General features: G+C 64.2%; 56 protein-coding genes and 2 pseudogenes (2 of these 58 running past the window's edge). 33 read left to right on the forward strand and 25 right to left on the reverse strand.

The window, feature by feature from the left end; all coding sequences use genetic code 11:
* On the reverse strand, nt 1-159 hold the 5' portion of the coding sequence (locus tag F3J20_RS14390; RefSeq protein ID WP_167039692.1) for a DUF6232 family protein. The gene continues 234 nt to the left of window position 1, outside the view; the window shows 159 of its 393 coding nt (coding positions 1-159); its start codon is at nt 157-159; its stop codon lies beyond the left edge, outside the window.
* Nucleotides 160-321: 162 nt separating this feature from the next.
* On the opposite strand from F3J20_RS14390, the gene gltS reads away from it, so the two are divergent.
* The 6 genes from gltS (at nt 322) to F3J20_RS14420 (ending at nt 8190) form a co-directional block, all read left to right on the forward strand.
* Nucleotides 322-1524, forward strand: coding sequence for a sodium/glutamate symporter (gene gltS, locus F3J20_RS14395; protein WP_167283681.1), 1203 nt, complete (start codon nt 322-324; stop codon nt 1522-1524).
* Between the two features lie 136 nt (nt 1525-1660).
* Nucleotides 1661-2521, forward strand: coding sequence for a class I SAM-dependent methyltransferase (locus F3J20_RS14400; RefSeq protein ID WP_167283682.1), 861 nt, complete (start codon nt 1661-1663; stop codon nt 2519-2521).
* 91 nt (nt 2522-2612) lie between these two features.
* Nucleotides 2613-3074, forward strand: a complete 462-nt coding sequence (locus tag F3J20_RS14405; protein ID WP_167039698.1) for a hypothetical protein — start codon at nt 2613-2615, stop codon at nt 3072-3074.
* A gap of 268 nt (nt 3075-3342) precedes the next feature.
* Nucleotides 3343-3534 carry a hypothetical protein gene (locus F3J20_RS14410; protein WP_167283683.1) on the forward strand — a complete coding sequence of 64 codons (192 nt, stop codon included), beginning with the start codon at nt 3343-3345 and terminating at the stop codon, nt 3532-3534.
* 454 nt (nt 3535-3988) lie between these two features.
* Entirely contained in the window at nt 3989-4747 is a 759-nt protein-coding gene (locus tag F3J20_RS14415; RefSeq protein ID WP_167039702.1) for a response regulator transcription factor, read from the forward strand.
* 656 nt (nt 4748-5403) lie between these two features.
* Entirely contained in the window at nt 5404-8190 is a 2787-nt protein-coding gene (locus F3J20_RS14420; RefSeq protein ID WP_167283684.1) for a LuxR C-terminal-related transcriptional regulator, read from the forward strand.
* A 13-nt stretch (nt 8191-8203) separates the two neighbouring features.
* Here the strand turns inward: F3J20_RS14420 and F3J20_RS14425 are convergent, their stop codons facing one another.
* Nucleotides 8204-8647: a VOC family protein gene (locus F3J20_RS14425; protein WP_167283685.1), complete on the reverse strand. Its 444-nt coding sequence runs from the start codon at nt 8645-8647 to the stop codon at nt 8204-8206.
* Nucleotides 8648-9181: 534 nt separating this feature from the next.
* Between F3J20_RS14425 and F3J20_RS14430 the strand changes: the two genes are divergently transcribed.
* The 5 genes from F3J20_RS14430 to F3J20_RS14450 all read left to right on the forward strand — a co-directional run bounded on the left by F3J20_RS14430 (nt 9182) and on the right by F3J20_RS14450 (nt 13459).
* Nucleotides 9182-9592: a DUF1801 domain-containing protein gene (locus F3J20_RS14430; protein ID WP_167283686.1), complete on the forward strand. Its 411-nt coding sequence runs from the start codon at nt 9182-9184 to the stop codon at nt 9590-9592.
* A gap of 266 nt (nt 9593-9858) precedes the next feature.
* Nucleotides 9859-11592: an IlvD/Edd family dehydratase gene (locus tag F3J20_RS14435; RefSeq protein WP_167283687.1), complete on the forward strand. Its 1734-nt coding sequence runs from the start codon at nt 9859-9861 to the stop codon at nt 11590-11592.
* A 444-nt stretch (nt 11593-12036) separates the two neighbouring features.
* A complete protein-coding gene (locus F3J20_RS14440; RefSeq protein ID WP_167283718.1) occupies nt 12037-12501 on the forward strand; it encodes a type VI secretion system tube protein Hcp in 465 nt (154 codons plus the stop codon).
* Nucleotides 12498-12884 carry a DUF3592 domain-containing protein gene (locus tag F3J20_RS14445; RefSeq protein ID WP_167283688.1) on the forward strand — a complete coding sequence of 129 codons (387 nt, stop codon included), beginning with the start codon at nt 12498-12500 and terminating at the stop codon, nt 12882-12884. The genes F3J20_RS14440 and F3J20_RS14445 overlap by 4 nt, the downstream gene beginning before the upstream one ends.
* Nucleotides 12885-12967: 83 nt before the next feature.
* Entirely contained in the window at nt 12968-13459 is a 492-nt protein-coding gene (locus F3J20_RS14450; protein ID WP_167283689.1) for a hypothetical protein, read from the forward strand.
* A gap of 209 nt (nt 13460-13668) precedes the next feature.
* On the opposite strand, the gene F3J20_RS14455 is transcribed toward F3J20_RS14450, so the two are convergent.
* From F3J20_RS14455 to F3J20_RS14470, 4 genes are all read right to left on the reverse strand, one after another.
* Entirely contained in the window at nt 13669-14832 is a 1164-nt protein-coding gene (locus F3J20_RS14455) for a porin (RefSeq protein WP_167039715.1), read from the reverse strand.
* A 243-nt stretch (nt 14833-15075) separates the two neighbouring features.
* A complete protein-coding gene (locus tag F3J20_RS14460; protein WP_167039717.1) occupies nt 15076-16191 on the reverse strand; it encodes a succinylglutamate desuccinylase/aspartoacylase family protein in 1116 nt (371 codons plus the stop codon).
* Between the two features lie 314 nt (nt 16192-16505).
* Nucleotides 16506-17288 (reverse strand): ABC transporter substrate-binding protein, encoded by a 783-nt coding sequence (locus tag F3J20_RS14465; protein WP_167039719.1) that lies wholly within the window; start codon nt 17286-17288, stop codon nt 16506-16508.
* Between the two features lie 339 nt (nt 17289-17627).
* Nucleotides 17628-17864: a hypothetical protein gene (locus tag F3J20_RS14470; protein WP_167283690.1), complete on the reverse strand. Its 237-nt coding sequence runs from the start codon at nt 17862-17864 to the stop codon at nt 17628-17630.
* 123 nt (nt 17865-17987) lie between these two features.
* On the opposite strand from F3J20_RS14470, the gene F3J20_RS14475 reads away from it, so the two are divergent.
* Together F3J20_RS14475 and F3J20_RS14480 are read left to right on the forward strand one after the other, a co-directional pair.
* On the forward strand, nt 17988-19106 hold the full coding sequence (locus tag F3J20_RS14475; RefSeq protein ID WP_167283691.1) for an extracellular solute-binding protein: 1119 nt from the start codon (nt 17988-17990) through the stop codon (nt 19104-19106).
* Nucleotides 19106-20920, forward strand: coding sequence for a diguanylate cyclase (locus F3J20_RS14480; RefSeq protein ID WP_167039725.1), 1815 nt, complete (start codon nt 19106-19108; stop codon nt 20918-20920). Before F3J20_RS14475 ends, F3J20_RS14480 begins: the two co-directional genes overlap by 1 nt.
* Before the next feature lie 79 nt (nt 20921-20999).
* On the opposite strand, the gene F3J20_RS14485 is transcribed toward F3J20_RS14480, so the two are convergent.
* The 7 genes from F3J20_RS14485 to phnG all read right to left on the reverse strand — a co-directional run bounded on the left by F3J20_RS14485 (nt 21000) and on the right by phnG (nt 27043).
* Complete coding sequence (locus F3J20_RS14485) at nt 21000-22133, reverse strand: alpha-D-ribose 1-methylphosphonate 5-triphosphate diphosphatase (RefSeq protein ID WP_167283692.1); 1134 nt, start codon at nt 22131-22133, stop codon at nt 21000-21002.
* Between the two features lie 64 nt (nt 22134-22197).
* Nucleotides 22198-22992 (reverse strand): phosphonate C-P lyase system protein PhnL, encoded by a 795-nt coding sequence (phnL, locus tag F3J20_RS14490; RefSeq protein ID WP_167283693.1) that lies wholly within the window; start codon nt 22990-22992, stop codon nt 22198-22200.
* A gap of 8 nt (nt 22993-23000) precedes the next feature.
* Nucleotides 23001-23771, reverse strand: coding sequence for a phosphonate C-P lyase system protein PhnK (phnK, locus tag F3J20_RS14495; RefSeq protein WP_167039731.1), 771 nt, complete (start codon nt 23769-23771; stop codon nt 23001-23003).
* The gene (locus F3J20_RS14500; protein ID WP_167039733.1) at nt 23768-24715 is read right to left on the reverse strand and encodes an alpha-D-ribose 1-methylphosphonate 5-phosphate C-P-lyase PhnJ; all 948 of its coding nucleotides are present in this window, start codon (nt 24713-24715) and stop codon (nt 23768-23770) included. The genes phnK and F3J20_RS14500 overlap by 4 nt, the downstream gene beginning before the upstream one ends.
* The gene (locus F3J20_RS14505) at nt 24712-25902 is read right to left on the reverse strand and encodes a carbon-phosphorus lyase complex subunit PhnI (protein ID WP_167283694.1); all 1191 of its coding nucleotides are present in this window, start codon (nt 25900-25902) and stop codon (nt 24712-24714) included. Before F3J20_RS14505 ends, F3J20_RS14500 begins: the two co-directional genes overlap by 4 nt.
* Entirely contained in the window at nt 25902-26540 is a 639-nt protein-coding gene (gene phnH / locus F3J20_RS14510; RefSeq protein ID WP_167283695.1) for a phosphonate C-P lyase system protein PhnH, read from the reverse strand. Before phnH ends, F3J20_RS14505 begins: the two co-directional genes overlap by 1 nt.
* Nucleotides 26540-27043, reverse strand: coding sequence for a phosphonate C-P lyase system protein PhnG (phnG, locus tag F3J20_RS14515; RefSeq protein ID WP_167039739.1), 504 nt, complete (start codon nt 27041-27043; stop codon nt 26540-26542). Before phnG ends, phnH begins: the two co-directional genes overlap by 1 nt.
* 180 nt (nt 27044-27223) lie before the next feature.
* On the opposite strand from phnG, the gene phnF reads away from it, so the two are divergent.
* The 4 genes from phnF (at nt 27224) to F3J20_RS14535 (ending at nt 30595) form a co-directional block, all read left to right on the forward strand.
* Nucleotides 27224-27982 (forward strand): phosphonate metabolism transcriptional regulator PhnF, encoded by a 759-nt coding sequence (phnF, locus tag F3J20_RS14520; protein ID WP_167039741.1) that lies wholly within the window; start codon nt 27224-27226, stop codon nt 27980-27982.
* Nucleotides 27979-28755 carry a DUF1045 domain-containing protein gene (locus F3J20_RS14525; protein WP_345889883.1) on the forward strand — a complete coding sequence of 259 codons (777 nt, stop codon included), beginning with the start codon at nt 27979-27981 and terminating at the stop codon, nt 28753-28755. Before phnF ends, F3J20_RS14525 begins: the two co-directional genes overlap by 4 nt.
* Nucleotides 28752-29303 (forward strand): phosphonate metabolism protein/1,5-bisphosphokinase (PRPP-forming) PhnN, encoded by a 552-nt coding sequence (phnN, locus tag F3J20_RS14530; protein WP_167039745.1) that lies wholly within the window; start codon nt 28752-28754, stop codon nt 29301-29303. Before F3J20_RS14525 ends, phnN begins: the two co-directional genes overlap by 4 nt.
* A gap of 101 nt (nt 29304-29404) precedes the next feature.
* On the forward strand, nt 29405-30595 hold the full coding sequence (locus F3J20_RS14535; protein ID WP_167039747.1) for a M20 aminoacylase family protein: 1191 nt from the start codon (nt 29405-29407) through the stop codon (nt 30593-30595).
* A gap of 183 nt (nt 30596-30778) precedes the next feature.
* Here the strand turns inward: F3J20_RS14535 and F3J20_RS14540 are convergent, their stop codons facing one another.
* Nucleotides 30779-31603, reverse strand: coding sequence for an IclR family transcriptional regulator (locus F3J20_RS14540; protein WP_167283696.1), 825 nt, complete (start codon nt 31601-31603; stop codon nt 30779-30781).
* A gap of 235 nt (nt 31604-31838) precedes the next feature.
* Between F3J20_RS14540 and F3J20_RS14545 the strand changes: the two genes are divergently transcribed.
* The 6 genes from F3J20_RS14545 to F3J20_RS14570 all read left to right on the forward strand — a co-directional run bounded on the left by F3J20_RS14545 (nt 31839) and on the right by F3J20_RS14570 (nt 37986).
* On the forward strand, nt 31839-32543 hold the full coding sequence (locus F3J20_RS14545; protein ID WP_167283697.1) for a FadR/GntR family transcriptional regulator: 705 nt from the start codon (nt 31839-31841) through the stop codon (nt 32541-32543).
* 53 nt (nt 32544-32596) lie between these two features.
* Entirely contained in the window at nt 32597-33271 is a 675-nt protein-coding gene (locus tag F3J20_RS14550) for an aldolase (protein WP_167283698.1), read from the forward strand.
* Between the two features lie 193 nt (nt 33272-33464).
* On the forward strand, nt 33465-34253 hold the full coding sequence (gene otnI, locus F3J20_RS14555) for a 2-oxo-tetronate isomerase (protein ID WP_167283699.1): 789 nt from the start codon (nt 33465-33467) through the stop codon (nt 34251-34253).
* A 513-nt stretch (nt 34254-34766) separates the two neighbouring features.
* Nucleotides 34767-35969 (forward strand): 3-oxoadipyl-CoA thiolase, encoded by a 1203-nt coding sequence (pcaF, locus tag F3J20_RS14560; RefSeq protein ID WP_167283700.1) that lies wholly within the window; start codon nt 34767-34769, stop codon nt 35967-35969.
* Between the two features lie 533 nt (nt 35970-36502).
* Nucleotides 36503-37528, forward strand: coding sequence for a hypothetical protein (locus F3J20_RS14565; RefSeq protein WP_167283720.1), 1026 nt, complete (start codon nt 36503-36505; stop codon nt 37526-37528).
* Nucleotides 37529-37677: 149 nt separating this feature from the next.
* Nucleotides 37678-37986 (forward strand): hypothetical protein, encoded by a 309-nt coding sequence (locus F3J20_RS14570; RefSeq protein WP_167283701.1) that lies wholly within the window; start codon nt 37678-37680, stop codon nt 37984-37986.
* Between the two features lie 28 nt (nt 37987-38014).
* On the opposite strand, the gene F3J20_RS14575 is transcribed toward F3J20_RS14570, so the two are convergent.
* Both F3J20_RS14575 and F3J20_RS14580 read right to left on the reverse strand, forming a co-directional pair.
* The gene (locus tag F3J20_RS14575; protein ID WP_167283702.1) at nt 38015-38506 is read right to left on the reverse strand and encodes a GNAT family N-acetyltransferase; all 492 of its coding nucleotides are present in this window, start codon (nt 38504-38506) and stop codon (nt 38015-38017) included.
* Between the two features lie 101 nt (nt 38507-38607).
* Nucleotides 38608-39816 carry a sensor histidine kinase gene (locus F3J20_RS14580; RefSeq protein WP_167283703.1) on the reverse strand — a complete coding sequence of 403 codons (1209 nt, stop codon included), beginning with the start codon at nt 39814-39816 and terminating at the stop codon, nt 38608-38610.
* A 247-nt stretch (nt 39817-40063) separates the two neighbouring features.
* On the opposite strand from F3J20_RS14580, the gene F3J20_RS14585 reads away from it, so the two are divergent.
* Nucleotides 40064-40426 (forward strand): response regulator, encoded by a 363-nt coding sequence (locus F3J20_RS14585; RefSeq protein WP_167283704.1) that lies wholly within the window; start codon nt 40064-40066, stop codon nt 40424-40426.
* A 42-nt stretch (nt 40427-40468) separates the two neighbouring features.
* On the opposite strand, the pseudogene F3J20_RS32130 reads toward F3J20_RS14585, so the two are convergent.
* A pseudogene (locus F3J20_RS32130) lies at nt 40469-40871 on the reverse strand (LysR family transcriptional regulator); the annotation flags it as partial.
* Nucleotides 40872-41004: 133 nt separating this feature from the next.
* On the opposite strand from F3J20_RS32130, the gene F3J20_RS14595 reads away from it, so the two are divergent.
* Together F3J20_RS14595 and F3J20_RS14600 are read left to right on the forward strand one after the other, a co-directional pair.
* Complete coding sequence (locus F3J20_RS14595) at nt 41005-41220, forward strand: hypothetical protein (RefSeq protein WP_167283705.1); 216 nt, start codon at nt 41005-41007, stop codon at nt 41218-41220.
* Nucleotides 41220-42191, forward strand: coding sequence for a LysR substrate-binding domain-containing protein (locus F3J20_RS14600; RefSeq protein ID WP_167283721.1), 972 nt, complete (start codon nt 41220-41222; stop codon nt 42189-42191). Before F3J20_RS14595 ends, F3J20_RS14600 begins: the two co-directional genes overlap by 1 nt.
* Here F3J20_RS14600 and F3J20_RS14605 read toward each other — a convergent pair.
* The 4 genes from F3J20_RS14605 to F3J20_RS14620 form a co-directional block, all read right to left on the reverse strand.
* Nucleotides 42182-42757, reverse strand: a complete 576-nt coding sequence (locus tag F3J20_RS14605) for a DUF4863 family protein (protein WP_167283706.1) — start codon at nt 42755-42757, stop codon at nt 42182-42184. The genes F3J20_RS14600 and F3J20_RS14605 overlap by 10 nt on opposite strands.
* 236 nt (nt 42758-42993) lie before the next feature.
* On the reverse strand, nt 42994-43671 hold the full coding sequence (locus F3J20_RS14610; protein ID WP_167039771.1) for a hypothetical protein: 678 nt from the start codon (nt 43669-43671) through the stop codon (nt 42994-42996).
* 233 nt (nt 43672-43904) lie between these two features.
* Entirely contained in the window at nt 43905-44573 is a 669-nt protein-coding gene (locus tag F3J20_RS14615; RefSeq protein WP_240162800.1) for a glycine zipper family protein, read from the reverse strand.
* Nucleotides 44574-44598: 25 nt separating this feature from the next.
* The gene (locus F3J20_RS14620; RefSeq protein ID WP_167283707.1) at nt 44599-45156 is read right to left on the reverse strand and encodes a PAAR domain-containing protein; all 558 of its coding nucleotides are present in this window, start codon (nt 45154-45156) and stop codon (nt 44599-44601) included.
* Between the two features lie 472 nt (nt 45157-45628).
* Between F3J20_RS14620 and F3J20_RS14625 the strand changes: the two genes are divergently transcribed.
* Nucleotides 45629-46471, forward strand: coding sequence for an alpha/beta hydrolase family protein (locus tag F3J20_RS14625; RefSeq protein ID WP_167039774.1), 843 nt, complete (start codon nt 45629-45631; stop codon nt 46469-46471).
* 43 nt (nt 46472-46514) lie between these two features.
* Here the strand turns inward: F3J20_RS14625 and F3J20_RS14630 are convergent, their stop codons facing one another.
* Nucleotides 46515-47804: an aspartate carbamoyltransferase gene (locus tag F3J20_RS14630; protein WP_167039776.1), complete on the reverse strand. Its 1290-nt coding sequence runs from the start codon at nt 47802-47804 to the stop codon at nt 46515-46517.
* A gap of 578 nt (nt 47805-48382) precedes the next feature.
* Between F3J20_RS14630 and F3J20_RS14635 the strand changes: the two genes are divergently transcribed.
* The 4 genes from F3J20_RS14635 (at nt 48383) to dapA (ending at nt 51794) form a co-directional block, all read left to right on the forward strand.
* Nucleotides 48383-49366, forward strand: coding sequence for a M23 family metallopeptidase (locus tag F3J20_RS14635; RefSeq protein ID WP_167039778.1), 984 nt, complete (start codon nt 48383-48385; stop codon nt 49364-49366).
* A 7-nt stretch (nt 49367-49373) separates the two neighbouring features.
* A complete protein-coding gene (locus F3J20_RS14640; RefSeq protein WP_167283708.1) occupies nt 49374-49766 on the forward strand; it encodes a hypothetical protein in 393 nt (130 codons plus the stop codon).
* A 114-nt stretch (nt 49767-49880) separates the two neighbouring features.
* Nucleotides 49881-50375, forward strand: coding sequence for a polymer-forming cytoskeletal protein (locus F3J20_RS14645; protein ID WP_167039782.1), 495 nt, complete (start codon nt 49881-49883; stop codon nt 50373-50375).
* Between the two features lie 513 nt (nt 50376-50888).
* Nucleotides 50889-51794 carry a 4-hydroxy-tetrahydrodipicolinate synthase gene (gene dapA / locus F3J20_RS14650; RefSeq protein WP_167283709.1) on the forward strand — a complete coding sequence of 302 codons (906 nt, stop codon included), beginning with the start codon at nt 50889-50891 and terminating at the stop codon, nt 51792-51794.
* A gap of 124 nt (nt 51795-51918) precedes the next feature.
* Here the strand turns inward: dapA and F3J20_RS14655 are convergent, their stop codons facing one another.
* Together F3J20_RS14655 and F3J20_RS14660 are read right to left on the reverse strand one after the other, a co-directional pair.
* Nucleotides 51919-52728, reverse strand: a complete 810-nt coding sequence (locus tag F3J20_RS14655) for a hypothetical protein (RefSeq protein ID WP_205299294.1) — start codon at nt 52726-52728, stop codon at nt 51919-51921.
* Between the two features lie 849 nt (nt 52729-53577).
* Nucleotides 53578-54036: a rhodanese-like domain-containing protein gene (locus tag F3J20_RS14660; protein WP_167283722.1), complete on the reverse strand. Its 459-nt coding sequence runs from the start codon at nt 54034-54036 to the stop codon at nt 53578-53580.
* Between the two features lie 151 nt (nt 54037-54187).
* Between F3J20_RS14660 and ftrA the strand changes: the two genes are divergently transcribed.
* Nucleotides 54188-55159 (forward strand): transcriptional regulator FtrA, encoded by a 972-nt coding sequence (gene ftrA / locus F3J20_RS14665; protein ID WP_167283710.1) that lies wholly within the window; start codon nt 54188-54190, stop codon nt 55157-55159.
* 214 nt (nt 55160-55373) lie between these two features.
* A pseudogene (locus F3J20_RS14670) lies at nt 55374-55576 on the forward strand (DUF2252 domain-containing protein); the annotation flags it as partial.
* A 35-nt stretch (nt 55577-55611) separates the two neighbouring features.
* Here the strand turns inward: F3J20_RS14670 and F3J20_RS14675 are convergent.
* Nucleotides 55612-55909 carry the end of a DNA polymerase II gene (locus F3J20_RS14675; protein WP_167283711.1) on the reverse strand. The gene runs 2084 nt beyond the window's last position, so the window shows 298 of its 2382 coding nt (coding positions 2085-2382); its start codon lies off the right edge, out of view; it ends in the stop codon at nt 55612-55614.

Raw genomic sequence — 55909 nt, forward strand, 5'->3', positions numbered from 1 at the left:
GATCACGCCGACGATCGAGATCGCGAGCGGCACGACCCTGTTCTTGCGTACGGTGACGACCTGCACGCCGACGATGTCGCGCAGCGGAAAGACCTGGCCGGCTGACGAGAGCGCATTGCGCGTCACGGACACGCCGCGATCGTTGAAAGGGGTTTCCATCGATTGAGAGCAAGGGTGGTGAAGGGCGCAGCGTAGCAGACTTCGACGCCCGGCAGTGACGCGATGTCATGTGCGGATGGCATCGGGCCAAGGAAAATCATACTTTGCGCGGACGGATTGACTAAGATGGCAGTTGATCGCGCTCCGGCCGGGAGGCTGTTCATGACTATCGGCGTATACGCAACGCTGGTCGCGACGTCGCTCGTGCTGCTGCTCGGAGAAAAGCTCATTCAGTGGATCGGCGTGCTGCGTACCTATTCGATTCCGGCGCCGGTGGCGGGCGGGCTCGTCGTTGCCGTATGCGTGCTGTTGATCCGCGTCGCGACGCACGTCGAGGTCCGGTTCGACTCCACGTTGCAGGCGCCGCTCATGCTCGCGTTCTTTTCGACGATCGGCCTCAATGCGCACATCTCGAACCTCAAGGCGGGCGGTCCGGTACTGATCCGCTTTCTCGCGCTCGTGAGCGGGCTGCTGATCCTGCAGAACGTCATCGGGATTCTGCTGGCGTTCGCGCTCGGCGTCGATCCGCTGTACGGCATTCTCGGCGGCTCGGTCACGATGTCGGGCGGCCACGGTACGGGCGCGGCGTGGAGTCAGGTCTTCAGCGAACATCATGGGCTACAGTCGGCGACCGAAATCGCCATCGGCTGCGCGACGTTCGGGCTCGTGATGGGCGGTGTGCTCGGAGGTCCGATCGCGCGTCTGCTGATGCGCAAGATCGGTGGTGCCGATATGCGGCACATCGAGAATCACGATGACGACACACTGGTTTTCGAAGCGCCGAAAGCCGAGCAGCCGACCACGCCCGCGGCGCTCATCACGACTCTCACGCTGATTTCCCTCTGCCTCGCGGGCGGCGAAGCGTTGGGCGACTGGCTCGCGGGAACCGTATTCGAATTGCCGACCTTTGTGTGCGTGCTGTTTGTCGGCGTGATCCTCAACAACGTGCTTTCGCTCCTGCGCGTGCGGCTCGACCAGCATGCGGTCGCGCTCGTCGGCAATGTGAGCCTTGCGCTCTTTCTCGCGATGGCGCTGATGCGGCTCGACCTGTGGGAGCTGGCCGCGCTCGCGGTGCCGGTCATCACGATTCTCGCGGCACAGACGCTGCTTATGGCTCTCTATGCGGTATTCGTGACGTTCCCGCTGATGGGCCGCAGCTATGACGCGGTCGTGCTGAGCGCGGCGCATTGCGGACTCGGGCTTGGCGCGACGCCGACCGCCATCGCGAACATGCAGGCCATCACGAACCGGTTCGGCCATTCTCATATCGCGTTCCTCGTCGTCCCGATGACGGGCGCGTTTTTCATGGACATCGTCAATGCCATCGTCATCAAGCTGTTTCTCGCGTTGCCGTTCTTTCATTGAGGCAGTTTGAGGTAGTTTGTGAGGGAATGCTTGCGAAGCGTGGTTATGCGATGCTCCACGAAAGAGCAATTCCATTGGCTTCACCGGCAAGCGAGGGATGCGATTGCCGATTTCTCAAGCAAGGATCAGGAGAGTCATGAACGATCAACAGGAAGTCGCGCCCGATAGCACGGCCGCGCGTGTCGCGCTGTGGCGCGCATTGCATGTGCATGCCGACGCGGTGCCGCACGTGCTCGAAGACGAGGTCGGCCGGCAACTGCTGGCACCGGATGCAAGCTGGCGTAATCGCGGGGACATGGACCCGCAATTCACGCGGCCGTTTCGCGCGTCGATCGTCGCGCGCGCGCGTTTTATCGAAGATCTGGTCATCGAGCAGATAGGGCTCGGCGTCGGTCAGTATGTGATTCTCGGTGCCGGTCTCGATAGCTTTGCCCAGCGCAGGCCGGAGGTGGCGTCGCGGCTTACGGTGTTCGAGGTCGATCCGCCCGGACCGCAAGCGTGGAAGCGGCAGCGTCTGATCGAACTGGGTTTCGGCGTGCCCGACTGGCTGCGTTTCGTTTCCGTCGATTTCGAAGCGGGCGAGAGCTGGCGGCAACGGCTCGTTGCCGCGGGGTTCGACGAGAGCAAGCCGGCTGTCGTCGTCTCGACCGGCGTCAGCATGTATCTGACGAAGGAGGCGAATGCGGCCACGCTGCGCGAAGTGGCGGCGCTCGCGCGTGGGTCGACGTTTGCGATGACGTTTCTGCTGCCGCTCGAGATGGCGAGTCCCGACGTACGCCCCGGACTCGACATGGCGGAGAAGGGGGCGCGCGCAAGCGGTACGCCTTTCATCAGCTTCTTCACACCGCAACAGATCCAGGCGATGGCGCTCGAAGCTGGATTTGGCGAGGCGCGGCATGTGTCGGCGGTTGATCTGACGCAGCGTTATTTCGCGGGCAGGACGGATGGGCTGCGGCCGCCCGAGAATGCGGAGGAGTTGCTGGTGGCGCGTACGTAGTCGTCGTTAAAGGGACGGTATGCCGCCGAATCTGCGAGCCTCTTCTCCGCACGGCTATAATCGCGCACGAATATGGCCAGGAAATTGAATCGTGAAAAAAATCGCCGCCCTTGCACTCGTTGCGTTTGCCCTCGCTGCCTGCTCGTCGGAAGAAAAGCAGGTCAAGCGCGCCCAGCAGGACATCCTTCATAGCGAACCGAACCTCGCCGCGGCGCAACGCAACGCGGTTGTCGATTGCTCGCCGGACAATTGCGATGTTGCATGGGCGCTGACGAAGCGCTATATCGAGCAGCATTCCGATACCCACATCACGCGTGCCGATGCAATCGCAATCGATACCGACGTGCCGGACGATTCGGGCAAGGTCGCCTTCTCGGCGACTCGCGCCGCAAAGAGCAGCGGCGGCGCGACGCTCTCGCTCTTCGCTCAGTGCCGGGACATGTATGGTCAGGATAGCGAGAAAGGCTCTGACTATGACGAATGCGCCGATAAGATCCTGAAGACCCAGAATGGCTATGTGGCGTTTCTCAGGGCGCACGCCAACGGGCAGTGATGTTCTGTTGAACCGGGGTGGTACTTATCGGCGTTCTCGCCGAACGTGCTTCTTTGCACGCTGCGGTGTTATCGCGCCTCGCGCCTCCAGGCAGACGCAGCGAATGATGCCTGTCGCGAATCGTGGTTTTCTGATCCCCGCTTCATGGATTGACAAAGCTTGACAGACTATTTCGCATCTCGCGGATAGAGTGCCTGCGTTCGCCGCCTGGCACGGAGTGCGTGCCAGGCGCCAATCAATCCAGATGTTTTCACGGGGACGTTCATCCATGCGACGAGAAGTGACCATCCAGCGCGGGCTGCTCGATGCAAAGGCACTTACGCGCCGGTCCGATGATGTGGACAACCAACCACCTTATCGCAAGCGCTGGCTCATGTTGCTGGCACTCGGCGCGATTCCGCTGTCATTGCTGTTCGTGTGGGGCTTCCTTCATCTGATTCTCATCCTGGTATTTCCGTAGCCGGTCATTGCTGACTCGGCTGTCGCGAATACTTCACCGTCTTTACCGCGATCCCTTCCGTTCACGTTTGTTGACGTATTGCGTTGCGACGCTCCCTATCATTCATGGATGAATCGATGGGGACAGGCTCGATCATCGTGCACACGCGCTATGCCGTTTGCATATGATTGCAGCCACCCCATCGAATACACCTCTCGCCCCCCCGAATGGGGGGCTATGTTGCCGCCTGGCACAGTCTATCTTGATTTCCCGCAGTTCACAAAACGAGGCGAACGACGGCGCCTGTTGGGGGCATCAATCCTTCCATGCGCCACACAATCGTTCAGGATGAGAGTTTCGCGCCAGTCTGACCTCGCAATTCGCGGCATTGCGGTCCGGTTCGTGTCGTCCATTCGTTCCGTTTTCCGTGGTGCCGGATTTGCCGTCCGGTTGGCCCGAAAGAGCGAGGTGATATATGAATATCCTGTTGGTGGAAGACGATCCTGCGCAAGCCGTGGCTGTCGAAAAGACCATGCAGCAGTCGAGGCACACAATAAGCAAAGCCAACTCGGGCGAGAGTGCCATACGTTATCTCATGACCCATGAAGTCGATCTCGTGGTGCTCGACTGGCAATTGGCCGGTGTAGCTGGGTTCGAGGTACTGCACTGGATACGCGACAATCTGGGGCGGGAGCCGGCGGTCCTGTTCCTCACAAGCAGGGTTCTTGAAGTCGACATCTTGCGTGCGCTCGATGCCGGAGCCGACGAGTACATCGTCAAGCCGTTCCGCGCGATCGAACTTGTTGCACGAGTCGGTGCATTGCTGCGCCGCACGAACCCCAATGAAAAGACTGAAAGTGTGATCTCGGTCGGGCCCTATGTTTTCGATCCGGCCCGCCGCAGCGTCACGCTGCATGGCAATGCGATAGAACTGACCGCGAAGGAATTCGACGTTGCGTCATTTATCTTCGCCAATGCCGGACGAGCGGTATCGAGAGACCTGCTGGTGAAACTCGCATGGGGACGTGAACTGGAGGCCACGTCCCGAACGGTCGATACCCATATCTACCGGCTGCGCCGCAAGCTGGCCCTGCATCCCCGCAACGGTGTGCGTTTGAGTACCGTCTATACGCACGGATACCGGCTCGACGAGGTGGCGGTGACCGACACGGTTGAGGCAGCCGACGCGCCTGCCCCGGCACCGGAAGCAACGGCGTGTGCGGCGAACGCATGAGCGAAGCACAGGTAGCCGCGCGATCCGCGATGTTTGCCGAACGTGATGGTGACGTTTGCGCGAACTCTGGACGCACGGCTGCCGGCCGATGATTCTCTGCGGGACTCCCGACTTTCTCCTGTTTCAGTATTTGCGAAGGCGGACGTTGCTTCCCAAGGGCAACCGTCCGCATTCGCGGCTCTTATCCCAGACTTTGAGTTCATGTGCATGCCAAAGCAATACGCCGCTGTATTCGAAATACGCTCGATGAGAGGCAATTCAATCCGGTGCAATACCTATGAGCCACGAATGCCGGTGCTCGATGAAAAGTGGCGAGTAGCAGAAGGTCTTTAGTCGCGATCCGGGCTGTCGAGAAATCGGTTGCTCATACGTGATTCCCTTGCTCCAATTTCCCCGTTTCGTTCAGGTTCCGACGTCATTGGCGTGTGTGCGGAAGCGTCGTCATTCCGTGCATGGATATTGCACGTGCAGTACCGCACGACCAATGTCAGCGGCCATTCGAATAGTTGGCGAACCTGAGCAAACGTGCCTGTTCGTAGCGAACAGAGTCACGGCAATCCGCGTTGAACATCGGATAGGTTCAACATATACATCAAAATATCTCGTTGAGATAATGGCAACCTCCTGCAAGCGGTAATCCAGGGAGAGGAACGATCATGGAAGCATCTTCGGGCAGTACCGGTCGCGAGTGGAGCGTGTCGCTGATCCAGACCAAGATGATGGCGCCACGCCTGCCGCCCGGCTGCGTGCAACGGCTCGCCTTGCTCGGCCGGATCGATACGCGCCGGCCGAACAGCATCGTTGTCGTGACCGCGCCCGCCGGTTTCGGCAAGACGACGCTGCTGGCGGGCTGGAGCGAGGCGCTGTCGGGCAGCAAGCATCCGGTTGCGTGGCTCAGCGTCGACGGAGAGGACGACGACCCGCAGCAGTTCGGCGCGTATCTCGTCGCGGCGTTTTCGCGCGCATCGGAAGACATCGCGTCGCAAGCGCAGCAACTCCTGAACAACGACGCGCTGACCCCTATCAGAACCGTTCTTTCCGTACTGTTGAATGGAATCGCCGCGTGCGGCCGGAACGTTTTTCTCGTGCTCGACGACGTCGATCGCCTCACCGCAAAACCGGTTCTCGACGTGGTCTCGCGCCTGCTGCGCTATGCGCCCGATAACATGCACGTCCTGCTCGGCGCGCGGGGTGAACCCGGGTTGATGCTCGCACAGCTTCGCTCGCCGGACAAACTGATGCGCGTCAATGCGGACGATTTGCGCTTTTCCATCGACGATGCACAAGCGTTCTTCCATCGCTCGAGTACCGTGCCGCTCGATCGGGACAGCGTAGAACTGCTGAACGAGGCGACCGAAGGATGGGTCGCGGGTTTGCAGCTTGCTTCGCTCGCCTTGAGTCAGGTGGGCGATGCGACCAAGCTCGCCCGCAATCTCGCGGGGCCGAGTTCGGGAATCGACCGCTATCTGAACGATACGGTGCTCGCGCATTTGCCGCCGCCGATGCTGAAGTTTCTGCTCTGCACGTCGATTCTCGAACGGCTCGGGCCAGGTGTGTGCGATGCGATCATGGACGAGGCCGGCGAAAGCGGAGAGAAGCTCGACTGGCTCGAACGGCACAACGTATTCATTCGACCACTCGACGAAAAGCGGGACTGGTATCGTTATCACGCACTGCTGTCCGATGCGCTGCGGCAGCGTCTCATGCGCCAGATGCCGCAGGAGGTGCCCGTGCTGCATCTTCGCGCATGCCAATGGTTTGCACGCGAGCGCTTGTGGCCCGAAGCGGTCCGGCATGCTCTTGCCGCCGGCGATCTCGATCTCGCGGCTCAATGGGTCGAGAACTGTGCGAGCGATATGATCGAGCGCGGTGATCCGTACACGTTGCTGGGCTGGATCAACAGATTGCCGCCCGATGTGGTGCTGGGACGCTTGAGTTTGCGTCTCGCCAAAGTATGGGGGCTCGCGTTTTCGCTGCAGACGACGCGGGCGTCGAAGGAGATTGGCGCAGTCATCGACGAATTCGATCGCATGCGCCGCGAAGAAGGCCGCGTGATCGACGCAGTCGTGCTGGAAGAAATCAACGCGGTCGGCGCACTGACTGCCGGTATTTCGGACGACAGCGAACGCGCGCTGGAACTCGGAAGCACGGTCGGGGCGTCGGGCGTAGAGGTGGCGCCGTGGATCTCGCGTTATGCGCAGTCGGCGCAATTCTTCGGGCTTCTGTATCGCGGCAGATTCGATCAGATCGCTCTCATCCGGGAGCGCATGAAGAACCGCGTGGAAACGACGGGGCCCGCGCGGCATTACTCGGTCTTGCTGCGCGACGCGATGTACGGTCTCGCCGCGCTGATCCATGGCGAGTTGCCCGAGGCGAAACGCACGTTCGAAGCCACGCTGCAACTCGCCGAACCCGCGTTGAGTCCTTTATCCGCGGGCGTGACCGGCGTGGCGAGTTGCCTTGCCAGCATCTACTACGAGTGCAACGAACTGGACAAGGCCCGCAGCGCGATTGCGGGCCGCACGAACATTGCATTGGAGACTGCGCCGCTCGGTTCGCTCGTGCGGCACACGATTTCGGCGGCACGTCTGCTGTGGCGTGACGGCGAGATGGGTTCGGCGCTGGCCGTGCTCGAAGACGGCCGCCAGGTGGCGATCAACCGGCACTGGTTGCGTCTGAAGCTCGCGTGCGACGCCGAAACGGTGCGACTGCTTATCGACGACGGCAAGTTGGCGGAAGCAAGGCAGATCGCCGACGAACTAAGCACGAGCGTACCGGCGCTATGCGAAGGGCGGGGCGGGTCCGTGCTGGAGACGTGGGCGAGTTATTGCGTTCTGCAGGCACGGGTTCTGCTTGCCGAGAATCTCGCCGATAAAGCCGCTGCCATTCTCGAACGCCAGCTCGACACGCTCGTCAAAATGGGCTGGCGTGCTCTGGAAGCGCTCGTCGCGCTGCTGCTGGCGCGAGCGTGCGCGCAATGCGATGCCGCCGAAAAATCGTTCGACGCATTGAATCGCGCGCTGCGCATCGGCGTCGAGATTGGGCTCGTCAACAGTTTCGTCGACGAAGGAGCGCCGATTCGCGCGCTGTTACAGCAGTTTCGCCAGAACGCGGGCGACGCTGCAAGCACGGAGGTGGCCTATGCCGACCGATTGCTCGCCGCGTTCGATGAACTCGATAGCTCGTCGCGATCAGGTGCCGCGAGGCCGCTCAGAGTGATGACGTCGTCGTCGGAGATCCTCAGCGTGCGGGAACTGGAGATCGTCAATTGCGTGGCGCTCGGGTTGTCGAACAAGGAAATCGGACGCTCGTTGAAGCTCGCGCCCGAGACCGTCAAGTGGCACTTGAGGAATATCTTCGAAAAGCTCAACGTGAGTTCGCGCATCGAAGCGGTGCAGAGCGTTCTCGGGCTCGGGGTCGGCGAAGGGCGCGCTGCGATGTAGATGCTGCGCGCCGCTACTTGTCGAACAGCGCCGTATACCGGCGCTGCATTTCTTCGGGCGCCACCGCTTCGATCTGCGAGCCGAGCATCCATTCGTGGCCGAACGGATCGCGTACGGTTGCCGAGCGTTCGCCATAGAATTGATCGGTCGGCGGGCGAACCACGGTCGCGCCCGCTTTCACCGCCTGCTCGAAAAGCGGGTCGACGTCGTCGCAATGGATGTGCAGCAGCACGCTCGTTCTGTTCTCGGCGCTCGGTCCGAGCATGCCGTGCTCGGGGTATTCGTCCGACAGCATCACGATCGCCGGGCCGATTTTCACTTCCGCATGGCCGATCCGGCCGCCCGGTTCGGTCAGACGAAACTGTTCGACGCCGCCGAACGCCTGCGCGTAGAACTCGATGGCCTGCGCGGCGCTGCGCACGCGCAGATACGGATAGACCTCGTGAATCGTGTTCATCGTCACCTCCGGGGTTGCCGATGAACGATTATCGGCGAAATCGAGTTCGTTTTGCATACCGGGCGACGACGCAATACCTCGCGCGAATGTCAGCGCAAGAAGCGGATGGCGAGTACATTTTCCGCTTCATATCGTTCACTCCAGACGCGGCCATTCCGCTGCGTCGCTCATCGATAGCAAGGAGTCGAACAATGCCGATGCCGCTTCTCTCGCTTCATGCTCTCGCGGCGCAACGTGGTGATGGACTGCGCCCGGAGCTTCTCGAGTTGTTCGCGCGTCATGCGAGGCCGTGCGTGGGGCTGAGTGTTTCTATCGAGTCGGAACCACACGAGACCCTAATCCATGAAGACCCGTACGATCAGTCATTGACGGGGGACGCCTCTCTTCACGCAAAAGGACGGTAGCGATGCGACCCATTTCGACGCCACCGGGTGAGTGCCGACCCGCTCGATGCGAAGGCTGGCTGTGAGGGGCACGGGATTACAATCGTCCGATTGATACGGCATCCTACTATTCGCGAGGCACGAGAATCCCATGAATCCATCGAACCCGTCCGAACGTATCGACCAGATGATCGCGGCTCTCACCGACTGGCGCGGTGAAACCTTCGCACGCATCCGCAAGACGATGCTCGCGGCGGATCGCGGCATCGTCGAGGAATGGAAGTGGATGGGCAGCCCGGTCTGGTCGCGCGACGGCATGATCGCGGTCGCCAATGCGCACAAGGGCAAGGTGAAGGTGACGTTCGCGCACGGAGCGGGACTCGCCGATCCGGACCGGCTCTTCAACGCGGGTCTCGAAGGCAATGCGCGGCGCGCGATCGACTTTCTGGAAGGCGACAAGGTCGATGAACGGGCGCTCAAGGCGCTGGTGCGCGCGGCGATCGAGTACAACCGGGCGCGTCTGAAGAAGAATACGCGGGGCAAGAAGGGCGAGGATGCATAGCCCGACCGAACGCACCGGCTAAGCAGGCCTCGGGCGATAAACGAGGTGGGGCAAGGCGGGCGGCGCACTACCGTGTCGTCATCGATCGAATACCGGAATTGATATCGATATCGCCAAAAATATAATTGGAAAGATATCAACCCGCTCCGTACACTTCACCATCCCCAGAGCCTGAGAGAGGCCTTCCGTCATCGTGCCGGTCGCGTGGCGCCGGTTCGGTCAAACCGGCCGGCGCTGTGTCCCGGCACATGCATCAAGGACAGAGCATGTCGGAAAAAAAGCGGAAATTGCGCTCAGCCGAGTGGTTCGGTACAGCTGACAAGAACGGCTTCATGTATCGAAGCTGGATGAAGAACCAGGGCATTCCCGAGCACGAATTCGACGGCCGTCCGGTGATCGGCATCTGCAATACATGGTCGGAGCTGACGCCGTGCAACGCGCATTTCCGCAAGCTTGCCGGACACGTGAAGCGCGGCGTGTACGAGGCGGGCGGTTTTCCGGTCGAATTCCCGGTGTTCTCGAATGGCGAATCGAACCTGCGGCCGACCGCAATGCTCACGCGCAATCTCGCGGCGATGGACGTGGAAGAAGCGATTCGCGGCAACCCGATCGACGCGGTCGTGCTGCTATGCGGCTGCGACAAGACCACGCCCGCGCTGCTGATGGGCGCGGCGAGTTGCGACGTGCCGGCCATCGTCGTGACGGGCGGCCCGATGCTGAACGGTAAACTCGACGGCAAGAACATCGGCTCGGGCACTGCGGTGTGGCAGTTGCACGAATCGCTGAAGGCGGGCGAGATCGACCTGCATCAATTCCTCTCGGCCGAAGCGGGCATGTCGCGCTCGGCGGGCACCTGCAACACCATGGGCACGGCTTCGACGATGGCCTGCATGGCCGAAGCGCTCGGCGTGTCATTGCCGCACAACGCGGCGATTCCCGCCGTCGACTCGCGCCGCTACGTGCTCGCACATATGTCAGGAATCCGTATCGTCGAAATGGCGCTCGAAGACCTGATGCTCTCGAAGATCCTCACACGCGAAGCGTTCATGAACGCGATCCGCACCAACGCGGCGATCGGCGGCTCGACCAATGCGGTGATTCACCTGAAGGCGATTGCGGGCCGCATCGGCGTACATCTCGAACTCGAAGACTGGCAGCGCATTGGCCGCAATACGCCGACCATCGTCGATCTGATGCCGTCGGGCCGCTTTCTGATGGAAGAGTTCTATTACGCGGGCGGCCTGCCGGCGGTGCTGCGCCGGCTCGGCGAAGCGAACCTGCTGCCGCATCCGGGCGCGTTGACCGTCAACGGCAAATCGCTATGGGATAACGTGAAGGATGCGCCGAGCACCGATGACGAAGTGATCCGTCCGCTCGACAGGCCGCTCGTCGCCGATGGCGGCATCCGCGTGCTGCGCGGCAATCTCGCGCCGCGCGGTGCCGTGCTCAAGCCGTCGGCGGCGACGTCCGGCTTGCTCAGGCATCGCGGACGCGCGGTCGTATTCGAGAACCTGGAGCACTACAAGGCGCGCATCGTCGACGAAACGCTCGACGTCGATGCGAACTCCGTGCTGGTGATGAAGAACTGCGGGCCGAAGGGTTATCCGGGCATGGCCGAAGTCGGCAACATGGGATTGCCGCCGAAGCTGCTGAAGCAGGGCGTGAAAGACATGGTGCGGATTTCCGATGCGCGCATGAGCGGCACCGCGTACGGCACGGTCGTGTTGCACGTGACGCCGGAAGCGGCGGCCGGCGGTCCGCTTGCGGCGGTGCAGGACGGCGACTGGATCGAACTCGATTGCGACGCGGGCACGCTGCATCTCGACATCAGCGACGCGGAACTCGCGCGCCGTCTCGCGCAGCACCTGCCGCCGCAGCCGCCCGAGGGCGGCGGGTATCGGCGTCTTTATATCGATCACGTGCTGCAGGCCGATGAGGGCTGTGACCTCGACTTTCTCGTCGGGTGCCGGGGGGCGGTGGTGCCGCGGCATTCGCATTGAGGCTTTCAACACGGGCGGCGCTCGTCTTCCTGCTGAGCAGTCGTGTGCAACGCTCCCTATCTGTGGTTCGGCTGCGTGATACGCATGAGTACCTGCAGGTATTTGCCGTTGTCGATGTCGGTTTCTCCTGGCATCCCGAATCTTTTATTCTCTTCGGAATGATCGAGTAGCTCAAATCCCACTACGAACTCCGACATTCAACGTCTCGCCGGGTGCTTTGTCCGCACACATTCGAAATAAAAGAAAGTGCAGAAATGGTGCATGACCTTTTTCGTCTGCTCTGCAAGCAGATTTAAGCGTTGTCTGACTGTATCGAGAGGAAATCCACTGTAGCGTTGAGTATTCACGATACGAATCCTGTTTGCGGTTTCGTAGTCCACGCGCTGCACGCGCGTTTACTTCAACGTTGTCTGGTCCAAAAAGGTAAGAAGGGCGGCGCAAGATATTTTTATCAAGATCGATGGGATTGCAGGAGAGTCTCGTGATGAACTGCATCTTGGGGAAATACAGGTCAGCAGTTGGCGGTGGAAAATGTCGCAGCAATCCCAGGTGATGACGGGCTCTGGTCGTGGCGTAGGCAAGGCAACAGTCAACGACCTGGAGTTCGTTCATCAAATCGACCGTGCGAGTCCGAATCTGATGCGCTACTGCCTTACCGGAAGGCATATACCCAAGGCGGTACTCAGTACGCGCAAGTCAGGCGGTATTCCGATGGATTTTCTGAAAATTGCGCTGGGCGACGTAGTCGTTACCGCGGTCGAGCCTATTGTGTTTGGTGATAGTTGTTACGAGCACGTCACGCTGTCATTCGCCCGGGTCAAAAACGAATACACGCTTCAAAGTCCAACGAGGGGAAGCGCGGGAGCGGTTACTGCCAGTTTTGACATCAGAGAGAACCTCGAGCGGTGAAGCGCCCTAACTATTACGCACTCGCCATTGGGGTGGCTGCATCCATTGCGGCCGCGTTTTCCATTTACTCAACCATCGAATTTCGTCTGTCATCCGTCGCGACGGCGGGAACTGTCGTCAGCCTGAATTCCGGTGGGCATCACCCGCGGATAGCCTTCGATGCAAAGAATGGGCAGCACTATGAATTGCCGACCGGCACGATCAGGTCGTTCGAAGTCGGCCAGGCTGTTCTCATTCGCTACAACCCCGGGAACCCGGGCCGCTCGGCCATGATCGATAGTGCGTTCGATCTATGGGCTCCATCCGTTTTCCTGTTGATTCTCGCCGTGGGTTTTCTCGATGCGGGGTTTAGAGGCGAGGCACTTGGAAAGGGCTGGCGATAATGGTTTTGCGAGAGAGTCACTGGAGATTCAATACTAGCGCGGGCATCGGAATTGGTTTCGGCGCGTTCAATTCAGAAAGCGGTATGTTTGCGCTCGATGCCCCGTCGGGTCAAACGTACGAGTATATTTACGGCGGTTTTGGAGTCGGCACATCCCGTGGGCTTGCGACGCTGCTTCGCATCCCGCGACTTGCACTGCCGAAGGTCCTCGTTAAAAGCGACGAATTGAGCGGATCAGGTTCGACGGCCGACTTCACCAGCAGGGGCGGACTGTATCTGACGGATTCGTTTAAAGGCAATGACTTGACGAATCCGCAAAGCCTCGAAGGCGGAACGATCTATCTGGAAGGGGCCGCCGGTTATCTGTTTGGCGGCACAGGCTCATTCATGCTTCTCGGCATCCACGCGGATCTTCTTCTCATGGCAATCGTGAAGCCGGATCTGATCGGCATGGCAATTCGCAGCGCGCCGGCAGCATTGATAGTGGGCGGGGTCAACGAAGGTCTGCAAGATGCCGTGGGATTTGCCTTCATGTGCGGAAAAATAAAATGCAACGGCTTGTATGTCGATGGATAGGCCGTACATTGCCGTGCCGCGCGATGCAGGAGTCGTTGAACCGTTGACCTATCCGCTCGATAACCGGGCACCGCCAGATTCCACGCAAACTTCCACGCAAACGCCCCCACCAAAACAAAAAACGCCTCACAGAGAGGCGTTTTCCACTACAGCATTCACCACAGCAACCCGGCAAGGAGCGCATGCGCTCCTTGCCGGCAACAAGCCGCTTAGAACTTGTGACGCAGACCGACGCGGAACGCCAGCTGGTTGTCGGCCGTACCCGACGTGCCGAAGTAGCTCGTGCTCGAACCGATCTGAGCTTGCAGATCCTGCGTGCCGTTGTGGCCCGAGGCGATCTGGTAGATGCCGAGCACGTAGACGTCCGTGCGCTTCGACAGCGCGTAGTCGCCGCTCAGGTCCACCTGGTTCCAGTGACCCACGTTCGCGCCGCTCAGGTGCATGTACGTGTAGCCCGCGCCTGCCGTGATAGCCGGCGTGATCGCGTACTTCGCGCCTGCTTCGTATGCGGCGAACGTCGTCGACTGGCCCGAGATCGGGGCGAGGCGCGTGTTCGTGTACAGGGCCCACAGCATGGCCGGTCCGATCGTGTAGCGGCCGCCGACGCCGAACGTGCGCAGATCCTGGATCTGGCCGACGCCGGTCGTCGCGAAGCTCACGTTAGCCAGCGAGGTCGAGAAAGCCGGCGAAGCCTGACCCGGATAGCGGATGTCCGTGTAAGCAGCGCCAAGGCCGAACGGGCCGTTTGCGTAGTTCGCGCCGAAGCTGTAAGCACGCGACGAACCTGCGGTCGTGCCCACAGCCGGCGTGCCGGCGAAGCCGCCTGCCGTGTTCGAGAAGCCGTACATCGCGCCGAAGGTCAGGCCCGAGAAGTTCGCGCTCGAGAACTTCACCGCGTTGTTGATACGGCTCGACGTGAGCTGGTCGACGTCGTTGATGTGGTACGCGTAGTTACCCGCGACGGTGTTGCCGCCGGTCGAGTAGTTCGAGCCGAGCACGTCGGTCGAGAACGAGTACTGGCGGCCGAACGTCAGCGAGCCGACGTTGTCTTGCGACAGACCGACGTACGCCTGGCGGCCGAACATCGCGCCGCCCTGGCCGGCCGTGCCGTTCGCGCTGCTGAAGCCGTTCTCCAACACGAACAGTGCCTTCAGGCCGTTACCGAGGTCTTCGGTACCACGCAGGCCCCAGCGGCTGCCTTGCGCAACGCCGTCGTCGAACTTCGTGAGGCTGTCGTGGCCAGTCGACGTCTTCGAGTTGTTGACGTAGCTGATACCCGCATCGATCACGCCATACAGCGTGACGCTGCTTTGTGCGTGAGCGGCGCTTGCGAAGAGGGCGAAGGTAGCGGCGGTCAGGATTTTCTTGTTCAAAACATTCTCCGGTTGAAAATTGGATGATCGCGACGCGCTGCTCTGCGGCAAAGTCGCGCGATTGCCGGCAATTTAAGGGGGCGCTGAGTAGGCTATGTGACAGTGAAAATTTTTTGCCAATCTGTCGTATCGACGCGACACTTTGCTCGTGTGCGGGCCGATAAAGAGAAAAAGGGGATCGCCTGCCGTGTCGGCAGGCGATCCCCTTTTTTATCGGGAGTTGGTGCGACTAAGGCGCTGTTATCAGTTGCTCAGCAGCGAACCGCTTCTGAACGGCGTGGCACCGGCAATGCGGGCGAATTCGAGCCCGGCCGTCGCGAAGCGCGTGAGATGCCGCGCGTACAGCACGCCGGCCACGCTGTTTTTGATCGTGACGACGCGATCCGTCAGCGGATCGACGATGTCGGCGATTTCGTGGCCCGCGTCGACCCAGGTGCCGACTTCGCAGCGGTACACGAGCACGCCGCTGATCGGCGCGACGAGCGGCTCCGTGCCCGCGAGCGGCGTGGCGGCGAATTCGAGCGGCGGCAGCGGGGCCGGCTCGCCGTCGATCACGCCGCGCGAGGTCAGGTACTCGACGATCGCCTGCGCATCGTGTTCCGCGTACTCGTACGACACCTCGCGCTGGCCGCGCAGCTCGATCGTGACCGAGACCGAACCGTTCGGAATCGGGAAGCGCTCGCCGAAGCGGCCGCGCAGATCGGACCAGCAGAAGCTGTGGATTTCATCGAACGGATTGCCGACCGAGTTCAGCGCGAGCAGCGACGCCTTCGCGTCGAGATAGCGCGCGAGCGGCTCGACTTCGGGCCACAGATCGGGGTTCGTGTAGAGGTGCATCGCGGCTTCCCAGTCGCAGTGCAGATCGAGCACGACGTCGGCGTCGTACGAGAGCTTTTGCAGCGCGAGGCGCTGCGAGGCGAGTTCGGTGGCCGGCTGCTGCGCGTCGAGCGCCTCGCGCATCGCGGCGCGGATCGCCGTGCGGTTCGCGTCGATGTCGCCGGTCAGGCGGCCTTCGATGTCCGGCAGCACGAGCGCCGCGAGATCGTGGAAATTGCGGTTGAAGTTCTGCGCGGTGCCGGTTTCGAAGCGGCCCATCAGATGGCCGAGCAGGTGCTGGTTCAGGCCGATCGGGTTCGGCACCGGCACGATCACGACTTCGCCGCGCAGCTTGCCCGCGGTTTCGAGCGCGGCCAGCTTGCGGCGCAGCGCCCACGACACCAGCATGCCGGGCAGTTCGTCGGCATGCAGCGACGACTGGATGTAGATCTTCTGTCCGCCGGCCGGGCCGTAGTGAAAACTCGTGAGGCTGCGGGCGGTGCCGAGCGACGGGGCAATCAGCGGATGGGTTTGCGTTTGCATGATTTTCGAAAGCCGCGGCTCACAGGTGCAGGCCGCGTGATGGGGTTGGTTGCAATGGAGAAAGCATGCTGCCGGGGGACGGCCCGCGGGCGCGGACCACGGGCGGCGGTACTGCGGGCGGCGCCACGTTTGTGCACGATCTTAGCCGATATGCCACACGATGTGGCTCGAAGAGCGCAGATGAGCGGGCACAACCATGGCCCAGGCGTGGCCCAGGCGGAATACAGGCGCGGCACAAAACAGAACGGGCTCCGCATCGCGGAGCCCGTTCGAGAGCCAGCCGGCCGGCGCGCCGCGAGGCGCGCGTCGTGGCGTTAGCTGCCGTACACGTCGAAGTCGAAGTACTTCTGCTCGATCTTCTTGTAGGTGCCGTCCTTGATCATGTCGGCGATCGCCTTGTCGACCTTCGTCTTCAGATCGGTGTCTTCCTTGCGCATGCCGATGCCGGCGCCGGTGCCGAGAATCTTCGGATCGTCGAGGTTCTGGCCGACGAACACGAAGCCCGCGCCGCGCGGCGTCTTCAGGAAGCCCTGCTCAGCCTGCACCGCGTCCTGCAGCGCCGCGTCGAGACGGCCCGAGATCAGGTCGGCATACACCTGGTCCTGGTTCTGATACGGCACGACCTTGGTGCCCTTCGGCTCCCAGTAGGTCTTCGCGTAGGTTTCCTGGATCGTGCCCTGTTCGACGCCGACCGACTTGCCCTTCAGCGAATCGGCGGTCGGCAGCAGGCTCGAACCCTTCTTCGCGACGAGGCGCGTCGGCGTGTTGAACAGCTTGGCCGAGAACGCGACCTGCTCGGCGCGCTGCGGCGTCATCGACATCGACGACAGCACGCCGTCGAACTTCTTCGCCTTCAGTGCCGGGATCATGCCGTCGAAGTCGTTTTCGACCCACACGCACTTCGCGCCGACGCGCTTGCAGATTTCGTTGCCGAGGTCGATATCGAAGCCAACGAGCTTGCCGTCCGCGCCCTTGGACTCGAACGGGGGATAGCTGGCGTCAACGCCAAAACGGATCGTCGACCAATCTTTAGCGTGTGCGCCAATCGAGACGGTGGCAAGCAAAGCAACCGTCAAAGCCGCTAGCAGTTTTTTCACTGTTTTTACTCCTCGGTGTAGTTCAATTACGACCGCCTGCGGTTGTGCCGCCGCGGTCTGCCCGGCACGACTTGCGGCCGGGCCTGGTCCAGGTTGCAAGCCGGGCTGGCCTGCAACGCGCGCCAAGCTTATCAGTTCAAAAAGATTGGGAAGCTAGTAAAACACCGGATGGCGCACGCGGCGGGGCCCGCGGACGAATCCGGCTGCCGGAGCGAGTCCAGATTGTGGGATAAAACGGCCGCGAGCGCCGCGATTTCCAGGTGCGATTTGCGCATGCGATTTCAATGCCGCCGGCCATGCCATCGCCGCTCCCGAACGGGAGCCGGCGCGCTCAAGATTTCACGCAATTTGCCGATAACGCATTGTGCATAGCTGGAATCCGTTGCCGTCATCAGACTGTTTTTCGATGCAGCTTGAGCCAGGGACAAAAAACGCTGCTTTGGCGCTATCATCGATGCTCCTTGCGTTCGTCGCGGCCTTTCTCGAAGGGCTTGCCGGCGCAACGGGCGGGCCAGTCCGTTGCAAGTCGTCGTGCGCCACGCCGGCTTTCAATACCGCATGTTTGAGCTCGCTCAAAGGGCCTTCTGCTAAACGGTGTTATTCATGCACACGATGTCGACGGCGGATGAAACAGGCAGTGGCATTCGGCTTTTTCAGCGGCAAGTCGCGGGCGTTGGCGCGCCGGTCCGCGCGTTCTCGATGCGTGGCGACCTTTTTCGCGGTTTTTTCCGCACGATTATTCCCTCTGCATTAATCGCGGTATCGCCGGTTTTCCGGTCCCCCGTTTCGGCGTTGCTGATCGCCGCCCTGTGCTGCATCGGTTTGAGCGCGGCCACCTCCGCCCGCGCCGCCGACAAGGTCCTGCACGTGCTCGCGTGGCCCGGCTACGCGGACCCCGACGTCGTCAAGGCATTCGAGGCGCGCTATAACGCGAAGGTCGAAGTCACGCTGGTCGATTCCGACGAGGCGCTGTGGTCGCAGATGCACGGCAAGGATGCCGGGCAATTCGACGTGCTCGCAGCCAACACCGCCGAAATCCACCGCTATACGCAGGCGAATCTGCTCGCGCCGCTCGACCTCGCGAGTCTGCCGAACACGCGCAGGCAGTTGCCGCGCTTCCGGGCGCTCGGTTCGATCGAGGGGCTCACGTCGGCGGGCAAGGTGTACGCGATTCCGTTCACCTATTCGTCGATGGGACTCATCTACGACCGCAAGCAGGTTCCGGTCGCGCCACATTCGATGCTCGAACTATGGAACCCGCGTTATCGCGGCAAGGTGCTCGACTTCAACAGCGCGCAGCACAACTTCTCGTTCACCGCGCTCGCGCTCGGCTATCCCGATCCGTTCCAGCTCGATCGCAAGCAGATGCGCACGGTCGCGCGCAAGCTCGTCGAACTGCGCCGCAATCTGCTCACGTATTACACGCTGCCCGAAGAGGCGACCGCGTACTTCATCGAGCACAAGGCCGCGCTGATGTTCGGCAACTACGGCACGCAGCAGGTCGAGCTGCTGCGCCGCGCGGGCGCCGACGTCGGCTATGTGATTCCCGACGAAGGCGCGCTCGCGTGGCTCGATTGCTGGTCGATGACGCGTGCGGCGAGCGACCGCCCGCTCGCGCTCGCGTGGATCAACTACATGCTCGAGCCGGACGTGAGCGCGTTGCTCACGCGGCGCCAGGGGCTCGCGAACACGCTGAGCGAACCCGCGGAAACGAGTCCGAACGCGCATATCGTCTGGATCGGCCCGGTCGAGGATATCCAGCAGCGCGAGGCACTGTGGACGCGAATCGAATCGGGCGATCGCTCGGAGCGCTTCTGATGCTACGGCGCGGCCTGACCTTCAAGCTGTCCGTGCTGCTCGCGTGCATCGGCGTGCTGGCGTCGGGCGCGACCGGTTACTACGCGTATCACGCGAACCGCACGATGCTCGTCAACGAAGCGGAGCGCAGCCTGCTGACCTCGACGGAACTGCTCGGCCAGCGCATCGCGTTCTCGATCGACGACACCGCGTCCGACGCGCTGGTGCTCGCGACCATGCCTTCGTCGGCGAACGTCGCCGAAACCGACGACGGCGTGGGCGCGAACGCGCCGCGCGAGCGGCTCGCGCAGGTGTATTCGAGCTTCATGCTGCATCACCCGGAGTATCTGCAGGTGCGGCTGATTGCGCGCCGGCATCATGGGCTCGAACTGATCCGCTTCGATCGCGACAGCGACGGTCTCGTGCGCGTCGACGGCGAGGACCTGCAGGAGAAAGGTCAGTTTCCCTATGTGTTCGAGACGCTCGCGTTTGCGCCGGGGCGCATCTATACGTCGCCGATCGTCGTCAATCACGAATACGGCACGCACGCGGCGCAGGGCAAGCCGACGTTGCGGATCGGCACGCCGGTCGCGGACGCGAATGGAACCGTGGTGGGCGTCGTCGTGATCGACATCGATCTCGCCATCATGCTCAGGCGTTTGCAAAGCGATCTGCCGAGCGACTATCAGGTCTATCTCGCGAACGAATGGGGCGACTTCCTGGTGCATCCGGACCCGTCGAAAACCTTTGGCTTCGATCGTGGCCGGCGCGTGCTGATGCAGGACAGCTTCCCCGTGACGAAGCCGCTGTTCGCGCAGACGCAGGGCGAAGTGCTCGCGAACGGTCTCATGCGGCCGCGCCAGGCGGCGGGCCAGGTGCTCGCGTTCGTGCGCCGGCGGTTCGGCGACTCGGAAGGCAACCGCTTCATCGTGCTCGGTCTCGCCAAGCCGCTGGAAGACGTGCTGGCCGGCGCGAATCAGCTCGGCACGCGGATCATCCGCATGGTGCTGGTGTTCAGCGCATTGTCCGTACTACTGGCTATTCTGTCCGCGCGCGCGGTGACCAAGCCTTTGCATCTGCTCGCGCAGGCGGCGACGCACCTGTTCGCCGAGCACGCGATGAATCCGCTGCCGCTCAAGCGCACCGACGAAATCGGCGTGCTTGCGCGCTGCTTCGACCATTTGCGCCGCGAAATCCGCGCGCAGATGGATGCGTTGCACAGCAAGCAGAGCGAGCTTGCGCATCTCGCGACGCACGACGTGCTGACCGGTTTGCCGAACCGCATGCTGTTCATGCAGAAGCTCGAAAGCGCGCTTGAGGCCGCGAAGCAGCAAGGCGCGGGGCTGGCCGTGCTGTTCGTCGATCTCGACCGCTTCAAGCCGATCAACGACCAGTTCGGCCACTCGGTCGGCGACAAGGTGCTGGCTGCGGTGGCGGGGCGACTCAAGGGCGTGCTGTGTGCCGACGATGTCGTCGCGCGTCTGGGCGGCGACGAATTCATCGTGCTGATCGAGGGGCAGCGCGCGGCGGACGTCACGACCGAGATCGCCGCGCGCATCATGGACGCGCTGAACGAAACGCTCGTGATCGACGGCCACGGCATGACGGTCGGCGCGAGTATCGGCATCAGCGAATTTCCGCACGACAGCGGCAATGCCGAGGAACTGCTGCTGAATGCCGACGCGGCGATGTACGCGGCGAAATCGGGCGGACGTTGCGCGTATTTGCGTTACCGTGACCTGCTCGACGAGCAGGCCGGGACGGCCGCGAAGAACGGACCCGCGCCGGCGCGGGCGGACGAGAATGCCGCGGAGGATCCGGCGGAAGCGCAGTAAAAAGCGCGGTAGAAGGTGCGATCGGGAGCGGGAGGAGTTGGTGGTTCGAGGCGCTTTCGCCCCGATCTTGCGGATTGCCTCACACGATCCGCACGCCGCCCCGGTAAGTCGCGCGCGGCACCGGCAACTTGTTGAGCATCGTCACGCGCACGAAGTCCGCGCGCAGGCCCGGCTCGATCGCGCCGCGGTCGGTGAGGCAGGCGGCGCGCGCCGGCTCGGCGGAGACCGTCTGCATGGCGCGCGGCAGTGTCCAGTCCGCCTTGTCGACGAGTTCGAACACGGCGCTCAGCAGGCTCGACGGCACGTAATCGGACGAGAGAATGTCGAGCAGGTCCGCGCGTGCAAGCTCGAGCGCCGACACGTTGCCCGAATGCGAGCCGCCGCGCACGATGTTCGGCGCGCCCATGATCGTCGCGATGCCATGCTCGCGCGCGGCTTGCGCGGCAATGCGCGTGGTCGGGAATTCGGCGAGCACGATGCCCTCGGCCTTGGCCTGTTCGACGTGCTCGATCAGCGTGTCGTCGTGGCTCGCGACCGGAATGCCGAGCGTTTTGCAACGCGTGACGAGTTCGTGGCGATGCGTATCCGCATAACGCTCCTGTTCGACTTCCAGTTCGGCGAGCGCGGTCGCGACGCGCTCGTCGCTCATCTTGCCGTTGCGCTCCTGGTAGCGGCGCCATTGCTCGCGGTCGTGCCATTGCCGCTGGCCCGGCGTGTGATCCATCACCGAGGCGAGCCGCAGCAGCGGATGGGCGCACAACGAATCGAAAATGTCGATGACGTCGGCGGTCGCGATCTCGCAGCGCAGATGCAGAAAGTGTTCGGCGCGCAGCAGCCGGTGCGCGGCGAGCCGCAGCAGCGAGTCGGCGCATTTCGTCTGCAGATCGCGGCCGCGCACGCCGACGTTAAAGCGCGAGCCGATCGCGAGCGCGTCGAACACGGTCGTGATGCCGGCGGCCGCGACCTGTGCGTCGTGAATCACGAAGGCGGCGTCGGTATTCCACTCGACACCCGGCCGCGGCACGAGATGCTTCTCCAGATTGTCGGTATGCAGCTCGATCAGACCGGGCAGCAGATAGTCGCCGTCCCAGTCCTCGGCCTCGCGCGCCGAACTCGCGCCGCGCTCGACGTCGCGAATCATGCCGTCTTCGACGCGCACCACGCCGGTGAATACTTCGTCTCGCGTCACGACGCGAGCGTTCCTGATCAACATCGACTTGCTCCGTAGTCAGTCGGGCCTGAAGGGGTAGTGCCTGGCAGTCTGCCACTGCTTCCTGTCATGCGATCTCAAGTACGGCGTGGCGCCGCGGCGGCTGTAGTTCCAGGCGGCGCGTCGCGACCTTGCTGCGCGTCTCTTCGTCATGAAAGATACCGACGATCGCCGCGCCGCGCTCGCGTGCCTCGACGATCAGATCGGCCACCACGTCGCGGTTTTCCGCATCGAGCGAGGCGGTCGGCTCGTCGAGCAGCAATAGCGGATGCTCCGCGATCAGGCCGCGCGCAATGTTCACGCGCTGCTGTTCGCCGCCCGAAAAGGTGGCGGGCGCCAGCGTCCAGAGCCGCTCGGGCACGTTCAGCCGCGCGAGCAGGCGGGCGGCGCGCGCGCGGGCTTCGTCTTCGGCGACGCCGCGCGACACCAGCGGCTCGGCGACGAGCGCGAGCGTCGGCACGCGCGGAATCACGCGCAGGAACTGGCTCACGTAGCCGACCACGCCGCGGCGCAGACGCAGCACGTCGCGCGGTTCGGCGCCGACGATCGACACGGGCCGGCCCTGATCGGTCATGTCGCGAATCTCGATCGAGCCGGTGCTCGCAAGATAGTTGCCGTACAGACAACGCAGCAGCGTGCTCTTGCCCGCGCCCGAGGGCCCGACCAGCACCACGCATTCGCCGCGTTCGACGTCGAGCGACACGTCCGCGAGCGCTTCGATCTGCACGCCGCCCTGGCCGTGCAGCGTAAAGGTCTTGCCGATGCCGGTCGCGCGCAGCATCAGCGCGGGGCGGGCGGCGAAAGCCGGGGCGCTGCTGCGCGCCGCGTTGCCTGCTTGCAGGTCTGCTTCAATGGATTGCATCGTGAGCCTCAAACCGGCAGAACCGAGGAAACCAGCGTTTGCGTATACGGATGCTGCGGATCGTCGAGCACCTGATCGGTCAGGCCCGCCTCGACGACTTCACCCGCCTGCATGACCATCAGCCGATGCGCGAGCAGACGCGCCACGCCGATATCGTGCGTGACGATCAGCACCGACAGATGCAGCGTCGACGTCAACGTGCGCAGCAGATCGAGCAGACGCGCCTGCACGGACACGTCGAGCCCGGCGGTCGGTTCGTCCATGAAGACGAGGCGCGGACCGGTGACGAGATTGCGCGCGATCTGCAAACGCTGCTGCATGCCGCCCGAAAACGCGGCGGGGAATTCGTCGATGCGCGTCGCGTCGAGTTCGACGCGCTCCATCCACTGCGTCGCGGCGCGGCGAATCTCGCCGTAGTGGCGCGCGCCGACCGCCATCAGCGGCTCGCCGATATTCGCGCCGGCCGACACGCCGCTGCGCAGGCCATCGCGCGGATTCTGCTGCACGAAGCCCCACTCGGTGCGCATCAGCAACCGGCGGCGCGGCTCGGAGAGCGCGCGCAGGTCGAGCGTGTCGCCATGCGTCGCGGTGTAGTGAAGCGAGCCGCTATCGGCCTCGGTTTTCAGCGCCAGCGTGTTGAGCAGCGTGGTCTTGCCCGAGCCCGATTCGCCGACGATGCACAGCACCTCGCCCGGATAGAGATCGAAGCTCACGTTGCGGCAACCGTTGCGGCCGCCGTATTGTTTGGTCAGCGCGCGGGCGCTCAGAAGCGGCGTCATGCGGATTCTCCCTGGCGCGCGGTGGGCAGCAGCGGGGCCGGCGATTCGATATCGCCGTCGCCGCGCCGCTCGTGACAGTAATCGCTATCGGAGCAGACGAACATGCGCGTGCCCGCATCGTCGACGATCATCTCGTCGAGAAAGCTCTCCTTCGATCCGCACAGCGCGCAGGCATGCTGCCACTTCTGCACCTCGAACGGATGATCGTCGAAGTCGAGGCTGCGCACCGGCGTATAGGGCGGAATCGCATGAATGCGCCGTTCGCGGCCCGCGCCGAACAGTTGCAGCGCGGGGTTCATATGCATCTTCGGATTGTCGAACTTCGGAATCGGCGAGGGCGAGGTCAGATAGCGATGATTGACGATCACCGGATAGTCGTAGGTCGTCGCGATGCTGCCGTGATGCACGATGTCCTCGTAGAGCTTCACGCTGATGAGGCCGTAATCGGCCAGCGCATGCAGCTTCTTGCATTCGGCGACGCGCGGTTCGAGCCGGTACAGCGGCTCGGGCATCGGCACCTGGTAGACCAGAATCTGCTTCTCGGTCAGCGGCGTTTCGGGAATCCGGTGGCGGGTCTGGACGATCGTCGCCTCGGCCGTGCGGCGCGTGGTCGCGACGCCGGTCGTGCGGGCGAAGAAGCGGCGGATGTTGACCGCGTTGGTGGTTTCGTCGGAGCCCTGATCGATGACCTTCAGCGTGTCTGCCTTGCCGATGATCGCGGCCGTCACCTGAATGCCGCCCGTGCCCCAGCCGAACGGCAGCGGCATTTCACGCGAGGCGAACGGCACCTGGTAGCCCGGCACCGCGACGGCCTTGAGCAGCGCGCGGCGCAGCATGCGCTTGGTCTGCTCGTCGAGATACGCGAAGTTGTAGCCGTGCGCAGCGCTGTCGTGCGAGGTGCCCGTGGCGGCGGTGTTCGAAAGAGCGGTATCCGGCGCGTTCATGCTGCTTGCTCCCTGTCGGTGGCGGGGTGGGCCCCGGTTGCCGCGTCGTGGTTTGACGCGTTTTCGCCCAGAGCGCGATGTTGCGCGCGCAGCTTGCGCACCAGTTCCAGTTCGGACTGGAAGTCGACGTAATGCGGCAGCTTCAGATGCTGCACGAAGCCCGACGCTTCCACGTTATCGCTATGCGAGAGCATGAACTCGATGTCCTGCGTCGGCGAGGCGAGCGTTTCGCCGAGTTCCTCGGCACGCAGCGCGCGATCGACGAGTGCCATCGCCATCGCCTTGCGCTCCGAGTGACCGAACGCGAGGCCATAGCCCTGCGTGAACGCGGGCGGCACCGAGCCGCTGCCCGCGAACTGGTTGATCATCTGGCATTCGGTGATGTCGAGGTCGCCGATCTCGACCGCCGCGCCGAGTTCGTCGAGTTCCATTTCGACCGCGATCGTGCCGAAGCGGATCTCGCCCGCGAACGGATGCGAGTGCGCGTAGCCGCGCTGCGTCGCATAACCCATCGCGAGCAGAAAGCCTTCGTCGCCGCGCGCGAGATTCTGCAGACGCGTCGCGCGGCTCGCCGGAAACGCGAGCGGCTCGCGCGACAGATCGCCGGGTTCCGCGCCGTCGGGCGACGGACGTTCCTGCTCGATCAGCCCTTCCTTGTCGAGCAGCGCGACGACGCGCGGCATGGGCTCGCCGGCCGGCTGCTGCGTCGATGCTTCGTCCGAACCCGATGCGCTGCCGTGCGCCATGTCGTCTGCGTCATGCTTGCCTTCGTCATGACCCTCGGCGAGCAACGCGAAATCGAGCAGACGCTGCGTGTAATCGTAAGTCGCGCCGAGCAGCTGGCCGCCCGGCACGTCCTTGAAGGTCGCCGAAATGCGGCGCTCGACCTGCATCGCTTCGGTATCGATCGCACGCGTATAGCCGAAACGCGGCAACGTGGTGCGATAGGCGCGCAGCAGGAAGATCGCTTCGACGAGATCGCCGGCGGCCTGCTTGATCGCGAGCGCCGCGAGTTCTTCGTCGTAGACCGAGCCTTCTGTCATCACGCGCGCGACCGCGAGACGCAACTGCTCGCGAATCTGCGCGACGCTGAGTTCGGCGATGCGCGTATCGCCGCGGCGCGCCTTGTCGAGCCTGCGCCACGATGCTTCGATCGCGCGTTCTCCACCCTTGACGGCAACGTACATCAGTTCACCTTCGCTTCAGTTGTGCGCGGCAGGCCGACGAGGCGCGTGCCGCTAACCAGATAACAGTCGATGCCGCACGGAAAGAGCGGGGCGAGCGCCGCGCGTTCGCGCCAGAACTGCGCGGGCAGGCCGGCCGGCGCAATCGTCGCGGTCTCGCGAATGCCGGGGCCGCGCAGCACGACCGGTGCGCCGCCCGTCAGCGACGCGACGCGGATCAGCAGCGTGGCCGATTGCTCGGGCGACTCGGCGTTGCCGAGCGCGAAGCTGTCGAGCGGCGGCAAGGCGTCGGCATCGTGGATATAGGCGAACGCGGCTTCAGCGGGCGTCTCGACGAGCGGCGCGCCGGTATGAAAGCGCAGCGCGGAAGCGAGCGCGGTATCGGCTTGGGCGAGCCAGATCGGCGTCGCGTAGTCGCACAACGTGAGCAGCGCGGCGAACGCGGCAGGCTCGGCACGCGCTTCGTGCGAGTCGTGCGTTTCGTGTGCTTCGCTCGATCCAGGCAGGCGGTCGCCGACGACGCCAGGCGTGCCCGGCCGCGACAGCGCATCGAGCAGCGTGCGAAACACCGCCTGGGTGTCGTGGACCGGATCGGCGAAACCCGGGGTCAGCGTGGACAATGCAATCGGTGAGGTTTCCATCAGTCGCCCCGGACCATCGTGAAGAATTCGACGCGCGTGGAGTCGGCGTCCTGCTGCCGGCGTGCGCGGCGTGCCTGCTGTTGGGCGGCCAACGGCCCGATCAGCCGGCGCTGCATCGCGTCGTGATGCTCCGGCATTTGCAGCAGCGCGTCGGCGAGCGCGGCGAGTTCGGCGCGGCGGCGGTCGCGTCCCAGATGACAGGCCACGCCGACGATTGCCGGGGCCGCGCCATCGGCACGCAGGCGCAGCGTGGCGCGCGTGACCGTTGCTTCGCCGAGATTGAACGGATCGCCGCTGCCGCCGACGCGCCCGCGCACCATCGCAAGGCCGATTTCAGGCGGGCGCAGCCAGTCGTAGACGGGCTGGGGAAGCTCTTGCAGCACCTGCGCGAGCGTGGCCTCGAGATCGGCGCGCGGCGTGCGGGCCAGCACGGCCATCCACGCGCGCCGCGCCGGCGACGCGGCGGAAGACGGCATGCCGGGCGAAAGGGAAGTGGCGCTCATCGGGTTTCCTGTCGATCCATCGAGTGGACATTTGAGCATCTATTCATCTAAACGTCTAGACGTTTAAAGGCGCAATTGAAGGATTCGTTGTACGCAGGCACGTTTTCATATTTCCATCATGGCTCGCGCACTACAATGCACCTCACGGCGATCATTTGAACCTAGGGGAATGACAGCACCATGACATCGAACGACAGCGCGACACCGGCCACGATGCTCGAGCGCGGCGCGGGCGTGGCCGTCTGGAGGCAGATCGAACAGATTCTGGCCGCCGAGATCGCGGCCAGCGGTTTCGGCGAGGAAGGGCGCCTGCCGAGCGAGGGCGAACTCGCCAGGCGCTTCGACGTCAACCGCCACACCGTGCGCCGCGCGATGCTCGGCCTCGCCGCGCTCGGCCTCGTCAGCGTCGAGCAGGGCCGCGGCACGTTCGTGCAGCCGGGCGCGATCGACTATACGATCGGCCGCCGCACGCGCTTCACCGAGAACCTGCGCCAGCAGCATCACGCGCCGGCCGGCACGATGCTGGCGGCCACGCGCGTGAAGGCCGAGGCCGGCGTCGCGAAGGCGCTGGGCCTGCGCGCCGGCGCGGCGGTGTATCGCATCGAATCGCTGAACGAGTCCGATGGCGTGCCGCTCACGTTCGCGCGCAGCTGGTATCCGGCCACGCGTTTCGCCGATCTGCCGGAAGTCGCGCAGCGCGTCGGCGGCGTGACGAAGGCGCTCGCCGAATTCGGCGTGAGCGATTATCTGCGCAAGTGGAGCCGCATCGGCAGCGTGCTGCCCGAGCCGGAAGTCGCGCGGCGTCTGAACATCAACCGGCAGCAGCCGGTGCTGTGGGTCGAAAACGTCGACGTCGACCTGCAAGGCACGCCGATCAAATACGGCTTCACGCATTTCGCGGCGGACCGCGTGCAACTGTACGTGGAGCACGACCTGTGAGCGGCACTGCATCGGCCACGGCAGCGGCCGCGGCATGGGACGTGCGGACGCGCTTCGCGGTGTACTACGCGCCCGCGCGGGAGTCGGCATGGTGGCAGGCCGGCTCGGCATGGCTCGGGCGCGACGCGCAAAGCGGCGAGCATTGCGCGGCGCCGCAGCCGGCGAGCCTCGCGCGTGCGCTTGCGGAGTTGACCGAAGCGCCGCGCCGCTATGGTTGGCACGGCACGCTGGTCGCGCCGTTTCGTCTCGCGCCCGGCCTCGCGCCGGACGACGTGCTCGCCACAGCGCGCACGTGGGCGCTCACGCAACACGCGTTCGACCTGCCGGTGGAAGCCGCGACGCTCGGCGATTTCGTCGCGCTGCGTCCCGCCGATGAGCATGGCGACGCCCGCATACGCGACGTCGCGGCGAGCGCGCTGCAAGCGCTCGATACGCTGCGCGCGCAACCGTCCGAGGCCGATCTCGCGCGCCGCCTCGCCGCGCCGCTGAGCGAGCGACAACGCAGCCTGCTGTTGCAATGGGGCTATCCCTACGTGTTCGACGAATTCCGTTTCCATATGACGCTGTCGAATTCGCTCGACGATGCCGGCGAGCGCGCGGCGCTGCTCGCCTGGTGGCGGCAGCGTGTGCCCGCGCTCGGCCCGTTGAGCGTCGATCACGCCGCGCTGTTCGTCGAGCCGGCGCCGGGCGAGCCGTTCGTGTTGTGGCAGCGTTTGCCGTTTCGCGCCGACGGGCCGAACGACGGCGCGGTCCCGCAGGTGACGCGGCGATGAACGGGCGTCTGATCTATGTGATGGGGCCGTCGGGCGCGGGCAAGGACTCGCTGCTCGGCTTCGCGCGCGAGCATCTGATGGGCGAGCCGATCGTGTTCGCGCATCGCTACATCACGCGGCCGAGCGGCCATGGCGAAGTGCATGTCGCGCTGAGCGTCGAGGAATTCGCCGCGCGTTCGGTGCTGGGGCTGTTCGCGCTCGAATGGTCGAGCCATTCGCTGCGCTACGGCATCGGCATCGAACTCGATGCGTGGCTCGCGCGCGGCTGCACGGTGGTCGTCAACGGTTCGCGGCAGTATGTGCAGCATGCGCTCGCGCGTTATCCGCAGGCGGAAGTGGTCCACGTCGACGCGGCTGCACATATTCTCGAAGCGCGGCTCGGCGCGCGGGCGCGCGAATCGGCCGAGCAGGTCGCGGCGCGGCTCGCGCGGCGCGCGCCGTTTTCGCTGCCCGACGGCGTGCGTTGCACGACGATCGACAACTCCGGCGCGCTCGAAGACGCCGGCCATGCGTTGATCGCGGTGCTGAGGGAGCATGCGAACCTGTAGCGCGTGCGTTACCCTATGCGGCCATTTTTGCGGTACGTTGGGCCATTTCCGTTGCCGACTCGCCTGGCCGGCCTGGCCCGAATTCATGGAGCAATACGATAATGAACGAGACCCCGCGTCTGACCGAAGTATCCGATCTGGAACCCGCCGTCGCGAGCCTGCGCGAAATTCGCCATCACATTCACCGCCATCCCGAACTCGCCTACGAGGAAGTGCAGACCGCCGAACTCGTGGCCGGGAGGCTCGAACAATGGGGCTGGCAGGTCACGCGCGGGGTCGGCAAGACCGGCGTGGTCGGCACGCTGACAGTGGGCGACGGCGCGCGCCGCATCGGCATTCGCGCGGACATGGACGCGCTGCCGATTCTTGAGCAGACCGGCTTGCCCTACGCGAGCGCGACGCACGGCAAGATGCACGCATGCGGCCACGACGGCCACACGACGATCCTGCTCGGCGCCGCGCAACGGCTCGCGGCCACGCGCAATTTCTCGGGCACCGTGCATCTGTACTTCCAGCCGGCCGAGGAAAGCGGCATCGACAGCGGCGCGCTGAAGATGATCAAGGACGGCCTGTTCGAGCGCTTCCCGTGCGACGCCGTGTTCGGCCTGCATAACCATCCGGGCGCGGAGCCGGGCATGCTGCTGTTCCGCAAGGGGCCGTTCATGTCGGCGGGCGACAAGGCGATCATCACGATCGAGGGCGTCGGCGGCCATGCGGCGCGTCCGCATCTGACCGTCGATCCGGTCGTGGTGGCCGCGAGCATCGTGATGGCCTTGCAGACCATCGTCGCGCGCAACGTCGATCCGGCGCAGCCCGCCGTGGTGACGATCGGCTCGATGCACGCGGGCACCGCGAACAACGTGATTTCGAGCAGCGCGCGGCTCGAGCTGAGCGTGCGCTCGTTCAGCCCCGAGGTACGCGCGTTGCTGAAGAGGCGCATCACCGAACTGGCCGAGTCGCAGGCCGCGAGCTACGGCGGCAAGGCGTATGTCGAGTACATCGAGGGCTATCCGGTCGTCGTCAATACGGAGGCCGAAACGGATTTCGCGGTGCAGGTTGCGCGCGAACTGGTCGGCGACGACAAGGTGGTCGAGCAGACCGATATCCTGATGGGCAGCGAGGACTTCGCGTTCATGCTGCAGCAGCGGCCGGGCACGTTCCTGCGCATCGGCAACGGCGTCGGCGAGGACGGCTGCATGGTGCACAACCCGCATTACGACTTCAACGACCATAACCTGCCGATCGGCGCGGCGTTCTGGACGCGGCTCGTGGAGCGTTATCTCGCGCAGTGAGTGATTGGGCGATTGGGCGGCTAGGCGATTGAACGATCGGGCGAGGCAGGGGCGCTGCCTCGCGCCCGTTGCCGCGTCCGCCGGCCGCGCGGTGATCTGCGCGCCTTAGGGGCGTTCCGTGGGAGCGTTCTTTAAGGGCGTTCTTCAGGCGCGTTTTTTAAGCGCAGCCCTTGAGCGCACGCCTCAACCGCGCCGCGCCACCATATCCGACACCGTCTGCGCGGCCTGCTGCAGCGGTTCGAGAAACGCTTTCACCATTTGCCGCGCCGAATTGCGCTGCGCGTTGCCGCTGATGTTCAGCGCCGCGATCACGCGCCCCTGGCGGTTGCGGATCGGCGCGGACAGCGAAATCAGTCCGCCTTCGAGTTCCTGATCGACGATCGCCCAGCCCTGGCGGCGCACCTGCGCGATCAGCTTCTTCAGCTCTTCCTTGTCGGTGACCGTGCGCGGCGTGTGCGCGTAGAGCGGCGCCGAGTTCAGCGTGGCGTCGAGCTCGTCGTCGTCGAGCGCGGCGAGCAGCACGCGGCCCATCGACGTGCAATACGCAGGCAGGCGGCTGCCGATCGAGAGGTTGATCGTCATGATCTTGTGCGTCGGCACGCGCAACACGTAGACGATCTCGGTGCGATCGAGCACGGCCGCCGAGCAGCTTTCGTGAACCTGCGACGACAGATTTTCCATGACCGGTTCCGCGAGATTCCAGAACGGCATCGACGTGAGGTAGGCGAAGCCAAGGTCGAGAATCTTCGGCGTCAGGCGGAACAGGCGGCCGTCGGCTTCCACGTAGCCGAGCGTCTGCAGCGTCAGCAGAATCCGGCGCGCGCCCGCGCGCGTGAGGCCGGTCGCGGCGGCGACGTCGGTGAGCGTCTGCTCGGGGCGCGTCGCGTCGAACGCGCGGATCACCGCGAGACCGCGCGCGAACGACTGCACGTACGAGTCGCCCGGTTTCTCCGGGGCCGGCTCGGCGTGGGCGGGAACGGCGGAAGACGACGGCAGGGCTTTGCTCATGGGCCTTGAAAAGTGCGTTCGGAAAGATGCGCATGAAGGCGCGCGGGCGTGCGCCATTCGATGCCGCGCATTGTGGCGCAAAGGCGTGACGATAGCTTAAGCCTTCTGTTTCGCCAAATGACGCGCGTTCTCTCAAAAATGCCAGGGTTTGCGTGGATAGGGCTGAACGCGTGAAATTTGTATGATGACCCGATAACCTGACTAATTCGGCTCATCCACAGCCATCCGATACCTCATGTTCGACAAGATTCCCGCGCGGGCGTTGAGCGACACGGTCGCGCAGCAACTGCTCGTGCAGATCGACAAAGGCGCTTTCGTGCGCGGCGGCAAGCTGCCGACCGAGGCCGTGCTCGCGCAGCAGTTCGGCGTGAGCCGCACGGTGATCCGCGAGGCGATTTCGCGGCTGAAGAACGAGGGCGTGGTCGAGCCGCGCCAGGGCAGCGGCGTGTTCGTCGCCGGGCACGGCGCGATCCGGCCGCTGCGCATCGACTACGCCGAAGCGGCCGAGCCGGGCTCGGTCGTGCAGATTCTCGCGCTGCGCCGCGCGATCGAGGCCGAGGTCGCCGCCGAAGCCGCGCTGCGGTGCGGCGACGCCGAGATGGCGTCGATCGAGGCGGCGCTCGCGCGCATCGACGAGGCGGTGGCCGAGGGCGACGACGGCGTCGCCGAAGACGTCGCGTTTCATCGCGCGATCGCGGCGGCCACCGGCAATCCGTATTTCCTCAAGACGCTGACGTTCCTCAATCAATACCTCGAAGCGGGCGTGGTCGTCACGCGCCGCAACGAGGCGCTGCGCGAAGATTTCTCGCGGCAGGTGCGCGACGAGCATGCGGCGATTGCCGCCGCGATCCGCGCGCGTGATCCGCAGGCGGCGCGCGAGGCTGCGCAGACGCATCTGTATAACGCGGCGCGCCGGCTGGCTGAGGCGGGGATGAGTTAGCCCATGACCGATTTCTTCGACAAGGCGTTACGCCATCTGGATGGAACCCCACAATGACCGCTGCACCTGTATCCACCCCCGCACTCCACACGACTGACGAAGCGCGCGTGCGCGAGGAAATCTGCGCCTGCGGCGCGAGCCTCTACCAGCGCGGCTATACGGTCGGCACCGCCGGCAACATCAGCGCGCGGCTCGACGACGGCTGGCTCATCACGCCGACCGATGCGTGCCTCGGCCGGCTCGACCCTGCCGATATCGCGAAGGTCGACGTCGACGGGCGCGCGGTGTCGGGCGGCAAGCCGTCGAAAACGCTCGCGCTGCATCAAGGCATCTATGCGCGCAATCGCGAAGCGCGCGGCATCGTCCATACGCATTCGACGCATCTCGTCGCGCTGACGCTCGCGGGCGTCTGGAGCGAGACCGACGTGCTGCCGCCGATCACGCCGTACTACGTGATGAAAGTGGGACACGTCCCGCTGATCCGTTACCGCCGCCCCGGCGATCCGCACGTGGCCGCGCAGATCGCCGCGCTCGCCGACAGCGTGCGCGCGGTGTTGCTCGACCGATTGGGGCCGGTGGTGTGGGAGCGCTCGGTCGCGCATGCGTCGTATGCGCTCGAAGAACTCGAGGAGACCGCGCGCCTGTGGCTGATGACGCAGCCGCGTCCCGCGCCGCTCGAAGAAGCCGCGCTCGAAGAACTGCGCGCGGTGTTCGGCGCGCGCTGGTAAGGCGGCGCGGGTGCTGATTGTGCGGGTATAGCTTGCGTCTCGCTCAGACGCATGTGCCGCGCCGCTCGGCTCCGCGAAGTCGGCACCCTGCGTTGCCGTCGACGTTCCCGTCCGTTCGTTTATTTTTATCGGCGCACGCGTGCTCAGCGCATGCATCGCGCGCCCTACACACTGTTTTCAAGGAGTTGTCGCCATGCCTCGCTTCGCCGCCAATCTGACCATGATGTACAACGAGCACGCTTTTCTCGACCGTTTCGCCGCCGCCGCGCGCGACGGTTTCAAAGCGGTCGAGTTTCTGTTTCCGTACGACTTTCGCGCCGACGAACTGCAAGCGCAACTCGATGCGCACGGCCTCACGCAGGCGCTCTTCAATGCGCCGCCGGGAGACTGGAACGGCGGCGAGCGCGGCATCGCGATCCTGCCGGGCCGCGAGGACGAATTCCGCCGCAGCATCGACACCGCGCTCGACTACGCGCGCGTGCTCGGCAACCGCAAGCTGCACGTGATGGCGGGCCTCGTGCCGCAGGACCAGCCGCGCGAAAAACTGCGCGACGTGTATCTGAAGAATCTCGCCTACGCCGCGCAGACCGCGCAAGCCGAGCAGATCATGATCGTCATCGAGCCGATCAATGCGCGCGACATGCCGGGCTATTTCCTCAATCGCCAGGACGACGCGCAGGCGATCTGCGCCGAAGTCGGCGCGGCGAATCTGAAGGTGCAGTTCGACTGCTATCACTGCCAGATCGTCGAGGGCGATCTGGCGATGAAGCTCAAGCGCGATAGGGCCGGCATCGGCCATATCCAGATCGCGGGCGTGCCCGAGCGCCACGAACCCGACATCGGCGAGCTGAACTATCCATACCTGTTCGATCTGATCGATTCGCTCGGCTACGATGGCTATATCGGCTGCGAATACCGGCCGCGCGCGGCGACCTCGGCGGGGCTCGGATGGCTGCGGCCTTATCTCGACGCGGCGCGTTGAGCGTCGCGATTCATCGTTCGTTTTGCCTCTCGTTCTGCCGTTTACCTGATCGTTCTTCAGTGCCGCCGACTCCTCAAGGAATCGGCTTGCATTGAAGACCGGTTGAGAACCACTCCCTGCGCGTATTCCCTGGTATCCGCTGGCACGGCTTCGTCCGTGCTTGACACGGTTTCGCGCACGCGCCTATCATCGAGCCTGTTTGTTCGATATATGACCTTGTGTTCGTATATAGAACATAAGGCCGGGTGAGGAAACCACGCCGAGGCACGCCGCGGTTGCGGCAACTGTCGTCGATTCCAAGCCCATCGTTCACGATCCTGCGCTAAGCTGCCTTGAGGTGGCGACCGCCCGTGGTGACCGCCGCGCCGCCGCTTTCCTGCGGCGTCCCGCAGCTTGCCGCCATTTGCCGTGAGGGCCGCCGGGCCGATGCGTCGATGTGCTGATGCATCGGGCTCGCGTCATCCACGGAAAACCGGCGCGCGGCGCACGTAGCATCTCAACTGGAGACATCACATGACCGAAGCATTCCTGTGCGACGCGATTCGCACCCCCATTGGCCGCTATGCGGGTTCGCTGTCGTCGGTGCGCGCCGACGACCTCGGCGCGGTGCCGCTCAAGGCGCTGATGGAGCGTAACCCGAACGTCGACTGGAGCGCCATCGACGACGTGATCTACGGCTGTGCGAACCAGGCCGGCGACGACAACCGCAACGTCGCGCGCATGTCGCTGCTGCTCGCAGGCCTGCCGAAGGACGTGCCGGGCTCGACGGTCAACCGTCTGTGCGGTTCGGGCATGGACGCGATCGGTATCGCCGCGCGCGCGATCAAGTCGGGCGAGGCCGCGCTGATGGTGGCGGGCGGCGTCGAAAGCATGAGCCGCGCGCCGTTCGTGATGCCCAAGGCGACCAGCGCGTTCACGCGTCAGAACGAGATCCACGACACGACGATCGGCTGGCGCTTCGTCAATCCGCTGATGAAGAAGCTGTACGGCGTCGACTCGATGCCGGAAACCGGCGAAAACGTCGCGACGGACTACAACATCAGCCGCGCCGACCAGGACGCGTTCGCGCTGCGCAGCCAGCAGAAGGCGGCTCGCGCGCAGAAGGACGGCACGCTCGCGCAGGAAATCGTCGGCGTGACGATCGCGCAGAAGAAGGGCGATCCGATCACGGTGCTGCAGGACGAGCATCCGCGCGAAACGAGCCTCGAAACGCTCGCCAGGCTGAAGGGCGTCGTGCGTCCGGACGGCACGGTCACGGCCGGTAACGCCTCGGGCGTGAACGACGGCGCGGCCGCGCTGCTGCTCGCCAACGCGGAAACCGCGAAGCGCTTCGGCCTCACGCCGCGCGCCCGCGTGCTCGGCGTCGCTACCGCCGGCGTCGAGCCGCGCGTGATGGGCATCGGCCCGGCGCCCGTCACGCAGAAACTGCTCGCGCGCCTCGGCATGACGATCGACCAGTTCGACGTGATCGAACTGAACGAAGCGTTCGCCTCGCAAGGCATCGCGGTGCTGCGCGCGCTCGGCGTCGCCGACGACGATCCCCGCGTGAACCCGAACGGCGGCGCGATCGCGCTGGGCCACCCGCTCGGCATGAGCGGCGCGCGTCTGGTCACGACCGCGACGTATCAGCTGCAACGCACGCAAGGCCGCTTCGCGCTGTGCACGATGTGTATCGGCGTCGGCCAGGGTATCGCAATCGCGATCGAACGCGTGTGATGACCGAACGCGGGTAGCGCGGCGCGCGCTCGGCCACGGCCAGCCCCGGCCGCTCGCGCTTCGATGACCACGGTGGTTTTGGCGACAGCCCCCTCGCTTTGGCGATGGGGCTGTTTCTTTTGGCGCGAGATCACGTGATCGAGCCATCCACACGGCCGCCGATAAGACGTGAAGGTCGGCGATACGCTGTACGCGGTGTTCGTCTCGGCGGCGGCCGTGCAGGTGACGCCGCTCGGGCAGTGAGCGCCCCGAAGAGGCGACGCAAACTATGTCGAAATATGTCGCGCGCGCCGCGAAACGCCCGCCAGTCCTTGTGCGGCGGGGCATCGCCGCGGTGACACGGCGCGACATATCTTCGCCGATGATTTACCCGGCATGTCCTTCTATAGTCCGTTCGTCGCCACGCGGCAGTGACGCAAGTGGCCCGAATCCAGTAAGGACATCTCGTGAAAAATCGTTTATTCGCAGCTTCAATTCAGACGGGCGCGCAGCGCGCCGACCTCGCTTCCGTTGCCGCGCCGGCTGGCGCATCGATGCGCCGCGTGCTGCGCACATTCCTGCTCGGCGCGGCCGCTGCCGTCTTCGAGTTCGGCAGCGCCTCGGCGTTCGCATGGTCGGGGCATGGCACGGCCTACACGTCGCACGGGGTCTATAACGGCGCGCATTATGGTTCGTGTGGCGGCGGCAGCTGTTCGCACGCGGGCGGCGTCGCCGGTCCGTACGGCGGCTTCGCGAGCAACACCGGCACGGTGACGCGCACGGCGCCCGGCCAGTTCTCGAATTCGGGCACGGCGACCGGGCGCTACGGCAACTCGGTGCAGCACTCGGGCGATACCAGCTGCGCGGGCGGCACCTGCGCGCACACCGGCACGCTGACCGGACCGGACGGCAAGACGGCCACCACGTCCGGCGACGTTACGCGCAACGGGCCGGGCCAGTATTCGTCGTCGGGTACGGTGACGGGGGCGAACGGCAATACCTACGACCATTCGGCCGCGACGAATTGCGCGGGCTCGACCTGCTCGCGCTCCGGTACGGTGACGGGCCCCGATAACGGCAGCGTCTATCACTCGGGCACGGCGACGCGCGTCGCGCCGGGTGTCGTGACGACGTCGACGAGCGTGACCGGCACGCACGGCAGCACGGTGACGTCGAGCGGGACCGTGGTCACGGGCGGCGTCGTGGTCGCGGGCGGTGCGACGGCCGGCAGCGCGACAGTCAGCAGCACGACGGTGGGCGGCGCGGCCGTGGTCGTCGCGCCGAACCCGGTGGTCGCTGCGGCGCCGGTCGCGTATGTGGCGCCGAACCCGGTGGTCGTGGCGACGGCACCGGCCGTCGTGCCGCCGCCGGTCGTGTATGTGCCGCCGAAGCCCGTAGTGGTGACGCCGCCGCTGGCTTATGTGCCGCCGCCCCCGGTCGTCTATGTGGCGCGGCCCGCGCCGCGTGCCGTCTACTATGTCGCGCCGCGTCCCGTATACGTCGCGCCGGTGCGGCGTGCGGCCGTGTGGGTGCCGGGCCACTGGGTCGGGCGTGTCTGGGTGCCGGCGCACTGGGCGTGATGCGTGTGACGGACGTGGCGATGCGAATCATCAGATGCGGTGGATTCATGCGCTTCCGGCGTGCCAGGAAATGCGAGGCGGCGTATGAGGTCGCGAGCGATGCAACGTGTGCCGGGCGAGAAACCGCGAGGTGTCGGGCGCGAACCGGGGTGTCGTCGATACGCGCCATCTGCACCGTATCCGCACTGGCGATGCTCGTGGTGGCGGCGCTGCCGGCCATCGACACCTGGGTCGCATCGGCGGCCGATGTCGCGGGCCACCGCTTCGACGCGGCATCGCAGGACTGTTCCGCGCGATACGCCGCGTTGCTCGATCTCGCGGAACTCGCGCGGCGCGACTGCCAATCGGCGGACGTGATCGTGCGCGGTCTGAGCGGGCAGGGCGGCGCGATGAGCGCATGCCTGCCCGCGGGCCACGCCATCCACGGCGGCGCTAACCTCATTCATGTTGCGCGCTGAGCAGAACCGGTGTGCGCGATGGCGCCGGCTACGCCGATTGCTCGTGCTGCTTCGTCAGATCGCATTCGAGAAAGATCGCGCCGGGAATCGGATTGAACACGTAAGCGTCGATCGGTTCGAAGCCGAGCGACGCATAGAGTCCGAGCGCGGCCTGCATCGTCGGCAGCGTGTCGAGGCGCATGCGCCGATAGCCGGCCTGTTTCGCCAGCGCACAGATGCGCGTAGCCAGATGCCGGCCCACATGCAGGCCGCGTCCCGCGGGGCGCACGTAAAGGCGCTTCATTTCGCAGATCGTTTCGTCGAGCGGACGCATTGCGACGCAGCCGACAATCTCGCCCGCGTCGTTGCTTGCGAGCAGCACGCGGCCGCGAGGCTCGGCAAATTTGCCGGGCAAGCCGGCCAGTTCGGAGTCGAACTGCTGGAAGCCGAGATCAATGCCGAGACTCCCGGCATATTCGCGGAAAATGGTCCGCACGATGTCGAGTTGTTCAGGAAAGCGGGCGGTTTGCAGATGGATCATGCGCGGTCGATAAGGCGATGAGGCTGTGGGTCGATGGGGAGATGTATCGATCCGCGCAGTGTAGCGGATCGTGCGAACGTGCCGCACGGCAATCGCGAAGGTCACTCGCTTCGCAACGGAAAGCGGATCTCGAACGTCGTGCCGACGCCTTCGCGCGACGCAAACCCGATGTGGCCGTTCAGCACGCGGCATAGCTCGCAGACGATCGCGAGCCCGAGCCCCGTGCCCGGAATGTCCTCGCCGGCGGCGCGCTCGAATTCGTCGAACACGCGATCCGCATCCGCGGGTGCGATGCCGACGCCGGTATCCGTCACGCGAATCGTCCAGTGGTCGGTGCCGGCGGTCGCGAGTTGCAATTCGACCTGCCCCGACTTCGTGTACTTGATCGCATTGGACAGCAGATTGACCGCGATCTGCTTGAGCTTCAGGCGATTCGACGTGATGACCGACAACGCCGGATCGATCGAGGCGAGCAGCCTGAGCCCTTTGGCTTCGACGAGCGGCCGCGACGATGCGACGAGCTCCTCGTAAAGCTCGCGCAGATCGACCGCTTCGGGCACGAGCGGCGTGGCGTCGCCGAGCACGACCGAGTACTCGACCATCTGGTCGACCAGTTGCTTCATGTCGGCGGCCTGGCGGTTGGCGAGCGTCAAGGCGGTCTCGGCTTTCGACGGCGCCCGCGCGATCAGTTGCAGCGCGATCGAAAACGCGTTGAGGAAGTTGCGCAGATCGTGCACGACGCTGCGCGTGATCTGCATGCGCGACTCGTGCAGCGCGCCGACCAGTTGCTGCTTGAGCATCAACTCGTGATTCGCGCGTTCGAGCTGCCCCGTGTACTCGTCGATCTTGCGATCGCGCTCGTTGACCACTTCCTTGATCGACGTGTGCGTGACCATGCTGAATGCTTCGGCGATGAGCCGCCGCGCGCGGCTTTCGTGACGCCGCGTGAAGCTGCTCGCGCGCGCGGCGAATTCCTCGAGCGCTTCGGCGAGCACGCGCCGGAAAAGATCGAGTTCGCGCACGAGTTCTTCGATGCGGTAGCCCTGATCCCAGCGAATCTTGCCGTGCTTTTTCGCGTTGCGCTCGATCGACGTTTCGACCTGTTCGAGGTCTTCCACATCGAGCGCGGCGCAGAGTCCTTCGATAATTTCCGGCAGATGATCGGCGAGTTGCTGATAGGTGAGCTTGTCGGCTTCGACGAGATCGAGGTCGGTGGCAACGGCATCCATCCATTGCTGCGTGAGACGGCTGCGTTCCGCCCGGACGTAGTCGGCGAAATTGCGCAGCGGACTGATGCGTGTGTCGGTCATGATGAATGCGCCCAGGAAATTTCTACAACATACGAACGTACGAACTCGCCCGATCGCATTGCTCCCGTCGGCTCCGTGGGCCTTGGCGTCGTGCCATCGCGCCGTTGTGCCGCGTATGCATGGGCGCCCGGTGCCCGGCTGGGCCCGGAGAGAGCCGAAGATGGCGCCCATTATCGCCGCAATTGCCGCATGTGGAACACCTCTTGCGCCATCTCGTCGGGCAATCGAAGCAACGAGTCCGCAGACGATGACGCGCTCAATCCTGCTGGTGGACGACGAGCCGGAAATTCTGGCCGCGTGGTGCCTGATTCTGGAACGCGAGGGGTATGAGGTGAGTTGTGCGAACAACGGCGCCGAAGCGCTCGCGTGCGCGCGTGCCCATGTTCCCGACCTGATTGTCACCGACTGGACGATGCCGGTCATGGACGGGGCCGAGCTGTGCCGCAGCCTCAAGGCGATGCCGCAACTCGCCGATGTGCCGATTCTGCTGCACACGGCCGTGCCGCCGTCCGAAGGCGAGGCGCGCAACTGGAGTTTTTACCTGCGCAAGCCGAGTGGCGTGGAATATTTTCTGACGATGATCGCGCGTCTGTGCAGGGGCGATCGCTGAGGCGGCATGTTGCTCATGTCCCGGCCGGCTCGGCATCAATCATCAGGATGCCTGTGCGTCGTCTTTGAGAAAGTCGACGAATGCGCGCAGCGGCGCGGGCACGTGGCGATGCCCTCGGGTAATACAGAAACGGCCCCGAAAAGCGCAGCCGCCACGGTTCGAGAATTGGTTCGGGCGCGCCGCTGGCGATATGTGCGCGCAGCATCTCCTCGAACAGATGAATGATGCCAATACCCGCGAGAGCGCAACTGACCGCGAGGTCGATCGCCGCGCCCGGCTGTACGAGCAGTGGTCCGCCCGGATGCCATTGCAGCAGTTCGCTCTCGCGTTCGAGGTACGAGGTCGGCGTCGCGCCGCCGGAGAATTGCTCGCGCAGGCACGTGTGGGACAGCAGTTCGTGCCGAGGCTCGGGGCGCCCGTGCGCGTCGAGATAGACATCCGCCGCAATCTCGTCTGGACGTTACCGGGTGGGAGCATCGGGGGTATGTCGAAACATGCCGATGGTGTTCCCATCGCTCGCTTTGCATGGAATCCTGGTAAGCTGACGCGCTTGCTTCAGTCGACCAGGGAAAGATGTCATGCCTATCGTCAATTACGTGCCACACGATGGCGAGCGCGGCGAACTCGACGTGCTCGCGCGCACGAGCGACGCGTTGATTTCTGCCGCAGATGGCGGCGCTGCCTGCGTGCCGTACAGGGCGCCGCTGGACGCAGCGTGCCGCATTGAATCCATGCCGAACGTCAACGATGCTAGGGCAGTGCCTACCGGCCGGCCAGCGCACGGAGCCGCATGATGTCTCTGGATAACATCGACCTGAACCTGCTGCGCGTCTTCGACGCGGTATTCGAGGAGCGCAGTCTCGCGCTTGCGGGCAAGCGCCTGCACCTGAGCCAGTCAGCAGTGAGCCATGCACTGGCACGCCTGCGCCAGGTCCTCAACGACGATCTTTTCGTGCGTACCGGCAAGGGCATGCAGCCCACCGCGCGCGCGATGGACATGGCAGGCCCGTTGCGCGGTGCGCTTCAGCAGATCAAGCTGGCGCTGGGCGTCGCCGCATTCGAACCGGCCGACGCGCAGCGCAAGTTTGTCGTCGCGGCCAACGACTACATCACCTCGCTGTTGCTCGGGCGACTCAGCCAGCGTCTGAGCGCGCAAGCGCCGCTGACGGATCTCGTCGTCCGGCCGTCGACACGCCTCGATCTCGCCGGCCAGATCGATGTGGGCCGCATCGATATCGCGGTCGGCATCTTCGCGGAGATTCCGTCGCGCTTGCGCTGGATGACGATCTGGGAGCAGACCGATGTTTTGCTGATGCATCGCGATCATCCGCTCGCCGGGCGGCCGCTTACGCTCGATGATCTGCTCGAATACCCGCTCGCGACCATCTCGCTCGGCGGGGAAGAAGAGGGCGCGGTAAGCGGCTTTATTCTCGAACGCGGTCTTGCCAGGCAGTCCGAGATGTTCAACCGCGATGCACTCGATCGTGCCTACGCGGCGCGCGGCGAGTCGCCGCGCGTGCGCGTGGCGGTCGCGCACGCGCTGGCCATGCCGGCACTCCTGCGTTCCAGCAACATGCTCGCGCTTGTTCCATCGCCACTCGGGCGCGAGATGGAGAGCCAGGGCGAATTGACGACGCACGCGACGCCCTACGCGTGCCCGAGCGAAGAGGTACGAGTCGTTTGGCACGAGCGCAATGACAACGACGCAGCACTACAGTGGCTCAGGCGGCAGATCGAGGACGTGGTCAGCGAGGTTCAGGCGTGAAGCGCGTCTGACGTTCGAGCTTGCGGCGGCTTTGCATCGTAGGAAATCCGTCCCGAGGGCAGGAAGAACAGGGCGATGACGGCGCCGCCTCTCGCTTCCGGATAGTGGCTGCTGCCCGGGGCCGGGGCTGTCCAGCCGGCGTGGCACCAGCCGTTCGGGCCCATCAGCGCGGCGCCTTCGTCGAGCGGCACGACCATGTTGAACTCGCCATACGGATGCGCGTGGTAGTCGCCGCGAAAGCTGCCTTCGGGATTGTTCTGGGTGTTGTCCGAGCTGTCTATCAGAACCGCGGTGATGCTGAAATAGAACGTCTCGGCGGAGGGCGTGACGAGCCGGGCACGGCGATAGCGTGGGCCGCCGACTTCGACGTCGGCCGCCCAGCCTTCCTTCACGCCGAGCCGGATCAGACGCGACAGATCCTGGTACAACTCGCTATCCACGCCATAGCGGGTATTCAGCCATTGTTCGACTTCCGTGCTCGTCGTGATGTCTTTGACCTCTTCCAGAAAGGGGATGCAACGGGCGATAAGTTCATCCTTGCCACTGAATTGTTGGGTGTGGGACATGCTGGTTTCTCCTTGAATTGATCGTCATGAGCATTCGACATGTGGAGCGCGGCGCGCTCACCTCTTCCCTGGGGGAAGTGCGAAGCTCGATACGTTGCAGCGCGATATGACGATGCCACAGGCGTGTGCGCCGAAGAAGGGAAACTCTTGCAAGATGACTATGCATGGCGTGCATGATGGGGCGGGTTCGGTTGAATGCGGGAAGCGGGATGTGCCTGACGTTCTTGCCGAGCCATTCATGGTGAGTCGCGTGTTCTTGGATCGCGGAATCTGAGTCCGCTTATCCAATCCCGCCATTCACTCTCGGACATGTAGCTAATGGTTTCCTGTCGCTTCCTTGCAAGAAACTCGGACTGTTCGTGGAGACTGAGCGCTTCCCAGTACCGGTCCCAGACGTGGTGATACCAGTATTCGGCGTTACCCTGTAAGGAGCCTGCAATCGGGCCAAGCTCATAGAATGCGATCCATGGGCAAGGGGGATTGAATCGTGCGTCAGCGAGTTGCCGGATCAAGGCAATGTCGTTGGTCAGGAGCCGCATATTGAATCCCGCAAGTTCCTGGTCATGCTTGAGGAAAGTATGCAGATGGTCGTTGTTATAGTGTTGCCACTCTGTTTCCTCGCGACCGTTGCGAATAGTCATGACGTAACGCGGCATTTGGGCAACCTCGATAGTCTGACTCACGAGAAAGGCATTGACGCCGATATCGCGAAGAGGGCGAATCTCGATGTAAGCGGGGAAGTCGTCGAGAATCGTGACTATGCCGGACGATGGAAATATCTCCTTCAGTTTGTCGATATCGGCTCCGAAGACGTGCTCGATGACTTCCGTCAGCCGGTTTTGCGACTGCGAAGCAAAGCGCCGCTCTTGCCGCTTGCGACCGATATCGTCGATTATTCGTTGCAATGAGAACACGCTGATTTCCCTGTTAATGCGTCGGCATCTTCGTGGTGGCGAAGCTTCCGCCGAGATAGCCTATCGTTCCGAAAACTATTCCGCCAATCAGACCCGTAATCACGGTTCCCGGTCCTGTCTCGACACCAATCATGGTCCCGGCAATTGCACCGATCCTGGCACCAGCTATCGCGCCACCCCAGCCGCCCATCTGTCGCACAACTTCCTTTTCGATGGGGCGAACCGACGTTGTCTTAAACGATTGCCACCGAAAGATCATAAGCGGTGAATGCAATGCAAAATACCTGTACCACGCGCACGTATTTCACGAGGCCCCGCGTCCCACCCAATCCCTCCGGTGTGAACACGCCTGATGGCGGCACGCTGGGATGGGGTTGTATCAGGATTTCCCTATCCAGGGCTTCCGAATAGCCGCGTATCGTCTCTATTCGTTTCTTCAAATGTGGATTCTGTTGGGCGTATTCGTCCAGTGCGGCACGAATTTGTTGACCGGTAACAAGTCGCGCGCCGGAGCGCTTCGCCTTTGCGATGTCGATATAGACTGTTTTCCCATCAAAACGGGTTGCACCACCCGGAAAGTCTGAGCTTGTAGAGGAAAAGCTTGTGACTCTTTCTTCACCCATTACATGCTCTGCGATCGTTGCACCCGAGCCAGGTCCTTTTCCCCATAGTCCATATTTTTCCGGGTACACCTCCCGCAAATTTCCCAACTCACCAAGTTTCAACTCTTGCAGATAGGGGTTGTCAACGTCAGCGTAGCATTGGCGAACGAGAAAACCATCCTGTCCAGGTTCGTCAACGACGACAAAGATGAATACCTTTGCGGGCATAGGATGCCCAAGCACATCGTATTGAGAGTTTGCTCTCTGATTGGTGTTGGTTTGATAAACGTAATTTCCCATTATCTTCAGTGCTCCGGCACTTTAGTCATGAAGCGATTGTGCAGCGCTCCAGCGCACGAATCCCGACTGCAATATCGAGTCGCGATATGTTGTTGGTATAGATGCGTGGACAGTAGCCAAGAGAATCCGCTACACCCTGGTAGACTGCGCCGCTCGCCGTTCGTATGTGATACGGCGTCGCGACGAGTGCTCGACCGTTAGCGTCGATGATGCGTACTCGCTCGTCAAAATCGCCGGTTGGATCGGTTGGCAGTGCCTGACCGCGAGCGTCATATTCCACTGGCTCCAGTCCATGAGCTTGGAAACCGTACAATGAGTGGCTTTGCGATGCATGAAGGATGGGGGGCGGGCAGCATTTGCACAGGCAAATGTCCCCGTCTAGTGCTTCCTGTTTGCCGTATCTGACTGCGCGGTGGCGCGGCCCCGTTGGTTCAATATGACCAACAGACTGGCAACCGCTACACCAGACCTGCGCGCCAAGATAGGTTATCGGCACACCATGATCGGTGCAGTTTTCAATTCCCTCCGTAACGATGCCGCCATTGGTCGATTTGTCTCCTTTCCTGAGTACGTAGCGCTTCACTTTGCCTCACTATGGGTAACGTCAACAGCCGTGAATATCGATATCCGGCTGCGCAAGTTTGATTCCCAGGCAGCTTGAGAAGTCCGCTACCTCATCATGGAAAAACGATCGGGTCAACACGGAAAAATCGAGATAGAACGATTTTCACAAAGACTGACAAAAACGCTGTCTATCTCGATTTCAAATGCCTATTTATGAGGGGCGTGTCTGTCGTCTTGCCGTGTTTCCATTTAATGGGGCGATTTTGATGCGCAGCGTCACCGCCCGTCCACAAAGCCCGAAATACGCCGAACACCGAAGATCTCTGGCACGACCTGTCCCACAACGCCCCGCCCCTGACGGACCGTATGTTTCGCTGAAATACGGTTGTAAGTCGCTCTTGCTAAAGTCGTCGGGAGACATTGGCCGACGCATGCGCAATGACTTTATTCGCATGCCTGACGAATGAAAGCGAAGCGGAGAGCGACCCACCATGAATCCAGTTCGTGCGTTCTGGCTCATTCTGATGCTGATCGCGTCGCCGGTATGGGCATTTCAGACACGCGTCGTCGCGATTCCGAGCGTGGCGATGCATCGTTCGTTCGATGCGACGGTCGTGCTGCCCGATCAGTACGCGCGCGGCAATGCGGACAAGCGCTTTCCGGTCGTCTACGTGCTGCACGGTTCGGGCGGCGACAATACCGACTGGACCGCGAATTCGCATATCGGCAAACTGGCCGACCGCTATCACGTGATTCTCGTGATGCCCGACGGCGGGCACGAGAGCTGGTACATCGATAGTCCCGTCGATCCGCGCAGCCGTTACGAGACCTATGTCGGCACCGAAGTGGTGAGCTATATCGACGGACATTTCCGCACGATCGCGGCGAAGCAGGCGCGCGCGATCACGGGCCTGAGCATGGGCGGATTCGGCGCGCTGCGCATCGCGCTCGACCGGCCCGGCGAATTCGGTGCGGCGGGCAGCATCAGCGGCGCGGTGGACCCGCGCGGCTGCGAAGACGAACCCGGCATCGACCAGGTTTTCGGCGATCCGTCGCAAGATGCCGACTTCTGGAACAGCGAAGCGATCGTCGCGAGCGCGCAGGATTTCGGCCGCGAGCATATCGCGCTGACGATCGACTGCGGCGTCAACGATTCGCTGGTGCAATCGAACCGGCTGCTGCACGAGCGGCTCGTCGAACTCGGCGTGCCGCACGATTACGCCGAGCGGCCAGGCGGACATACCTGGCAGTACTGGTCGAACGCGGTGCAGTATCAGGTGCTGTTCTTTGCCGGCATGTTCAGACACGCGGCGCAAGCGGGCGCCGCAGCCTGATTCGCCAATGATGCCGTAAGCAGAACCGGCAGCGGGCTCGCTCTCAGTCGATGCCGTGAAACACCGCGTCATCCGGGCCGAGATACACGGGCGGGCGCCATGCGGCATCGCGCATCGAATGCTGAACCTGCTTTTCGACGCCGAGCAGCACCGCGAAAATCGCCATCCGCACCGGAATGCCGTTGTCGGTTTGCCGGAAAATCGCGAGCCGCGAGTCGTGGTTGAGGTCGACGCTCAGATCGTTCGCGCCGGGCCGGCTGTCGCGCGGTAGCGGATGCATGATGAGCGTGTCGGCGCCGCAGATGCTGTCGACGAGCGCCTGGTTGATCTGGAAGTCGGGCGTGTAGCCTTCGAACGATTCGTCGGTGAAGCGTTCCTTCTGGATGCGCGTCGCGTACACGACGTCGGCGCCGGCGAGGCCGTTGCGCAGGTCGTGCGTCTGCTCGATCACATGGCCGTTGCGCGAAATCTGCTCGATGATGTAGCCCGGCATTTCGAGCATCGGCGGCGAGATCAGCGTGAACTTGATGCCACGGTACAGCGCGAGCAGTTTCACGAGCGAGTGCACGGTGCGGCCGTATTTGAGGTCGCCGACCAGCGCGATATGCGCGCCGTCGACGATCTTGCCCAGGCGCGAAAACTCGCGCTGGATCGTGTAGAGGTCGAGCAGGGCCTGGCTCGGATGCTCGCCGGGGCCGTCGCCGCCGTTGATGACCGGCACGTTGGTCGCGCGCGCGAATTCGGCCACCGAGCCTTGCTCCGGATGGCGGATCACGAGCGCGTCGACGTAGCCGCTCATCACGCGGCTCGTGTCGTAGATCGATTCGCCCTTCGCCATCGACGAAAACGTGAAGCCCGTGGTGTCGCAGACCGAGCCGCCGAGCCGGCAGAACGCCGCGCCGAAACTCACGCGCGTACGCGTGCTGGCTTCGAAGAACAGATTGCCAAGCACCGCGCCTTCGAGCACGCGCGAGATTTTGCGGCGTCGCGCGATGGGCTGCATGATGTCGGCGACGCGAAAGAGCGCCTCGACCGAGTCGCGCGAGAACTGATCGACCGACAGCAACTGCGGCCTGCCCTCGAACAGCATCTGGCTCGCCAGCGATTGCGAGTCTACGCTTTGCGTATATTTTTCACCGGGCTCCGCGTTGACGATTTCCGACACGAAGCGCTCGACGATTTCCGGCATCGCACGCGATTCCTGCGAGTCGTCCGGCAGCAGCCACGTATCGAGCGCCCGCCGCGATACGCCGATACGGCTCGCGAACGTATCGCGCGTCATGTTCAGGCGACGCATCGCATCGCGTAGGAAGGCTTGTTGCGGAACGCTCATGAGGGCACCTGTCGGAAAAAGGAATCGGCGGGAAGGGTGAGGTAAAAATATACGCGTTGCGTATATTAATTTCTGGGCGCCAGAAGTCAAGCGTTTTCTCGCGGGGCGGGCCGCCGCCCGAACAGCGCCGCCGATTACCGCGCGGTCGTGCACCTTGCACGCGCAGCGGCGCATCGCCGGTCATGCCCGTGTGCCGACCGACGCGAACGCGCATCGGCTCGTACCGCACGACATGGCGCAGCGCGCAACACACGCTTCGAACGCCACGCGTTGCTCCATTCGCTGCGCATCGCGCATGCCTCTCCAGGCCCCGTCCTGTATTTGAGATAGAGCCTGGCAATCCCAGGTGATAATCGCCAGCTTCGTCTTTTATCGCCTCCGTTTTTATTCGGCCGATACCGTATGAATCCAATGCCGCTGATCCCTTCGCCGTTCTCTCCGCAGTTTCGTTTTACCCGGCGCGCCGCACTGGCTGCGCGTGGCATCGAGGCTCATGCCGATGGGCTGTTTCCGCGCATGCGAGGTCTCGCGCATGCGCCGCTTCGCGCGCGAGGCCGCACGCGCGCCGGGCGTCGCTAATGGCCGCCCCGTTCCGGCTGGGCAGCGGACTGGCAAGCGGCTCGCTGCGATTCGTCACGCGTCGTACCGCGTTATCGCTCGCGTTGGGCGCGGCGTGCGGCACCGCCGTCGTGGCCGTTGGCGCGGGTATCGCGATCGGCATGCACTGGCCGGTTCATGAGGCCGCTGTCGTCCCGCAGGAAAATCACGTCGAACGCGACTACCGGATCGCGCAACTCGGCGAACTGAACGCGTCGGTCGCGCAGATCGAACCGCGGATTGCGCGGCTCACCGCCGAGGTCGATACGCTGCGCGACTTCGAAACGCGTTTGAGCACGCTGCAGCCGACCCGGCGCCCGGCCATGCCACGCTCCGCCGCGCCGGCCAGTGCCGCATCGGATGGCGAATCCGACATGTCCGCCACCGACGGCGAAGGCGGTCCCGCATTGCCGCCGCGCCGCTGCGATGAACTTGCCGGGCAGGCACGCGGCCGTGCCGATGCGCAGCGCACGCGCGAGCAACTGAGCTGCATCGACGCGACGCTGTCGCAACTGGAACGGCAGACGGCCCGGCATGCCGTCGTCTATGCCGCGTTTCCCGGCCGCATGCCGGTCGACGGAGCGCGCTTCGGCTCGCCGTTCGGCAATCGCAGCGATCCGTTCACGCATCGTTTGAGCTTCCATCCTGGCGTCGACCTGGTTGCCGGCACAGGGACGCCGATCCTCGCGGCCGCCGGCGGCCGCGTCATCTTCGCCGGCGAAAAATCGGGCTACGGCAACGCCATCGACATCGATCACGGCAACGGGTTCGTCACGCGTTACGGCCATGCCTCGCGGCTCGTCGTGCATGCGGGCGAACTGGTGCTGCCGCGACAGCATATCGGTGATGTCGGCTCGACCGGCCGCTCGACCGGTCCGCATCTGCATTTCGAAGTACGGGTCAATGGCGAGGTCGTCAATCCCGTCGCTTATCTCGCGCTGTTTGCGCCGCCGGCTCATGGTTAAGCGGCGCATGGGCGGTCACACCTCGCGCGTGACGATGAGTTTGAGCCGCCACGGCTATACGCTGCGTCCCACGCGGCCGCTGGCTTGGCGCATGGCCGTCTGGGCCGTGGTCTGCATGCTGAGCGCGTGTGCCGGCGCGTTCGCGCTGAAGGCGTGGCAGATGGGCCAGGCTCGCGGGCCGCACGAGCCGTGCGACCGATGCGCCGTGGCGAGCGCGGACGCCGGCAGCCGGCAGGCGGAAGTGCTTCGCCTGAGGCTCGCGCTGGCCGAAGAGTCGGCCGCGCGCGGCGCGGTGCAGAAGACGGCCGACAGCGCCGCCGCCGAGGTCGCGAGGCTCGGCGCCGAGCTGGCGTTTCTGCGCGAGCAGGGCACCGTCCGCGCGACGGCGCCGCGTCGCTGAGCGAAACAATGCACGGCTGCCGCAGAGGCGCGGCATGACCATGATGCCGTGCTGTAGTGGAGTCGAGTCGCCGTCGCCAAAGCCTGAGCGGCGGCTTTTTTCGGGGAAACCGTGATGTTCAGCAAGAAAAAAAACGCAGGTATCGAGCGCTCGAGGCTTGCCACGTTGATCGCAGAAGACGTGCGAATTACCGGCGATCTTCAGTTCAGCGAGGGGTTGCGCATGGACGGCCATATCAAAGGCAACGTCAGCGGCGCGGCCGGCAGTCAGACCTTGCTCGTCCTGAGCGATCGAGGCTCGATCGAGGGCAACGTGCACTGCTATGACGTGGTGGTCAATGGCCGGATTGTGGGCGATCTGACGGCCGATCACTTCGTCGAACTGCAGGGTAATGCGCATGTGACCGGCAATATCTATTACCAGCAGTTGCAGATGGATTGCGGCGCTTCGGTCGAAGGCAAGCTCAAGAAATGCGAGCCGGCGCAGCCGCTGCTGGCACGTCCGGCCGCAGGCAGCGAGCCGGTGCGGGTCATGCTGCGCGAGAGCGAACCTCGCGAAGTTCGCCCCGCCGAACTCAAACCGTCTCCGTCGAAGGCTGAGCGGGGGTGATGCCGGGCCTGGTGTCCGCACGCCTCGCCGGGCGTCTCCTTCGGCTGACGCAGCGCGCGCACGGCGCGGTGTGCTGACGCACCGATGCACCGACGCGCCGCGCCCGAGCGTGGCGAGCATGTCACGCTCGACGCTCGGCCGCTTGAACAGAGGAACACGATCCAGCCGCTCGCGAGCAGCAGGTCACCAGTGAAGACGAACCCGCATGCCATGCCAGACTGCACCCGCTGCGGCGCTATCGCGGTTACACTGCGGTTCATGCACTCCGGCTCCACGTTCCGACTCCGTCCGTCGACCTCCGTCCGCACCGCTTTCGCGAGCGTGGCGTTCGCACGCATGGACGCTTCGCTCAACGTGCACGCCAAAGCCAAAAAACAGCCGCTCATCTGACCGGAGCACGCTGTTCCGTCGTCAGATGTGCGACGGAACGACCGGTTGACCGCCCCCCGGCTTTCTCCTTTCTTCCTCGCACCGCTGACCGGATTCGATACGGTCGTCATCGAGGTAGAAAACATGTCTGATTTCTCGGGTATCTGGATTCCGCTGATTACGCCGTTCGCCGACGGCGCGGTCGATCACGCCGCCTTGCGCGCGCTCGTGCGCCGCTATGCCGACGCCGGCGTGGCCGGTCTCGTCGCGCTCGGCACGACCGGCGAGCCGGCCACGCTCGACGCCGCCGAACAGGATGCCGTGCTCGCGACGATTCTCGACGCGGTGCAGGTTGCCGCTGACGCGACCCCGCAGCGGCACGCGTTGCCGGTACTGGTCGGCGTGTCGGGTAATGGCACGGCGAGCATGCGCGAGCGCATCGAACAGTTGAATCCGCTGCCGATCGCGGGTGTGCTGATTGCCGCGCCGTATTACACGCGGCCTGCGCAAACCGGTATCGTCGGCCATTTCAGCGCGCTGGCCGACGCGAGTGCGCAACCCGTCGTGCTGTACGACATTCCGCAGCGCACCGGTGTGCGGCTCGAACTCGACACGCTGCTCACGCTGGCCGCGCATCCGCGGATTCGGGCGATCAAGGATTGCGCGGGCTCGCTCGACACAACGCTTGCGTTGATTCGCGACGGTCGCTTGCAGGTGCTGGCCGGCAACGACCTCGAGATCTTCAGTACGCTGTGTCTTGGCGGCAGCGGGGCGATTGCGGCAGCCGCGCATGTGCGGCCCGAGCGTTTCGTCGCGCTGCATCGTGCGCTCGCCGATGGGCGGCTCGACGACGGGCGGCGGATTTTTCAGGCGCTCGTGCCGCAGATCGAGCTTGCGTTCGTCGAGCCGAATCCGTCGCCGGTCAAGGCGATGCTTGCGGCCGAAGGCTGGATCCGCAACGAGTTGCGCATGCCGATGACGCCTGCGAGCGACGCATTGGCGCGGCGGCTCGAAGCGCTCGTCGCGAGCGAAGAGGGCGAACGGAGGTAAAGCGGCAGGGCGAAGCGGCGGCATGAGGTCGCGGCACGAAGCCGCGACGCGCGGCCGTGGCGTAAAGCGGTGATCCGAAGCCGCGAAGCGCGGGCTGGCCGGCCTACACCCGGCCCGTGCTTTCTCAAATCGTGCCGGCCGCCGTCGGCGCATATCCGACATCGTCGTGATGCACGCGGGCCGCCCCGAGTGTCTCCGTCGACTGACGCAGCGCGCGCATGGCGCGGCGTGCCGCGCGGTGCGCCGACGCGCTGCGATCGAGCGTGGCAAGCATGTTGCGCTCGACGCTCAGCAGCTTGAACGCGAGCACGATCAGGCCGCTCGCGAGCAGCAGGTCGCCGGCGAAGACGAAGGCGTACAGCGCCGACGTCGTGCGCGGATTGGCGAGCACGAGCGACAGGTTGGTGCGGTTCAGCAGCGCGAGCACGAGCGGCAGGATCGTATTGAGCGACGCGAGCATGGCGCCGGTCGCCGCGATAGAGCGTGCCGGGCTGAGATGCGTGCGGCGCGGCCGGCATATGTCGTAAAGCGTGCCGAGGCGGCACGGCAGGAAGAACAGCGCGAGCAGCGCCGCGCGGAAGAGAATCGGCAGCGGATACGCGAGCGCGCCGCCATAGAGCGCGCAGAACAGCAGCGACAGCGCGAGCCCGGTGCGCCATGGCGCGCGAATGCCGAGCAGCTTGCGCAGGCCGCACCAGATCAGGATCCGGCATTGCAGCGCGAACGTTGCGCCGAGCACGAGAAACACACCGTGCCGCCACGTCAGATGCAACGCGAAGCAGGCCGACGACGCGCCGTTCAGATAGAACCCGATGGCCCAGAAACGGAATGCGACGACCTGCGGGAACATGCGCGACAGCGCCGTGGTGATGAGCGCACAGCAGAGGAACGTGATCAGCCACAACGAGGTATACGTCGCTACGTCGAAAGTCATGAAATCTCCAACACCTTGCCTGTTTTGTTTTGTGCGTTGCCGTCGTTGCGGCCGGGCGTCTGCCCAATCGTCATGAAAACTGACGACAACATGCTTTTATGTCATCCCGAAGTCGTTTCGGGGAAATCATTCTGAAAAGTCGTTGCGAAGCTCGTTTCAACGCGTGGCGTGCTCACGCGGCCATTGTTCTCCCCCTGGGCATGGCGCCGAAGTCGCCGGCGTTGACTGGCTGGCCAGGCAGGACGCCTGGCATTGCGTTGCATGTGTTGCTGGCGTTGCGCGTCGTCGAGGGCGGCTGGTCGGCCTGCGATTTCGTCTCGACGTCCGCGCCCGTGTTGCCATTTCGAAAGGATGTGCGAGCGCGGTAGCGAAACGTTTGCGCGAGAGATCGAGTGGGTTGGGCTTGCCGGGTGCGCGCGCGATCCGCGGCGTGGCTGTCGAGGTGGCGCGCGCGAGCGGGCAGGCCGTCGCCGCGAGCGCGTCGGCGAGCCGCCACGCGTGCCGCAGCGGCATCGGCGCAAGCAGAAACATGCGGTCCGTCAGTTCGGGCGCGCTGGACGACGCCAGCGCCACGGCTACAAACGAAATAGCGACGAACCAGAAAAGGTGGGAACTCAGCATATGGGGTCCAACCGCCGGGAGAGGGGCGGTTTGATCTGTTATCGGCAGCTCGCGGCTTTTATTTAGACAAATCGAGATGCATTCTCGAGCCGGCCCGATTGGGCGCGGATGACGGCCGGGCCGGGCTTTGCGGCGTGTTTCAGCGGTGGATCACGGGGGCGAGTCGCAGCGGCGAATCACGCTCGCAGATCGCGCTGGCGGACCATGGCAGCAAGCCCCGGCGGCGCGTCATGGCAGCGCTGCCTCGGGACGGCTCAGCGCGAAGCCCTCGTCGAGCCAGCCGGTGACGCCGCCGGCCATCAGCTTGACGGGCCGCGCGAGTTGCGCGAGCCGCAGGGCACCGCGCGCCGCGCCGTTGCAGTGCGGGCCCGCGCAATAGGTGACGAAGAGCGTGTCGGCGGGATAGCCGGCCAGCTTCGACGCGACGATCTTGCCATGCGGCAGATTGAGCGCGCCCGGCACGTGACCCTGGGCGAACAGCGCGGGACTGCGCACGTCGAGCAGCACGAAGCCGGGCGTGCCGCTCGCGAGCGCGGCGTGGACGTCGGAACAATCGGTTTCGAATTGCAGCGACGCGTGGAAGTGGGCGAGCGCGGCGGTGCTGTCGGCGGCGGGGATCGCAGTGACCGCGTTGGCGCGATTAGTGACGTTGGGGCCGTCGCTGTCGGCGGCGCGGCTGGAAGGCATGGAAGTGTCGGACATGGCTAGGCGCGATGGCTGGGTTGAGCGGACGGCCTGTCGGCGGGCGGGGCTGCGGTGCGATCAGGCGGTTTGATTGTGCCGCTCGGCCCGTACGCGGATAAGTGGCGTAATCGTCAATCTTCGGTAACATCGCGCCATGCAAAACCATCTCGTTGTCGCGCTGGCCTACGATCGGCTCTGCACCTTCGAATTCGGCTGCGTGACCGAACTGTTCGCGCTCGAACGTCCCGAACTCGGCGTGCCCTGGTATCGCTTCGCGGTTTGCGCGGCCGAGCCGGGGCCGATCCGCGCGGCGGGCGGCATTACGATCGGCGCGCCGCATACGCTGACGCTGCTCGCACAAGCCGACACGATTGTGATTCCGGGCTGGCGCGACGCGGACGAAGCACCGCCCGCCGCGCTGCTGAGCGCAATCCGCGCCGCCTACGAGCGTGGCGCGCGACTCTGCTCGATCTGCTCGGGTGTGTTCGTGCTCGCGGCAGCGGGCGTGCTCGACGGCAAGACTGTCACGACGCACTGGCGCTATGCGGAGACACTGCAGCAGCGCTATCCGCATCTGCGCGTGCGACCCGACGCGCTCTATGTCGACGAAGGGCGGATCATCACGTCGGCGGGATCGGCGGCCGGGCTCGACATGCTGCTGCACCTCGTGCGGCGCGACCACGGCAGCGCGATCGCGAACCGCGTCGCGCAACGGCTCGTGGTGCCGCCGCATCGCGAGGGCGGGCAGGCGCAGTTCGTGCCGCGACCGGTGCCGCACGACGAAAGCGGGCGTCTCGCGAAGCTGATGGACTGGGTGCGCCGCCATCCCGCCGAGCCGCACACGCTGCGCTCGCTCGCCGAGCGTGCCGCGATGAGCACGCGCACGCTGCAACGGCAATTTCGCGACGCGACCGGCATGGCGCCGTACGACTGGCTCGTGCGCGAGCGCGTCGCGATTGCGCGCGAACTGCTCGAAGCGCCGTCGCCGTCGCCGTTGCCGATGGCGCGCGTCGCGGAACTGGCGGGGTTCGGCTCGGAAGAATCGCTGCGGCGGCATTTCCGGCGCATTGCGCTGACGAGCCCGGGGGCGTACCGGCGCAAGTTTGGGGCGCGGGACGCAGGTTGAGTGCCGGGTGGCGGCGGATTGCGCGATCCGGGTGGTGTCAGGATTGCGCAATGCCGGTTTAGGGGCTGTGAGGTTCGGGTGGACTTTCAGGTCGATCCTTAGGTGGCCCCTCAGGTGGACCTGAGGGCAGCGCTTTCTGAAAAGCGCATCAAACCAGCGCGGTCTGCACATCCACGCTTCGATGCAGGGCCTTCGAATACGGGCAGGTCTGATGGCAGTGATCGACAGCATGGCCGAATTGAGCGCGTGGGCGCATCTGCGCAGCGGCGGCGGGCAGAAGTCGGTGATCGCCGATGACCTGATCGCATTCGGCAACCGGCACGACTGGCAGTTGCCGCTGATCGATCTCGCGCAATGCGAGGCGCAGGTGGCGCCAGCTGGAAAGCGTATTGCGAGGCTTATGATCGCGGTGCGATAGCCTCGCAGCCGCGCGAGATCCGCAACATCGCCAATCAGAACAACTCCCTTTGCCCCGACATCAACCTCGTGAAATCGTCGCGCAGCAAAGGCAGAATCGCGTCGGCAACCGGCTGCAATTGCCGCGTCAGATAGTGCTCGTAGTCGATCGCCGAGCGCAGCGTTTCGAGCGGCTCGGGCCCGGCGATCGTCATCACGTAGCTGATCCAGCCGCCGTTCTGATATTGCAGCGGACGTCCCTGCGCGCGATTGAAGTCATCGGCGACGCGTGCCGCGCGCACGTGCGGCGGCACGTTGCGCTCGTAGGCGGCGAGCGGGCGGCGTAACTGCTTG

It is taken from the genome of Paraburkholderia sp. Cy-641 (genome assembly GCF_011752945.1).
GTDB lineage: Bacteria > Pseudomonadota > Gammaproteobacteria > Burkholderiales > Burkholderiaceae > Paraburkholderia.

Excerpts from the sequence above, each read along its gene's own strand:
- gltS (WP_167283681.1), top strand. The coding sequence starts at position 322 with ATGACTATCGGCGTATACGCAACGCTGGTCGCGACGTCGCTCGTGCTG.
- F3J20_RS14400 (WP_167283682.1), top strand. The coding sequence starts at position 1,661 with ATGAACGATCAACAGGAAGTCGCGCCCGATAGCACGGCCGCGCGTGTC.
- F3J20_RS14410 (WP_167283683.1), top strand. The coding sequence starts at position 3,343 with ATGCGACGAGAAGTGACCATCCAGCGCGGGCTGCTCGATGCAAAGGCA.
- F3J20_RS14415 (WP_167039702.1), top strand. The coding sequence starts at position 3,989 with ATGAATATCCTGTTGGTGGAAGACGATCCTGCGCAAGCCGTGGCTGTC.
- F3J20_RS14420 (WP_167283684.1), top strand. The coding sequence starts at position 5,404 with ATGGAAGCATCTTCGGGCAGTACCGGTCGCGAGTGGAGCGTGTCGCTG.
- F3J20_RS14425 (WP_167283685.1), bottom strand. The coding sequence starts at position 8,647 with ATGAACACGATTCACGAGGTCTATCCGTATCTGCGCGTGCGCAGCGCC.
- F3J20_RS14430 (WP_167283686.1), top strand. The coding sequence starts at position 9,182 with ATGAATCCATCGAACCCGTCCGAACGTATCGACCAGATGATCGCGGCT.
- F3J20_RS14435 (WP_167283687.1), top strand. The coding sequence starts at position 9,859 with ATGTCGGAAAAAAAGCGGAAATTGCGCTCAGCCGAGTGGTTCGGTACA.
- F3J20_RS14450 (WP_167283689.1), top strand. The coding sequence starts at position 12,968 with ATGTTTGCGCTCGATGCCCCGTCGGGTCAAACGTACGAGTATATTTAC.
- F3J20_RS14460 (WP_167039717.1), bottom strand. The coding sequence starts at position 16,191 with ATGCAAACGCAAACCCATCCGCTGATTGCCCCGTCGCTCGGCACCGCC.
- F3J20_RS14475 (WP_167283691.1), top strand. The coding sequence starts at position 17,988 with ATGCGTGGCGACCTTTTTCGCGGTTTTTTCCGCACGATTATTCCCTCT.
- F3J20_RS14480 (WP_167039725.1), top strand. The coding sequence starts at position 19,106 with ATGCTACGGCGCGGCCTGACCTTCAAGCTGTCCGTGCTGCTCGCGTGC.
- F3J20_RS14485 (WP_167283692.1), bottom strand. The coding sequence starts at position 22,133 with ATGTTGATCAGGAACGCTCGCGTCGTGACGCGAGACGAAGTATTCACC.
- phnL (WP_167283693.1), bottom strand. The coding sequence starts at position 22,992 with ATGCAATCCATTGAAGCAGACCTGCAAGCAGGCAACGCGGCGCGCAGC.
- phnK (WP_167039731.1), bottom strand. The coding sequence starts at position 23,771 with ATGACGCCGCTTCTGAGCGCCCGCGCGCTGACCAAACAATACGGCGGC.
- F3J20_RS14500 (WP_167039733.1), bottom strand. The coding sequence starts at position 24,715 with ATGAACGCGCCGGATACCGCTCTTTCGAACACCGCCGCCACGGGCACC.
- F3J20_RS14505 (WP_167283694.1), bottom strand. The coding sequence starts at position 25,902 with ATGTACGTTGCCGTCAAGGGTGGAGAACGCGCGATCGAAGCATCGTGG.
- phnH (WP_167283695.1), bottom strand. The coding sequence starts at position 26,540 with ATGGAAACCTCACCGATTGCATTGTCCACGCTGACCCCGGGTTTCGCC.
- phnG (WP_167039739.1), bottom strand. The coding sequence starts at position 27,043 with ATGAGCGCCACTTCCCTTTCGCCCGGCATGCCGTCTTCCGCCGCGTCG.
- phnF (WP_167039741.1), top strand. The coding sequence starts at position 27,224 with ATGACATCGAACGACAGCGCGACACCGGCCACGATGCTCGAGCGCGGC.
- phnN (WP_167039745.1), top strand. The coding sequence starts at position 28,752 with ATGAACGGGCGTCTGATCTATGTGATGGGGCCGTCGGGCGCGGGCAAG.
- F3J20_RS14535 (WP_167039747.1), top strand. The coding sequence starts at position 29,405 with ATGAACGAGACCCCGCGTCTGACCGAAGTATCCGATCTGGAACCCGCC.
- F3J20_RS14540 (WP_167283696.1), bottom strand. The coding sequence starts at position 31,603 with ATGAGCAAAGCCCTGCCGTCGTCTTCCGCCGTTCCCGCCCACGCCGAG.
- F3J20_RS14545 (WP_167283697.1), top strand. The coding sequence starts at position 31,839 with ATGTTCGACAAGATTCCCGCGCGGGCGTTGAGCGACACGGTCGCGCAG.
- F3J20_RS14550 (WP_167283698.1), top strand. The coding sequence starts at position 32,597 with ATGACCGCTGCACCTGTATCCACCCCCGCACTCCACACGACTGACGAA.
- otnI (WP_167283699.1), top strand. The coding sequence starts at position 33,465 with ATGCCTCGCTTCGCCGCCAATCTGACCATGATGTACAACGAGCACGCT.
- pcaF (WP_167283700.1), top strand. The coding sequence starts at position 34,767 with ATGACCGAAGCATTCCTGTGCGACGCGATTCGCACCCCCATTGGCCGC.
- F3J20_RS14565 (WP_167283720.1), top strand. The coding sequence starts at position 36,503 with ATGCGCCGCGTGCTGCGCACATTCCTGCTCGGCGCGGCCGCTGCCGTC.
- F3J20_RS14575 (WP_167283702.1), bottom strand. The coding sequence starts at position 38,506 with ATGATCCATCTGCAAACCGCCCGCTTTCCTGAACAACTCGACATCGTG.
- F3J20_RS14580 (WP_167283703.1), bottom strand. The coding sequence starts at position 39,816 with ATGACCGACACACGCATCAGTCCGCTGCGCAATTTCGCCGACTACGTC.
- F3J20_RS14585 (WP_167283704.1), top strand. The coding sequence starts at position 40,064 with ATGACGCGCTCAATCCTGCTGGTGGACGACGAGCCGGAAATTCTGGCC.
- F3J20_RS14595 (WP_167283705.1), top strand. The coding sequence starts at position 41,005 with ATGCCTATCGTCAATTACGTGCCACACGATGGCGAGCGCGGCGAACTC.
- F3J20_RS14600 (WP_167283721.1), top strand. The coding sequence starts at position 41,220 with ATGTCTCTGGATAACATCGACCTGAACCTGCTGCGCGTCTTCGACGCG.
- F3J20_RS14605 (WP_167283706.1), bottom strand. The coding sequence starts at position 42,757 with ATGTCCCACACCCAACAATTCAGTGGCAAGGATGAACTTATCGCCCGT.
- F3J20_RS14615 (WP_240162800.1), bottom strand. The coding sequence starts at position 44,573 with ATGGGAAATTACGTTTATCAAACCAACACCAATCAGAGAGCAAACTCT.
- F3J20_RS14625 (WP_167039774.1), top strand. The coding sequence starts at position 45,629 with ATGAATCCAGTTCGTGCGTTCTGGCTCATTCTGATGCTGATCGCGTCG.
- F3J20_RS14630 (WP_167039776.1), bottom strand. The coding sequence starts at position 47,804 with ATGAGCGTTCCGCAACAAGCCTTCCTACGCGATGCGATGCGTCGCCTG.
- F3J20_RS14635 (WP_167039778.1), top strand. The coding sequence starts at position 48,383 with ATGGCCGCCCCGTTCCGGCTGGGCAGCGGACTGGCAAGCGGCTCGCTG.
- F3J20_RS14640 (WP_167283708.1), top strand. The coding sequence starts at position 49,374 with ATGGGCGGTCACACCTCGCGCGTGACGATGAGTTTGAGCCGCCACGGC.
- F3J20_RS14645 (WP_167039782.1), top strand. The coding sequence starts at position 49,881 with ATGTTCAGCAAGAAAAAAAACGCAGGTATCGAGCGCTCGAGGCTTGCC.
- dapA (WP_167283709.1), top strand. The coding sequence starts at position 50,889 with ATGTCTGATTTCTCGGGTATCTGGATTCCGCTGATTACGCCGTTCGCC.
- F3J20_RS14655 (WP_205299294.1), bottom strand. The coding sequence starts at position 52,728 with ATGACTTTCGACGTAGCGACGTATACCTCGTTGTGGCTGATCACGTTC.
- F3J20_RS14660 (WP_167283722.1), bottom strand. The coding sequence starts at position 54,036 with ATGCCTTCCAGCCGCGCCGCCGACAGCGACGGCCCCAACGTCACTAAT.
- ftrA (WP_167283710.1), top strand. The coding sequence starts at position 54,188 with ATGCAAAACCATCTCGTTGTCGCGCTGGCCTACGATCGGCTCTGCACC.